Origin of the sequence: Aestuariivirga sp., from assembly GCF_046093005.1 — a bacterium.
Lineage (GTDB): Bacteria > Pseudomonadota > Alphaproteobacteria > Rhizobiales > Aestuariivirgaceae > Aestuariivirga.
Genome location: NZ_JBJTER010000056.1, coordinates 1 through 56845 on the forward strand (window position 1 = coordinate 1; position 56845 = coordinate 56845).

Below are 56845 nucleotides of genomic sequence, written 5' to 3' on the forward strand. Positions count from 1 at the left end.
TGCCAAGATGACAACCGCACTCCTCGACCGCCTCACCCACCACTGCCACATCCTTGAAACCGGGAACGACAGCTTCCGCTTCAAAGCCAGTTCGACGAAGCCGAAAACCAGAAAGGAGAAGTCCCTGACTTGACCCGCGGCGAATGAGGCCGCACAAACCATAAACCCGGGTCACTTCTCAATGAAAATCCCGGGTCAACTCTCAGTGCAAATCAACAACTTGAACAGCCTTTTCAGTGCCTGGAAGGCGTCGGATTCGATCATCTCCAATACCGTGCAATCAGTAGTTTTCTTCAATTTGTACAATTACTCTCAACAAAATGCAATTATAAGGTGTTAATTGTATGACTGGTCCTCGCGCGGTCCCATCGGGCATACCAGCTCAAGCTCGACAGTAGATTGAAAGGTTTTCATCTGGTTCCTGTCTTGCCATCTGATTTTCGGTCAATTTGAGGTTTTCGCGGAAGCCTCGGGTTAGGCAAATTCCCCGGTATTCCCCATAGTAAAGTCACAACAATCGCGATTTCGCGCCCATTTGACCTTGCCTTAACGTCCGCTCGCTATCCGCAAACATGGAGTGACGCCGGGCCGGCCCTGACGGGCCTTCGTTCCGCCGGAGGAGGAGAGCCGCAGCGTGTTTAGGCATGTCAACCAAAAAGGCCGGCAGCGGCGAGGCTGAGGTCGTGCGATCAGAGACTTTTGGGAACTCGGGCGGTTTCGACAAGCTGGGCCTCGGCGGCAGCTTCGTCTGGGACGGAGCGGCCTGGCGGAACGTGCCGTCGCTGCTCCGGTCTTTGGACGAGGATGGGCGTGGGAAGACGCGCGTGTTGGCTGGTGGCGCCTCGCCAACAGAGGTTGCAGAGTTAGGGCGGCAGCCCCCGGCGGATGAGCTGCAGCCGGCGGGCGCCAACTCTCTGCCGGAAGCTCTTGTCGAGGCCATGACGTCAGAGCTCTATGGCGCAACCGATCATGGGCCCGTCCGTCTTTCCTTGAGCTATAATCTTCCCGCTGCATACAGCATGTGGTTCTCAGTCAGCGGCTATGCCGTTCATTTCTTCTTTGATCTCGACGGTGATGCGAAGGCCGACAGGATTGTCCGCTTCAATACCCTTTCCATGACGACCGAAGAGGTGTTCAAGGGTTCGCTTGCCGGTACAAGGCTCGTTTCTGCCGATTTCGGCGCCAATGACGGGGCACTGGCGCGGGGCGAGGCGGTGGCCGTGGTGTTGGAATTCAATGCACCGGTGACGGTGGCGGGTGGGGTTCCGGCGCTTGCGCTGTCGAACGGGGCTGTGGCCACTTACGTATCGGGCGCGGGGAGCAACCGGCTGGTGTTTTCCTATGTGCCCGCGGTGGGCGAAGACACTGCCGATCTCGGGATTGCCGGGCCGCTTGCCAACGGCGCGCTGATCACCGGCTTGAATGGCTTGCCAATCGACCTCTCGGGGCTTGGGATCGACCCGTCAGGCATTCTAGCTGTCGATACCACGGCCGCAATGCCTTCCGTGGCGCTCGCCTCCGACAGCGGCACGGCCGGTGACCTCCTGACCAATGATGGCACGCTGGCCGTCGCCGGCGCCGAGCCCGGTGCGACCGTGCAGTACTCCGCCGATAACGGCATGACCTGGTCGTCGAGCTTCACGCCGGTCGAAGGCTCGAACACGGTCCTCGTCCGCCAGATTGATGTGGCTGGCAATGTCTCCACCGCAACGAGCTTCACCTTCACGCTGGACACCGCCGCCACAGCGCCTTCCGTGGCACTAACCACCGACAGCGGCAGTTCATCGACCGACCGGATCACCAGCAATGGCGCGCTCACCGTCTCCGGCACCGAGGCGGGGGCCGCCGTCCAGTACTCGACCGACGGCGGCGTCTCGTGGAGCGGCAGCTTCACGCCTGTCGAAGGGCCGAACGTGGTTCAGGTCCGGCAGATTGATGTTGCCGGCAACACTTCCGCCGCGACCTCCTTCGCTTTCACGCTGGACGCCATCGCGCCCAATGCGCCGGTCATCACCGGTTATTCTGACGACACCAGCCCCATGGGCGACGGCGCCACACTGGACACCGATCTTCTGATCAGCGGCACGGCGGACCCCTTCGCGCAGGTGACGCTGCAGATGTCCGGCTCAACCAACGCCACCTTTACGGTCACGGCGGGGGTGGACGGCGCGTGGTCGGTGCAGACCGGACCGGTCTATTACGGTCAGATGAACTTCATCGCTTCGGTGAGCGACATTGCCGGAAACGTCTCGGCTGCATCCAATCCGCTCGGCGTTTTTGTCCTAACCATGGACTTAACGTTTCTTTCCGCAGCCCAGGGCTTCGTCATCCAGGGCGATGCGGCGGGAGATTTTGCCGGCAATTCTGTTTCCCTGGCCGGAGACATCAATGGTGACGGCTTTGACGATCTGATTATCGGCGCGCGATATGGCGACGACGGTGGAACGAATGCCGGAGAAGCCTATGTGATTTTCGGATCAACCGCTGCCTTTGGCGCGGTCGATGCCACGGGCCGGCGGGTGCTCGACCTCACCTTTCTATCTCCTGCCGAGGGCTTCATCATCCAGGGCGATATGGCGGGTGATTACGCCGGTTTGACCGTCTCTGCGGCCGGCGATGTGAACGGCGACGGTTTCGACGACCTGATCGTCGGCGCTCAACTCGGCAGCGACGGTGGAACGAATGCCGGAGAGGCCTATGTAATCTTCGGAGCAGCCTCCGCCTTCGGCGCGGTCGACGCCACTGGCCGCCAGGTACTCGACCTCACCTTCCTCTCTCCTTCCCAGGGCCTCATCATCCAGGGTGATTCGGCGGGGGACTTCACGGGTCCGGCCCGAACGGCGGGTGACATCAACGGCGACGGCTTCGACGATCTGATCGTCGGCGCACGGTTGGGAGATGACGGCGGCGGGGATGCCGGTGAGGCTTATGTCATCTATGGCTCCGGATCGAGCTTTGGAACCGTGGACGCGACGGGCCGGCGGGTTATCGACCTCACCTTTCTCAGCTCTTCGCAGGGTTTCATCATCCAGGGGGATAGCGCTGGCGATCAGGCTGGCGCAAATGTTGCCCCGGCGGGCGACATCAACGGTGACGGTCTTGATGACATGATCGTCGGCGCCTATCGAGGCGATGATGGAGGCACTGATGCCGGCGAGGCCTATGTGATCTTCGGATCAGCCTCTGCTTACGGAGCGGTCGATGCTACGGGCCGCAGGGTGCTCGATCTCACCTTCCTCTCGCCCTCCCAGGGCTTCATCATCCAAGGCGATATGGCGGGCGATTTTGCCGGGATTTCGGTTTCAACAGCTGGTGACATCAATGGCGATGGCATCGCTGATATCATAGCCGGCGCCCGCCTGGGCGATGACGGCGGCAGCAATGCCGGAGAAGCCTATGTGATCTTCGGAACGGCATCCGGTTACGGCACGGTGGACGGAACGGGCCGCCGGGTCCTCGATCTCACTGCGCTGGCGCCTGCTCAGGGCTTTATCATCCAGGGTGATGCGGCGGGTGACGACGCGGGCGCCTCGGTCGCCGCTGCCGGCGACATCAACGGTGATGGCTTCGCTGATATCGTGGTCGGCGCCCGCTTGGGCGACGACGGCGGCGCGGATGCCGGCGAGGCCTATGTGATCTTCGGAACGGCGTCTGGTTTCGGCACAGTGGACGCAACGGGCCGCCGGGTGATCGATCTCAGTTTCCTCAGCCCTTCGCAGGGCTTCATCATCCAGGGGGATACAGCTGGCGACTATTTGAGCGTTACCATAGCGGCGCCCGGCGACATCAATGGCGATGGTTTCGATGACCTCATTGTCGGGGCCCGCGCGGGTGATGACGGCGGCGCGGATGCTGGCGAGGGCTATGTGATCTTCGGCGGAGCGTTTGGCGGCACGGTGGTCACCACCGGCACGGCGGCGGGGGAGATTCTGATCGGCGGTATTGGCCATGACACGCTGGTGGGAGGCGGCGGGGCGGATTCGCTCAGGGGTGGTGCTGGTAATGATATCCTCGCCGTCTCGGACCTCACCTTCCGCGGCGTCGATGGCGGCACCGGCTATGACACGCTGCGGCTCGATGGCGCGGGGATGTCGCTGAACCTCAATGCCGTCACATCGAATGCCATCGACTCGATCGAGCAGATCGACCTCACCGGCACCGGCAACAACACCCTCACCCTGAGCCGCCTCTCCGTCCTCGGCATCACCGAGGAACGCACCGGAGGTACCACGGTGCTGACGATGCGCGGCGATGCCGGCGATACCGTGAACTTCGCCGATGGTGGCTGGGCCTATCAGGGAACAACGGTCGCCGGCGGCGTCAGCTATGAACGCTATACCAACGGCAATGCCGAGGTGAGGATCGAGGCTGGGGCGGCGTCACCGCTCACCGTGTCGCTGGTCAGCGACAGCGGCGTGGACGGCGACCGGATCACCAACACTGGCGCGCTGTCCGTCTCGGGCATGTCGCCGGGCGCGACAGTGCAGTACTCCACCAATGGCGGGGCCAGCTGGTCAACTGGTTTCACGCCCGTTGAAGGACCAAACACTGTGCTGGTGCGCCAGGTTGATGAGTTCGGGGCGGTTTCGGCTCCCACCCGTTTCATCTTTACCCGAGACACCGCCGTACAGGCCCCCGTGATTACCGGCTTCTCGGACGACACCGGGGTAATCGGCGACGGCAAGACCGGGGATACCAACCTGCTGATTTCTGGCACGGCGGAGCCGTTTGCGACGGTGACGCTTTCCGGAGCAGCCACCACCCTCACCACCACGGCATCGGCCAATGGCAGCTGGTCGATCCAGACCGGCGAGCTGAGCGCCGGTAACCGGACCTTCACCGCCACCGCCACCGATCTTGCAGGCAACGTAAGCACCGCATCGACCCCTCTGGCAGTGAACATCGGCTATGACATTGACCTCACCACACTCAGCGCCACGCAGGGCTTCATCATTCAGGGCGATGCGGCGGCTGACCGGGCAGCTGTGTCGTTCAGCTCTGCCGGTGACGTCAATGGTGATGGCTTCGATGACCTCATCGTCGGGGCCCGCGCCGGCGATGACGGCGGCACTGATGCCGGCGAGGCCTATGTGGTGTTCGGCTCAGCCGCGGGTTTCGGCACGGCGGTGAGTGCAGGCGGATTTACCCGGCAGGTGATCGACCTCACCACCCTCACGCCTGCCCAGGGCTTCATCATTCAGGGGGATACGGCGGGGGACAATGCGGGCTGGTCGGTATCTTCGGCGGGCGACGTCAATGGCGACGGTTACGACGATCTGATTGTCGGGGCCCGTACGGGCGATGACGGCGGCACGAATGCCGGCGAGGCCTATGTGGTGTTCGGATCGGGCTCTGGCTCCGGCACGGTGGATGCCACCGGGCGCCGGGTGATCGACCTCACCTCGTTCACCCCGGCCCAGGGCTTCATTATCCAGGGCGACTCTTCCGGCGACTGGGCTGGCAATTCCGTCTGTTCGGCGGGCGATGTCAACGGCGATGGCTTCGACGACTTGATCGTCGGCGCCCCCAAGGGGTCCGATGGCGGCGGCGGCGCCGGCGAGGCCTATGTGGTGTTCGGATCGGGGTCCGGTTTCGGCACGGTGGATGCCACCGGGCGCCTGGTGATCGACCTCACCACGCTCACCCCGGCCCAGGGCTTTATCATCCAGGGCGATACGGCGGTTGATCATGCCGGCTGGTCTGTTACCTCGGCAGGCGATGTCAACGGCGACGGCTTCGATGACCTGGCCGTTGGCGCCCGTTATGGCGGAGATGGCGGCACGAATGCCGGTGAGGCCTATGTGGTGTTTGGAACCGCATCCGGGTTCGGCGCGGTGAACGGCACCGGACGGCGGGTCATCGATCTCACCAGCCTGACGGCGGCCCAGGGCTTCATCATCCAGGGCGATATGCCGGGGGACCAGGCGGGCTATTCGGTGTCTTCGGCGGGCGACGTCAACGGCGACGGCTACGACGATCTCATCGTTGGCGCTGTTTTTGGCGATGACGGTGGCATCAATGCCGGCGAGGCCTATGTGGTGTTCGGCTCCGCCTCCGGCTTTGGCACGGCGGTCTCCGCCGGGGGATACAGCCGGAAGGTCATTGACCTCACCAGCCTGACGGCGGCCCAGGGATTCATCATCCAGGGTGACATGGCGGGTGACCAGGCGGGCTGGTCGGTGGCTTCCGCGGGAGACATCAATGGTGATGGTTTCGACGAGCTGCTCGTCGGTGCGCCAACCGGCGATGATGGTGGCACAAATGCTGGCGAGGCCTATGTGCTGTTCGGAACGGGGTCTGGCTTTGGGACAGTGGACGGAACGGGCCGCCGGGTGATTGATCTCACCACGCTTCTGCTGTCTCAGGGCTTCATCATCCAGGGCGATGCGGCGAATGACCAGGCGGGCGGATCGGTTGCATCGGCCAGCGATGTCAATGGCGACGGCTTCGACGACCTGATCGTCGGCGCGCAGTATGGTGACGACGGCGGCGCTGATGCCGGCGAGGGCTATGTGATCTTCGGCAGAGCATTTGGCAGCACGGTGGTGACCACCGGCACGGTGGCGGCGGAGATTCTGATCGGTGGTACCGGGAATGACACGCTCACCGGCGGCGGCGGCGCCGATTCTCTGCGCGGCGGGGCGGGCAATGACATCATGGCCATTTCAGACACCGCCTTCCGCAGCATCGACGGCGGCGCCGGCTATGACACACTGCGGCTCGATGGCGCGGGCATCAACCTGCAGCTCGACAGCCGGGTGAACGGCGTCGAAATCTTCGACATCGCCGGCAGTGGTGCCAACCTTCTCGAGGTCGAAGCCCGTGACGTGCTGGCGGCGGACTACGATCAGCTGTTTTATTTCACGGCCATGTCCGCGCCCACCCGCATCGTCATCGAAGGCGGCGCCGATGATGATCTGATCCTGTTCGATCTCGACCCCGATGGCGCGGGGCCTTTGCCCGACAGCCACAGCTGGGCCATGGTGGCCAGCGATGTCAATCTCGATGGCAGCGCCAATGGCACATATGATGTCTGGACGCTCACGGCCGGTGGCACGGTGGCCGCCACGCTGGCGATCGATGCCGACATAGAGGTCAGTGTCGTTACGTGAGCAGCGCGGCGGGAACCCGATGCGTGGGCGCGAGACCCCGCCGCCAGGCGGCGGCGATCTCGTCAGCGCCGTCATAGCCTCCGTCAGCGGAGATCGAGGGCGATCTGGCTGAGTTCTTCGAGATGGCGGCGGACATGGGCTTCGAGAACCTGCTCGCAAAGATGGGCATCGATCCGCAGTTCGGCGGCAATCAGCGCCGCGGCGCGGGCCGGCCATTGCACCCAGGCGTCGCGCTCGCGCCTTGCCAGCGCAAACACGGTTGCCGCCGCGCGCGCCCGGTCGACGAGATCGCCTTTGAGCTTGCCGAGCCGGATGCGCGCTCCTGCGCCTTGATCACCTCATTGGCGGTGCGCGCCTGGACAAAGGTCATGCCGCCTGAAGCGGGGGCCGCCTCACCGTTCACGCGCAGGGTCACGCGCACCGCCTCGACCGCCGCCACCGGCACCGGACGAGGCGTGCCGCGCGGAGGCCTGGCGGGTGGGCGGGCCTGCGCGGGATCGGAGTGCCTGCCCCACGCCAGATCGGCCTTGCGGGGATCGATGGTGCCGTCGGCTTCGAGCGCGATGCGGCCCGAGGCGATCGCCTTGCGCACCGCCATATCGGAGGCCCCCGCGATGGCGCGCATAGGCCCGTCGCGACAATCCCATGAGAGCCGTTCCTGACCAAAAATAATGAGCGAATTCAGTGATTTAGCAGTTGCTCCCGGGGCCGTTTCGAGGCTGTCTGCGTCACCGTAAGCCACGGAGATTGCTCATGAATCAGAAGCGCATCCACCCCGCCGACGCCGCCCAGGCGGCGATCCTCCGGAACGCCGTCCGCTACGATATCGCCCTGTTCCTCGGAACCGGGCGCTACGCGCGGGCGAGTGCGGCGACGCTTGAGGAAGCCCGCATCGAGGCACAGCGCCTCGTTGCCAGCAACCCCAACCCCCACGGCCAGCGCCGCCCGCTGATCTACGGCGTTACCGCCGAAGGCAGATCGGCGCTGGTGACTTCGAACTGAACCCCAACCCAAGGAGAAAGACCATGACGAAGCAAGCCCAGACCTACGACAAGAAGTTCAACGCCGAGCGCGGCGCAAAGCGCGCCGGTTTGAAGCCCAGCGAATACGAGGTGTTCAAGACGCCGGAACGCCGGTTCGGCTGGCGGGCAATTGCGCCCTCTAGCGACCACCAAGCGCCGATCCAGATCAAGGAGCCGGAGCAGGCAACGTCGCCGACCAGCCCGAAGCTGGGCAAGCGCAAGGCGATCATCGAGCAGGCGCTATCGGGCACGCTTCCGGCAGCGCCGGATTTCTCCAGGCCGACCCATGGCCTGCTGCCGGTTCCGTGGACATGCACTTAAGCTAACCCCGCCTTCCTCTCGAACTCAATGGGGCTGATGTACCCGAGCGTGGAATGCCGGCGCTTGGGGTTGTAGAAGCACTCAATGTAATCGAACACATCGGCCTTGGCTTGTGCCCTTGTGCGATACGTCTTGCGCGCTGTTCGTTCCGTCTTGAGCGAGGAGAAGAAGCTTTCCATTGCAGCATTGTCCCAGACATTGCCCGATCTGCTTATGGAACAGGAGACGCCATTGTCCGCCAGCAACAGCCGGAACGGCTCGCTGGTATATTGGCTTCCCTGATCCGAGTGATGCAGCAGGGCCCTGGGCTTGCCCCGCCGCCAGATGGCCATGAGAAGTGCGTCAGTCACGAGCTGCGCCGTCATCGATGCGCTCATCGACCAGCCGACCACACGCCGCGAGTATAGATCGATAACCGCTGCCACATAGAGCCAGCCCTCGGCTGTCCAGATGCAGGTGAAGTCAGCAATCCACTTGCTGTTTGGCACCGGAGCATGGAACTGCCGGTCCAGTACGTTAGGCGCAATGGCGCTCGCCATCCGCTCGCCTGTGTCGGGCGGCAGGTAACGCCTCCGGGGCCTGGCCCGCATGGCGTTCTCCCGCATCAGGCGTTCGATGCGGTGAAGGCCTATGTTGAAGCCCTCAGCCAGAACATCGCGCCAGATGCGCCGTGCTCCGTAGGTCCGGTCACTGGCCGTGAAGCTCCGCCGCATGACAGCCAGCACCGCCTCATCTTCCAGAGTCCTTTTGCTTGGAGACCGGTTCAGCCAGGCGTGGAAGCCCGACCGCGACACATCCAGCGCTTTGCAAAGCCATGCCACCGGCCAGATCGAACGGTGCTTCGCGACAAAAGCGAACCTCACGTCACTTCCTTCGCGAAGTAGGCTGCGGCCTTTTTTAGGATGTCACGCTCCGCCTTCAGCTTCGCAACCTCCTTGCGCAGCCGGTCGATCTCCAGCTGCTCAGGCTTCATCTGCCCGAGGCCTGGAAACGCCTCCCGGGGATCAGAGCTGAACTCCTTCACCCACCGCCGCAACATGTTGTCATTGATATCGAGGTCACGGGCTGCCTGGGCATATGAAACGCCGCGCTCCCGGACCAGGTTTACTGCCTCAAGCTTGAACTCGCGGCTGAACTTCCGTCTCTCCATTGGACACCTCCAGTTCCATTAAACACCTTAACTCGGTGTCCACGGAACCGGCAGCAGGCCAATGCGTGGTCTATTGTTCACCCAATGCCGTCAGCCGCTCCTGTTCATGAGGATCTTCCAGGCTCTGGCCTATCCCTTCGGGCAGTGGCAGCAAATGGCTGCGGTCCAGCGACGCTTCGAAATCGGCCAGCACAGGATTGAGGGCGGCAAAAGAGCGGTTGCCAAGGATCAGATCGGCCAAGTCTTCTAGCGCTAGTTGCAGATGCAGGTTGGCCTTGGACGCCGTGCCTTCCACCACCATCACGCTGTTGTGCAAGATCACCCGGTATGTCGCATCAACCCCGACCAGCCCCACAGTGAACTCGGCCGTCTTGCCTTCTGCCTGCACGGGATCGACCATGTAGCGCAAGAACTCCAGACTGACCTTGGCCGGGGAGGCCACCAGATCGGCCTTGCTTGGGGTTCCCACCCCTGCCCGGACCAACGCCATCGTTACCGGCTTGCCGGCGACCGTTAGCGCACCCTCCATCTCCAACGCCTCGGTGATATAGAACCCGCGCGCATTGGCCGAATTGGTGTGCTGGCCCAAGGCCCGCGCCGCCACGGCACGGGTTTGCCGCGCCTCCGCATCCTGCGGGTCCAGCCGTAGCAGGGCCGAGGTCAGCTTCAGCGCCCATTGCCAGTTGCCGATGCCGCCAGCGGCCACCGCGTCGCTCGCCGCCTTACGGAGCTGATCGACGCCGCCTGCCAGCATCGCCATCCGTACCGACTCGTCATGCAGTGACAGTGGATTGATTTCATAGACATCATTACCGAACCAACCAACCGTGCCGTTGTAGATCTGCCGGACGTGGCTCTCGACCTGACCATAGGTTTCCCAGCCCTCCCGCAGTGCGGCGGGCATGTAAACCGCCTCGGCAGCCTCGCGCGCATCCATGCCTCGCGCGATCATCCGCAAGGTCTGGTCATGGATGATCTGAACCTGCGCCATGCTTCGCTGCACTGCCGCACGCACGTTCTCGGCGCCGATCAGCGGGGCCGAATGCAGGTCCAGTAACACCTCGGCATCCTTCTGCTCGATCCAGCGGTTGTCTTCCAGCCAGGGCAGCGGGTTGCGGAACGGCCCGCCGCGCAGGGTATAGATGTTGAAGATGAAGCCCTGCACCATAAAATTGGTGATCCAAGTCCGGCGGGCAGGAAAGTAGAAACCGACACTGTCGGACGTATCCGACCGGTTCGGTGCAACCTCCACCTCCTCGCCGGCGATGGTGAACGTTTCGATCTTGCCGTGCGTGAACAGCCGCGTCGGCGGCTGATAGCTTGATGCGCCCAACAGCTTGTCTAGAGTGAAACCCATCTTATTGGGGAATGCGTCCGGCCCTTCGGTGGGATGCAGCACCCCGAATTGCGCCATCGCCCGCGCCTGATAGAAGCCGGCCTTGATGCTGACCCCCGACGAGGCATTGCGGTTCGCATCCAGCCATTCATGCCCCCAGACCTCCGCCCCCTCATCCACCCAGGCTGCGGTGCCATCGGCATAGTGCCAATGCGTTAAGAGGATCGCCGCCACCTTGATCTTGCCACCAACCGCCTCCTCCAGCTTGGCGCGCATCTCTTTGGCCGCGCGGGTGGAATCACCGGTGTCCACAATGATCCAGCCCTCGGCTGCCTGCACGGCCATGCTGTGCCCCAAGCCCCAACCCGACAACAGCCAGACCCCCCGCGCCACCTCGACGGCTGATTTTTCCAGCGCACCCAGCTTGATGTTGGCATCTAACGCCGCCCTCGTGGTAACGGCCCCGTTTGGGCCTGTTACCGTGGTCTCTACGAGCGAAGGACTATGCCAGCCGTTCAGATCTGGCACTGCCACCTGCGCTACCCCAAGGTCCGGTACCGCCGCCTCGGCCAGCACCAATGCCGCCCCTGCTGCAGGCACGGCCCGGATAAGATCACGTCGTGATGACATCCTTTTCTCTCCAATTGTAGCTGCCCTGTCCCCCCGACATTTACGAGAAGACTGGCCTGACAGGATCGAGGTTTATGCGAATTGGCAATTCTTGCAGGAAAGAAGCTCGGCGAATGGCACCACTGGCCATTAAAGCCATGGTATCTGCCCGGTGCTCACCGGCAACGTCAATGTCGCTTTCATTTCGGCTTAGTTCTCCCTGGGTTTGTGCCAGATCAAGGATGGACGCTTGATCCAGTTTGGGTCATTTTCAACCAAGGCGCAACCAGCACAACGTCCTGCCAAGTCTGCTTTGCTCCCAATGGCGGAAACAAGAATGACAGCGTTGGCATCTCTCGTGACCTTAATTGAGAGGGGCTGATGATGCCGCACGGCCTGTGATTCAAGCTGCCAAACTGAAGCATCTTAAGCGCAATCGCAATCGCAAGGATCCAATCTATTTCAGCCCCTACCTGTTTCGCTCACGCAACCTCGTTGAACGGCTCTTTAACAAGGTAAAGCAGTGCAGACGGGTTGCAACACGATATGACAAGCTCACGGCAAACTACCTTGCCATCATCAATTTGGCACCAATTCGGATTCGGCGACGCGCTAATGAGTCCACGCCCTAGGCGAGCCCGCGCATCACCTTGACCTGGCGGTCCCGCAGTTTCACCCGCAGCGTATTGCGGTTGATGCCGAGAAGCTCGGCGGCGCGCAGCTGGTTTCCGCCGGTCGCCGCCAGCACCGAGCGCAGCAGTGGCGGCTCGATCTCGGCAAGGATGCGCTCGTAGAGTCCGGAAGGCGGCAAACCATTGGAAAACCCGGCGAAATACCGGGAAAGATAGTTCTCCGCAAATTCGGCCAGGCTGGCGCCCGCCCAGGAGCTGGGTTCCGCCGCCGGGCTCGCCGGTGTCGCCGCGAGCTCCCGCTCTATGGCGGTAACGGGTATCACATCGTCGATTTCAATGGCGACCAGACGGCGTAGCAGGTTCTCGAGCTCCCGGACGTTCCCGGACCAACGGTATCGCTGCAACCGCTCGATGGCCTCGCGCGACAATTCCTTGCGCGGAAGCCCTTCCTTCACGGCCCGGGCCAGGAAGTGCCGCACCAGGTCCGGAATATCTTCGGCTCGCTCCCGCAGCGGTGGCAGGCGCAGCGGCACCACGTTCAGGCGGTAGAACAGGTCTTCCCGGAAGCTGCCCTGGTTGATGAGCTGGCGCAGGTCACGGTGAGTGGCGGCGATGATGCGCACATTGGTCTTGATCGGCGCATTGCCGCCAACCGTTGTGTATTCGCCCTGCTGCAACACGCGGAGCAGCCTGGTCTGGGCCTCGAGCGGCATGTCGCCGATTTCGTCCAGAAACAGGGTGCCGCCCTCGGCCTGCTCGAAACGCCCGGCCAGCCGCGAGGTGGCGCCGGTGAAGGCCCCCTTCTCGTGGCCGAAGAGTTCGGATTCGATGAGCTCGCGGGGGATCGCCGCCATGTTGACGGCAACGAATGGTCCCTTGCGGCGGCGGCCGTAATCATGGAGTGCCCGCGCCACCAGCTCCTTTCCGGTTCCCGATTCGCCGACGATCATCACCGTAAGGTCGGTCTGGGTGAGCCTGGCGATGATCCGGTAGATTTCCTGCATCGCCGCCGAGCGCCCGACAATCGGCAGCTGCTCGGATGGCTGGCTGCTGCCGGTGAAGGCCGGCTTCAGTGACTGCTCAAGAGCCCGGCCCACCGTCTGAACGAGCGCGTTGAGATCGAAGGGCTTGGGCAGATAGTCATAGGCGCCGCGCTCGGCGGCGCTGATCGCCGTCATGATGGTATTCTTGGCGCTCATCACGATCACCGGCAACGCCGGCCGCAGTTTCTTGATGCGCGGGATCACGTCGAACGCGTTCTCATCGGGAAGCACCACGTCGGTGACGACCGCATCGCCCTGGCCTTCGCTGACCCAGCGCCATAGCGCCGCCGCGGTCGCCGTCGAGCGCACATTGTAACCGGCCCGGCTCAACGCCTGGCTCAACACGGTTCGGATTGCGCTGTCATCATCGGCGATCAGAACGGTCTTGCTGGTCATGAGGACTGTTCTCCATCAAAGTCGCGTGGCGCTTCCGTGCCTCGCAGCATCGGCAACAACACCCGGAACGTGGTCCCGCGTTCGCGGCTGATGCATTCGACGATGCCCCCGTGGTCGCGCACGATCTTGGCGACCAGTGCGAGACCAAGTCCCTTGCCGCCGGGCTTGGTGGTCACGAACGGATCGAAAATGTTGGGGCGCAACTCCTCGGGCACGCCGGGACCGGTATCATGGACGCAGACCTCGAGCGGCAGGGTGATGCGCTCCATGGTGCCAGGCACGGTCAGCCGGATGCCGGGCCGGAAGGCGGTGGTGAGCAGCACTTCGCCGGCCTCGCCACCGGCCTGAATTGCTTCGGCGGCATTCTTGGCCAGATTGAGAAACACCTGCACGAGCTGATCCTTGTTGCCCAGCACGGGCGGCAAGGACGGATCGTAGTCCTCGCGCACGCTGACCCCCTGCCCAATGCCGGCCGTCACCAGACGCTTCACCCGTTCGAGCACGGCATGAATGTTGACAGGCCGCTTGTCCAATGGGCGCTCGTCAGAGAACACTTCCATCTGGTCCACGAGATCGCGGATACGGTCGGTTTCCTCACAGATGAGCCGCGCCAGGGCGCGGTCATCATCGCCAAGGCTGGGCTCCAGCAATTGGGCAGCGCCCCGGATGCCGGCCAGCGGATTCTTGATTTCATGCGCCAGCATGCTGGCCATGCCGGAGACCGAGCGCGCCGCGCCGCGCGAAGTGAGCTGGCGGTCGATCTTCAATGCCATGGAGCGCTCGAGCAGCATGACGATCACATAGCGGGGCTCGTCCGCCATGACGGCGGCCTGGATGTCGACCAGGCGCTCGCCGCCAAGACGCGGCGTACCGACGGCGACCGAATATTCGTTGACGACACCGGATAGCGCACGCGCCTGAGCCACCGCCCCGAACACCGGGCTTGAGAACGGCACGACATCGCCCAGCCTGTGGCGCAGGAGAACGTTGCTGCTGGTCTGGAAGTAGTTTTCCGCGGCCGCATTGGCGAGGCAGATGCGCTCGCCATCATCGATGACGATCAGCGGGTTGGGCAGCGCATCGACGACGGCCCGCGCCAGCGGTGTTTCGCGGACGGCGGGCGTGCTGCTGGTGGCTGGAAGGTTCATGCCGCGGTCCTTTCCCGGACTTGCCCATAGAGCGTGCCAAGCCCCTCGCGGACGGCGTCATTGTCGTTTGTCTGTAGAAGGGATGACCGCCAGGCGGCTGCTTCCGCGGCTGTCAGCAGGTGACGTTCAGCCAGCCGGCCAATGACCCAGCCCAGATGCTTGCGGGCGATGCGGTTGCCGTGGTGCGCGCCATGCGCCGCAATGATCCGTTCATGGTGAAGGCGAATGATTTGCGCTTCCTCAGCCAGGCTGGGTTCGGCGCGGCCAGACCCCGGGTCGAGTCCCTCGGCGATGACCGCCGGCCACCATGGCCGGCCGTACGCGCCGCGCCCGATCATCACGCCATCCGCTCCCGAGGCCCGCAGCATCGCGCGGGCGTCGTCCACGCTTGCGCCATCGCCATTGGCGATCAGCGGAATCGAGATCGTCCCGCGCACCCGGGCGATCGCCGCCCAATCAGCCTTGCCGCCATAGAACTGGCAGCGGGTGCGGCCATGCACCGTAACCATCGCCACGCCCTGCGCTTCCGCCCGCTTCGCGAGATCGGGCGCATTGAGCGAGTCATGGTCCCAGCCAAGCCGCATCTTGAGGGTCACGGGCACGCGCGCGGCGCGCACCGTGGCGGCGATGAGCTGTTCGGCATGGTCGGGGTCGCGCATCAGCGCCGAGCCGGAGAGGCCACCGGTCACCTCGCGGGCCGGACAGCCCATGTTGATGTCGATGATCTGCGCCCCCATGGCCTCGGCCACCCGGGCTCCTTCCGCCATCCATTGGGGTTCCCGGCCCGCAAGTTGGATGACGAAGGGCGACAGTGATTGCGCTCCCAGCGCGCGGCGCATCATATCTGGCCGGGCGTTTACCAGCTCTTCGCTGGCCACCATTTCACTGACCACCAGGCCCGCCCCCTGCTCATGGGCCGTCAGCCGAAAGGGTTCATCGGTGACGCCCGACATCGGCGCGAGGAAAACCCGGTTGCGGGTTTCAATCGATCCGATACGTATGCCCATAAAATAATCACTTTCGAGAGATGATTAATATGCAGGCAGCATACACCGCTGCCCAAGACCGTCAAGAGCCTTTGTTGCGAGCCCACAGCAGCCTTGCTACATGGGAACAATGACAGTCGCGGCGGTGATCGTCGCCGGCGGTTCCGGCCTCCGCGCCGGGGGCGAGCGGCCGAAACAATATCAGCTCATCGGTGGCAAGCCCGTGATCTGGTGGACGTGCCGGGCCTTTCTCGGCCACCCCGCCGTGGGCCATGTGCAGGCGGTCATCGGCACCGGCCATGAGGAAATGTTCGCGGCAGCGACAGAGGGACTTGAGATGGCTCCACCGGTGATCGGCGGCGCCACCCGCCAGGACTCCTGCCGGATCGGCATCGAGGCGGTGGCGCGGCACAAACCCGCCAAGGTGCTGATCCATGACGCCGCCCGCCCCTTCGCCGCGCCAGACCTGATTGGTGACGTGGTCGGCTGGCTCGACCGGTTCCCTGCCGTGGTGCCGGGCCTGCCAGTGGCGGAAACGCTCAAATTCGCACCGGGCGGCATTGTTACCCGCACTGTCGACCGCGCCGCCATCTGGTCAGCCCAGACGCCGCAGGGTTTCCACTACGACAGCATCGTTTCCGCTTACCGCAAAGCCGAGGCGGAGAAGACCCAGAACCTCACCGACGACGCCTCGGTTGCCGAACAGGCCGGAATTGCCGTAGCAATGATCCCGGGCAGGCTGGAAAACCGCAAGCTCACCACCGCCGAGGACATCCGCATCGCCGACCAGAACATGACCGCCAGCCAGTACCAGTCCCTGCCCGATGTCCGGGTGGGCCAGGGCATCGATATTCATCCGTTTTGGGAGGGTACGGCTGTAACCCTTTGCGGCATCGTCATTCCCCATTCTCACAGCCTGAAGGGCCATTCCGACGCCGACGCCGCCATGCACGCGCTGACGGACGCCATTCTCGGCGCCATCGGCGAGGGTGACATCGGCGTTCACTTTCCGCCGTCCGACCCGCAGTGGAAAGGCGTTGCCTCCCGTGTCTTTCTTGCCAGGGCGATCGCGCTCCTGGAAGACAGGGGTGGGCGCCTCGCCAACGCCGACATCACCATTCTGGCGGAAGCCCCGAAGATCGCCCCGCATGTGCCGGCGATGAAGGACTATCTGTCCCCCCTGCTCCGGCTGGGCCATGACCGGATCGCCATCAAGGCGACGACCACGGAGAGGCTCGGCGCCATCGGCCGCCGGGAAGGGATCATGGCCTTCGCCACCGTCACCGTGCGGCTGCCGTGATGTTTCCGGAAGCGCTGACGCGCCAGGCTGCGGCGCTCATCGACCGCTGCCGCGCCAACCGCCTGACGCTGGCCACCGCCGAAAGCTGCACCGGCGGGCTGATCGCCGGTGTGATCACCGCCATACCTGGCTCCTCCGACGTGCTCGACAGCGGGTTCGTTACCTATTCCAACGCCGCCAAGACGCGCATGATCGGGGTGCCGGCGTCCCTCATCGCGCGCCATGGCGCGGTGAGCCCCGAGGTGGCGGCGGCTATGGCGGAAGGAGCCTTGGCTCAGTCCCCGGCGGATATCGCCATGGCGGTGACCGGCATCGCCGGGCCAGGCGGCGGCAGTCTCGCCAAGCCGGTCGGCCTCGTCTATTGCGCCGCACTTCGCAAAGGGATCGCGCCCATGGCTCAAACCCTGCGGCTTGGCGACATCGGCCGCGACTCCGTGCGCCTGCGCACCGTCGCTGAAGCCCTTGCGATGGCCTATGAGCTGGCGGGACGCGACGGCCCGTAGAGGCTCCGCGCCCGCTCCTCGAAGGCGTTCATGATCTTGCGCACCGCCATGTCGAACATGCCGGAGAACAGAAGCTGCAGGGTACGGCTTCGCAGCTGATAATCAACGCTGAAATTGATCTCCGCGCGATCCGGACCGGCGGCGACGATGCGCCATTCCGAGACCAGATGCCTGACCGGCCCCTGGTTCGACTCGGCGCGCACGCTGAGCGCCGCCGGATCGACCGTCACCCGGCTGGTCATGGTCTCCTCGATCCGCAGCTTCGCATGGGAGAGAGTCAGGTCGCCGTCGAAACTTTCGCGGCCATCCTCGAGGCTGCGCGCATTGCGCACCACGGAGCGCGTCACCAGCGGCACGAATTCCTTATACCGCGCCACATCCCGGGCTATGGCGAAGACCTGTTCCGCCGAATAGGGAACGCTGCGCGCAACGCTGAACTTGGGCAAACCGTCAGCTCTTTCCGGCGCGGGCCGCCCTGAGCCGCGCGAAATCCTCGCCCGCGTGATGCGAGGACCGGGTCAGCGGGGTGGCCGCCACCATCAGGAAGCCCTTGGCATAGGCGATGGTCTCGTAGCCCTTGAATTCCTCCGGCGTCACGAACCGGTCGATGGCCGCGTGCTTGCGGGTCGGCTGCAGATATTGGCCGATGGTGATGAAGTCGATGTCCGCCGAGCGCATGTCGTCCATCACCTGCATCACCTGCTCGCGCGTCTCGCCCAGGCCCACCATGATGCCCGACTTGGTGAACATGGCGGGGTCCAGCTCCTTCACCCGCTGCAAGAGCCGGAGCGAGTGGAAATAGCGCGCGCCCGGCCTGATCCTGAGATAGAGCGACGGCACGGTTTCGAGATTGTGGTTGAACACATCGGGCTTCGCCGCAACGACGGCTTCGAGCGCCCCGTCCTTCTTGAGGAAGTCAGGTGTGAGCACTTCAATCGTGGTTCCGGGCGATGCGGCGCGGATCGCCTTGATGGTGCGCGCGAAATGATGGGCGCCACCGTCGGCGAGATCGTCGCGGTCCACCGAGGTGATGACCGCGTGTTCCAGCCCCATGCGCGCCACCGCGTCCGCCACTTTTTCGGGCTCATCGCGTGTCAGCGCCTCGGGCATGCCGGTTTTCACATTGCAGAAGGCGCAGGCCCTTGTGCAGGTGTCGCCCATGATCATGAAGGTCGCGTGCTTCTTGGACCAGCACTCGCCAATGTTGGGGCAGCCCGCCTCCTCGCAGACGGTGACCAGCTTGTTGGCCCGCACGATCTTTTGGGTTTCGGCATAGACCGGCGAGCCCGGCGCCTTCACCCTGATCCATTCGGGTTTCTTGAGAATGGGCGTGTCCGGCTTATGCGCCTTCTCGGGGTGGCGCGGCTTGGCCTTGCTGTCGACGATGGTGACCATGTGGCGCTAACGATTCCTGAAGACCCGGACCACATAGAGCAGCACGATGGCGCCCAGCGCGGCGACGATGAGATTGCCCCAGAACCAGCCCTGGAAGATTTCGCCAAGTTGAATCCCGAGCAAATTGGCGAGGAAGGCGCCGAGATAAGAACCGATGATGCCGACCACGATGTTCATCAAGAGTCCGTGATCTTCCTTCATCACCCGCTCGGCGATCCAGCCGGCCACGCCGCCGATGAACAACGTGCCGATCCAGCCCACGCCGCCGCCCAGGTCCATCAGGGAATGAGGTTCCATCTGTCCGCCTCCTTGCGGTTCGAGAGACTAACGATCCAAAGAGCCAAGATCAATCCGCCGCGTTACATATGGATCACGCGGCCATAGGCGTCGAGCACGCTTTCGTGCATCATTTCCGACAGGGTCGGATGCGGGAACACCGTGTGCATGAGTTCCTCCTCGGTGGTCTCGAGGCCCATGGCGATGACGAAGCCCTGGATCAGTTCGGTCACCTCGGCTCCCACCATGTGGGCGCCCAGCAGCCGGCCGGTCCTGGCGTCGAAGATGGTCTTGATCAGGCCCTGGTCCTCGCCCAGCGCAATGGCCTTGCCATTGGCCAGGAAGGGGAAACGCCCGACTTTGAGCTCATAGCCCGCCGCTTTGGCCTTGGCCTCGGTGAGCCCGACGCTCGCCACCTGCGGGTGGCAATAGGTGCAGCCGGGGATCTGTTCCTTCTTCATCGGGTGGGCGTCGAGGCCCTTGATCTTCTCGACACAGATCACACCCTCATGCTCCGCCTTGTGGGCGAGCATCGGCGGGCCCGCCACGTCACCGATGGCATAAATGCCCGGCACATTGGTGCGGCCATAGCCGTCGGCCACGATGCAGCCCTTCTCGGTCCTGACCCCCAGCGCCTCGAGCCCGAGGTTCTCGATGTTGCCCTGCACGCCCACCGCCGAGATCACCCGGTCAACGGTCAAGGTTTCGCTCTTGCCGCCGGTCTCGATGGTGGCGGTGACGCTGTCGGTGGCCTTCTCCAGCTTCGTGACCTTGGCGCCGAGCCTGATCTTGAGGCCCTGCTTCTCCATCAGCTTCTGGGCCAGCTTCGAGATTTCGGTGTCCTCGACCGGCATGATCTGGTCCATGATCTCGACAACCGTCACGTCAACACCCATGGCGTTGTAGAACGAGGCGAACTCGATGCCGATCGCCCCGGACCCCACGACCAGCAGCGACTTCGGCATGGCCTTCGGCACCATGGCCTCGAAATAAGTCCACACCAGCTTGCCATCCGGTTCCAGCCCCGGCAGCATGCGCGGCCGCGCGCCGGTGGCGATGATGATGTGCTTGGCCGTATAGGCGCCGGGGCCGAGCTTGTCCTTCGGCTCCGGGGCCTGCGGCTGCACGGCGGGTTTCGAGGGGGCTGACACCGTCACCTCGCCCGGCCTGGTGAGTTTCGCCTCGCCCCAGATGACGCTGATCTTGTTCTTCTTCATCAGCATGGCGACGCCGCCGTTGAGACGGCCTGAAACACCACGCGAGCGCTGCACAACTGCAGCGGCATCGAAGCCCACATTATCGGCTGACAGGCCGTAATTCTTTGCATGCTTCATGTAGTGATAGATTTCGGCCGAGCGCAGCAGCGCCTTGGTGGGGATGCAGCCCCAGTTCAGGCAGATGCCGCCCAGATGCTCGCGCTCGACGACCGCTGTCTTGAAGCCCAGCTGCGCGGCGCGGATCGCCGCCACATAGCCGCCCGGCCCCCCGCCGATGATGATGATATCGAAGTTGTTGTCAGCCATTCGTCAGGTCCTTAACTGCATCCATTTTTCGGTGCCGTCACCCCGGCGAAAGCCGGGGTCCCGCTTCGGGGAGCAAAAGCGGGATTCCGGCTTTCGCCGGAATGACGGCTTTAGATTGCGAGTATCCCCTTCACCACCGGCACCAGCGCCTTGCCGATGGCCTGTGTGTTCGCCGCATCGAGATGCCCGCCGTCGGTCGGATCGGCCTTGGCCACTGTTCCCGCGTCGAAGAACTGCACGCCCATGTCCTTCGCCACGCGGCAATAGTGCTGGGCGAAGAGTTTCGATTCACCGATGGCATGGCCCCACAAATCGTTGAACCATTCATCTTTGGTCGGCACCAGAGCGGGCGGCGACATGATGAGGATCTGCGGCGTCTTGTAGGCCGGGAGGAAAGAGAACTTCTGTACGATCTCGATGAGCCGCACCATGCCCATGGCGGCATCAAAGGCCCGGCAGCGGTTGGCGAATTTGATATCGTTGGTGCCCAACATGATGATGACGAGATCGAGCGGCTGGTGGGTGGCGAGCAGCACCGGCAGGGCCTTCGAGCCATTGCGGTCATCAAAACAGGTCGGATCGTCGAACACCGTGGTGCGGCCGTTATGGCCCTCCTCGATGACCCGCGCCTTGCCGCCAAGCCCGGCAGCCAGCGCATTGGGCCAGCGCACATCGTAAGGATGCCGCTCCCAGCTTCCGGCGATGAAGCCCCAGGTGAGCGAGTCGCCAAAGGCGAGGATGTTCTTCATGGGTCCGCCCTCCTCACACCAGCATCAGGCCGGGTTCTTCGAGATAGGCCTTGATGGCGCCGATGAACTCAGCGCCCAGCGCGCCGTCGATGCAGCGGTGGTCGGTTGACAGCGTGATGGTCATCTGCTGCTCGATCTTGATGTCATTGCCGCGCACCACCGGGCGGCGCTCAGCCGAGCCGATAGCCAGGATCGAGGCATGCGGCGGGTTCACGATGGCCGCGAAGTTCTTCACGTTCATCATACCCATGTTGGAAACCGCCGCCGAGCCGCCGGTATATTCCTCGGGCTTCAATTTGCGGTTCCGGGCGCGCGCCGCATAGTCCTTCATCTCGCCGGAAATCTGCGCGAGGCCCTTGGTATCTGCCTTGCGCACCACGGGCGTGATCAGCCCGCCGGGGATCGACACCGCGACACCGATGTCGGCGTGCTTGTGGCGCACCATGGCGCTCTCTGTCCAGGAGACATTGGCGTCCGGCACGCGCATCAGCGCCATGGCCATGGCCTTGATGATGAAGTCATTGACCGAAATCTTCCAGGTATGTTTGCCGTCCTGGTCTTTCGGCGCCTGCAGGTTCAGCCGCTCGCGCAGATCGAGCAGGTGATCAATGGTGACATCAACCGAGACATAGAAATGCGGGATCGTCTGCTTGGACTCGGTGAGACGGCGCGCAATCGTCTTGCGCAGCGAGTCATGCGGAACGAGGTCATAGGAGCCTTCCGCGAACAGCTTCAGCACCTGTTCGTCCGAGGGTGGCGCGATTGCCGCGGGTGCAGTGGGTTTCGCCGCGGGCGCCGCCGCCTGGGGGCGGGCGGTCTCCACGTCCTTCAGCACGATGCGGCCATGCGGGCCGGAGCCCAGCAGTGCCGCGATGTCGAGGCCTTTCTGCCTTGCAACCCGGCGGGCCAGCGGAGACGCGAAGACGCGTCCGCCTTCCGCTTTCACGGCAGGCGCCGGTGATGGAGCGGCAGCGGCCGGGGCGGCGCCCGCCGCCGGAGCAGGCTTTGGCGCGGAGGCTGCCGGTGCATCGCCGGGCTTTTCGCCATCGCCCAGGATCACCGCGATTGGCGTGTTCACGGCGACGTCGTCGGTTCCGGCGGCGATGAGCAGCTTGCCGATGGTGCCCTCGTCCACGGCCTCCACTTCCATGGTGGCCTTGTCGGTCTCGATTTCCGCCAGTATGTCGCCGGACTTGACCTTGTCGCCCTCCTTCTTGAGCCACTTGGCAAGCTTGCCCTTCTCCATGGTGGGCGAGAGGGCGGGCATGAGCACATTCACTGGCATTGTCGGACTTCCCCGTTTGCAGGCCTCAGGACTTGCTGGCCAGCGGCGAGAGCTGCGCCGCAACCTTGTTGAGGTCCTCGTTCAGCACCTTGCGGATCGCCGCGAAATTGTCGGAGGGGTTGCCGTGGCCCATCTCGGCGCAGGCAGCCGCCACCTGTTGCGCCATGCCGGCCAGCACATGGCCCCAGATCTCGGGCTTGCCGAAGGCCATGGCGTGGAGCGACAGGCTCAAGCCGCCATTGGTGATCCAGGCGCGGGCCACCTCGCCCGCCTTGGGATCGTGGAACACCTCATGCGGCGGCTCCAGCTGGTGCGGGTGCATTTCGCCATGATGGTTGTGATGGTGATGATCGTGGTCAGACATAAAGCACCGCCTTTGCTGCGGCGGCTACCTCATCGGCATTAGGCAGCGCCAGTTTCTCGAGATTGGCCGCATAGGGCATGGGAACGTCCTTGCCGGCGACGCGTGCGACAGGCGCGTCGAGGTAATCGAAGGCGTGGGTCATGATCTGGGCGGCGAGCTCGCTCGTCACCGAGAATTGCGGGAAGCCTTCCTCCACGCAGACGCAACGGTTGGTCTTCTTGACGCTGGCCACCACGGTGTCGATGTCCATGGGACGGATGGTGCGGAGATCGACGACCTCGGCCTCGATTCCTTCCGCCGCCAGCTTCTCAGCGGCCGCCATGGTATGCACCATGCCGATGCCGAAGGAGACGAGCGTGACGTGATGGCCCACGCGGGCGATGCGGGCCTTGCCGATCGGCACCACCCAGTCATCGAGCTTCGGCACTTCGAAGCTCTTGCCATACAGAATCTCGTTTTCGAGGAACACCACCGGATTGGGATCGCGGATCGCCGCCTTCAGCAGCCCCTTGGCGTCGGCGGCGGTATAGGGCACCACCACCTTGAGGCCGGGAATATGGCCATACCAGGCAGCATAGTCCTGGCTGTGCTGGGCGGCCACCCGGGCGGCGGCGCCATTCGGCCCGCGGAACACGATCTGACAGCCCATCTGGCCACCCGACATGTAAAGCGTCTTGGCGGCGGAATTGACGATCTGGTCAATCGCCTGCATGGCGAAATTGAAGGTCATGAACTCGACAATGGGTTTGAGCCCCGCAAAGCCAGCCCCGACCGCGAGGCCCGTGAAACCATGCTCGGTGATCGGCGTATCGATCACGCGGGCCGGGCCGAACTCGTCCAGCATGCCCTGGGAAATCTTGTAGGCGCCCTGATACTGGCCCACTTCCTCGCCCATCAGGAACACCGCGGGATCGCGGCGCATCTCCTCGGACATCGCCGCGCGGATCGCCTCGCGCACCGTCATGGTTACCATTTCGGTGCCCGCCGGAACCTCATGCGCCTGTTCTTTGGCGGGTTCCGTGTGAACGGCGGGTGCGGGCGGTGCGGCGGGTGCTGCCTGCGGCTGCGGGGCTTCAACTGGTTTTGGCGCTGCATCGGCGGTGCCGATGACCGCAATGGGGGTATTGACCTTCACATGCTCGGTGCCGGCCGGAATGAGAATGGCCGACAGCGGGCCCTCGTCCACCGCCTCCACCTCCATGGTGGCCTTGTCGGTCTCGATCTCGGCGATCACGTCGCCGGGCTTCACCAAGTCGCCCACATTCTTGAGCCACTTGGCGATCTTGCCCTCCTCCATGGTGGGAGACAGGGCCGGCATCAGGATCGATGGCATGGTTTGTCCCTCCCCGGCTCAGGCGCTGACATAGACGTCGGAGTAGAGTTCCGAGATATCGGGCTCGGGATCGTTCTGGGCGAATTCCGCCGCCTCCGTGACGATGCCGCGGATCTCCTGGTCAATGGCTTTCAAATCATCCTCGGTGGCGATCTTGCCGGCCAGGATGCGCGCCTTCACCTGCTCGATCGGGTCATGCTCCTCGCGCATTTTCTGCACTTCCTCCTTGGAGCGGTACTTAGCGGGGTCAGACATCGAATGGCCACGGTAGCGGTAGGTCATCATCTCGAGAATGTATGGCCCCTCGCCCGCCCGGCAATGCGCCACCGCGCGGTCGCCGGCGTCACGCACCGCGCGCACATCCATGCCGTCGACCTGTTCGAAGGGAATGCCGAACGCCGCGCCGCGGGCCCCCAGCTGTTCGGCCATGGCGGTGGAGCGGGTGGCCGCGGTGCCCATGGCATAGCGGTTGTTCTCGATCACGAAGATCACCGGCAGCTTCCAGATCGACGCCATGTTGAAGGTCTCATAGACCTGGCCCTGATTGGCGGCGCCATCGCCGAAATAGGTGACCGCCACATGGTCATTGCCGCGGTATTTGTTGGCGAAGGCGAGACCGGCGCCGAGCGGCACCTGGGCGCCGACGATGCCATGGCCGCCAAAGAACTGCTTCTCGCGGCTGAACATGTGCATGGAGCCGCCCTTGCCCTTGGACAGGCCACCGCGCCGGCCGGTGAGTTCGGCCATCACGCCCTTGGGGTCCATGCCGCAGGCCAGCATGTGGCCGTGATCGCGATAGGAGGTGATCACCTGGTCACCCTCCTTCTGGGCCATCTGCATGCCCACCACGACGGCCTCCTGGCCGATGTAGAGATGGCAGAATCCGCCGATGAAGCCCATGCCGTAGAGCTGGCCGGCCTTTTCCTCGAAGCGGCGGATCAGCAGCATCTCGCGGTAGGCGTAAAGCTCTTCCTCGGTGGTGAAGCCGCTGTTGGTGAGATTGGGCTTCTCGCCCTTCGCCTGCTTGCGCGCCATATAGGCGGACTTCACGGCCATGCCTGCCTCCTGCTGCCTTTCGACAGCCCATACATAGCATTAAACCGTTGAGAATGAATGCAAAATCGAACGTTAACTGAAATTCGGTTTATGAACCGGAATCCGCTGCTAAATCAGCGGCCTGTAAAGGCCACTACGTCGCTCGGCCTCGCCAATTCGAGCTGGCCACGGGCCAATTCGTCGAGCATGTCCGGATCGATGCTCTCGGGGCGCAGCAGCGCCACCTTACGTTCCAGCCGTTCCCGCTCCTGGCGCAGCGCCGCATGCTTCTGGCTCAGTGCGGCAGAGGTTGCCGCAAGGTCATCGCGATGGGCGAAACCGCGCGGGCCATAGAAGGCGCTCCAGGCGAAATAGCCGATCAGGCCGGCGCAGACACAGGTTACGACCAAATCGAAGCGGCGCATGCGGAACTCTTGCAGAATTGCGAGACGTCAGCTTCGGCGGACTCGGTTAACAAATGCCTACCGCAATGCTCAGCTTGCCATCGCCTGTTTCAAATCGGCGATCAGGTCCGCCGTGTCCTCGAGCCCCACCGACAGGCGCAGCATGCCGTCGGTGATGCCCATCGCGGCGCGCGCCTCGGGCCCGAGGTTGCGGTGGGTGGTGGAGGCTGGGTGGGTCATCAGCGATTTGGCGTCGCCCAGATTGTTCGAGATGTCGATGATGGCCAGATTGCGCAGCAGGTCGAAGGCCTTCTTCTTGCCGCCCTCGACCTCGACCTCGAAGGTCACCATGGTGCCGCCGAGCTTCATCTGCTTGCGGCAGAGTGCGGCCTGAGGATGCGAGTCGAGATGCGGGTAGAGCACGCGGGTCACGCCCTTCATGCCCTGGAGTGCTTCGGCCACCTGCTGCGCGGCGTGGCTCTGCGCCTCGACCCGCAACTTCAGGGTTTCGAGGCCCTTGAGCAGCACCCAGGCGTTGAACGGCGAAATCGACGGCCCGGTATGGCGCAGGAACGGCTTCAACAGCTCGTTCTTGAAGGCCCTGGTGGACATGATGGCGCCGCCCAGAACCCGCCCCTGCCCGTCTATGTGCTTGGTGCCGGAATAGACGATCACATCCGCGCCATAGGCCAGCGGCCGCTGCAGGATGGGGGTTGCGAAGATGTTGTCGACGACGACCGTGGCGCCCCTGGCCCTGGCGAGGCCGCAGACCGCTTCGAGGTCGATCGCTTCGAGGGTGGGATTCGAGGGTGTCTCCAGAAACACGCATTTGGTGTCCGGAGTTATCGCATCCTTCCAGGCGTTGAGGTCCTTGCCGTCGACCAGCGTGGTGCGGATGCCAAAGCGTGGCAGGATTGATGTGACGATCTGGTAGCAGGAGCCGAACAGCGCCTTGGACGACACCAGATGATCGCCCGCCGTGAGCTGGCAGGCCAGCGCGCCGAACACCGAAGCCATGCCGGAGGCCAGCGCATAACACGCCTCGGCCCCTTCCAGCAGTGCTAAGCGCTCCTCGAACATGGTGACGGTGGGGTTGCCGTAGCGCCCGTAAACATAGCCCTCGTCCTCGCCCGCGAAGCGTTTCTCGGCGGTTTCCGGCTCGTCATAGACAAAGCCTGAATTGAGGAACAGGGCTTCCGAGGTTTCGCCATGCTTGCTGCGGTCGAGCCCGCCGCGAACAAGCTTGGTGGCGTCACCCCAGCTGCGGGGGTCTGATCGGCGCTTGGCCATGGCGCGTCTTCAGCTCTGAACCCATGGCAGGCCCGCCGCCTTCCAGCCGCCGAGCACGCCGCGGTGGCCCTGGGCGTCCTTGTCGCCCTCGAAGCCCTGCGCCACGTTCCAGGCATTGGTGAAGCCCGCCTGGGTCAGCGCCGATGCCGCCGAGGCCGAGCGCGCGCCGGAGCGGCAGATGCACAGGATCTCGGTATCCTGCGGAAGCCCCATCTGTTCCACCTCGGCGACGAAATCGCCGTTGATCTGCATCGACGGAAACACCTGCCAGGACAGCCGGATCAGGCGCTCCACCGCAGGCACGCCCACGAACACCCATTCGGGCTGCGTGCGCACGTCGATCAATACCGCGGAGGGGTTGTTCTGGAGCCGCTGATAGGCTTCGGCCGGAGAGATGTCGCCCTGATGCATGGAACAGTCCGTTCGTTATGACGAACGGATTTACGGCAATTGCCTGGACCCTGCAATCAAAATTGGGCTTTTGCCCCGGTTCGACGCTTCCTGCGCGGGGCGCCATGATGATAGAAGCGCCCAACTTGATGTCCGGAGTTTCCAGCATGTCCAAATCCCTGCCCGCCCGCGCCGATGTTGTGGTGATCGGTGGCGGCATCGTCGGCTGTTCGGTGGCCTACCACCTGACCAAGGAAGGCATCACCGATGTGGTGGTGCTGGAGCGCAAGCAGCTGACCTCCGGCACGACCTGGCATGCGGCGGGCCTCGTTGGCCAGCTGCGCGCCACGAGAAACCTCACCGAACTCGCCAAATACACCACCACATTGTTCGAGGGGCTGGAGAAGGAAACCGGCCAGGCCACCGGCTTCAAGCAGAATGGCTCGATCTCGATCGCCCTCACCGAGGGCCGCCTCGAGGAGCTGATGCGCGGCGCCTCGATGGCCAAGAACTTCGGCCTCGACGTGCAGGTGATTTCGGCGGGTGAGATCAGGGAGCGCCTGCCGCACTACAACATGGAGAACGTCAAGGGCGGCGTATTCCTGCCGAAGGATGGCCAGGTGAACCCGATCGACGTGACCCAGGCGCTTGCTGCCGGCGCGCGCGCGCGGGGCGGCAAAGTCTTCGAAAACGTGAAGGTGACGAAGATCCTGGTCAAGGACGGCAAGGCCTATGGCGTCGAGACCGCGGATGGCACGATCCTCGCCGATAAGGTGGTGGTGGCCTCCGGCATGTGGTCGCGCGAGCTTGGGCGCGCGATCGGCGTCAACATTCCGCTGCATGCCTGCGAGCATTTCTACATCGTCTCCGAGCCGATCGCGGCGCTGCCGCGCAACATGCCGGTGGTGCGGGTTCCCGACGAGTGCACCTATTACAAGGAGGACGCGGGAAAGCTGATGGTGGGCGCTTTCGAGCCCAAGGCCAAGCCCTGGGGCGGCGGCGGCATCGACGAGGAGCATGCCTTTGTCACGCTGCCCGAAGACATGGATCATTTCGAGCCGATCCTGACCAGCGCCATCAACCGCGTGCCGCTGCTGGAGACGGCTGGTATTCAGCTGTTCTTCAATGGCCCCGAGAGCTTTACCCCGGACGTGCGCTACTATCTCGGCGAAGCGCCGGAGGTGAAGAACGTCTATGTGGCCACGGGTTTCAATTCGATCGGCATCCAGTCCTCCGGCGGCGCCGGGCTGGTGCTGGCCAAATGGATCAAGAACGGCCACCCGCCGATGGATGTGAGCGGCATCGACATCCGCCGCATCCACCCGTTCCAGTCCGCCAAGTCCTACCTGCGGGAGCGCGTATCGGAAAGCCTCGGCCTGCTCTATGCCATGCACTGGCCCTACCGCCAGGCCGAGACGGCGCGTGGCGTCAGGCGTTCGCCGCTCTACGCCCACACAAAAGAGCTGGGCGCGGTATTCGGCGAGGTCAATGGCTGGGAACGGCCCAACTGGTATGCGCGCGGCGGCGTGAAACCCGAATATGAATATTCCTATGGCCGCCAGAACTGGTGGCCTTGCGCTGACCACGAGGCCAGGCAGCTGATGAGCAATTGCGCCTTCTTCGACCAGTCGAGCTTCGCCAAGTATTCGGTAGAAGGCCGCGATGCCGCCCGGGTTCTCAATCGTATCTCGGCCGCCAATGTGGATGTCGCGCCAGGCCGCGTCGTCTACACCCAGTGGCTCAATGAGCGCGGCGGCATCGAGGCGGATTTGACGGTGACCCGCCTTGCGGAAGACCGCTTTCTCGTCGTCACCGGCGCCGCACCCCAGACCCGCGATATGGCGTGGCTGAGGCGGCACACGCCGGAGGACGCGCATTGCGTGGCAACCGACATCACCTCCGGCCTGCCGATGATCGCCGTGATGGGGCCGAAGTCGCGTGCCCTGCTCGAAAAGCTTTCGGGCGCCGATCTTTCCAATGCGGCCTTCCCCTTCGGCACGTCGAAGGAGATCGAGATCGGCTTCGCGCGGGTGCGGGCGAGCCGCATCACCTATGTGGGCGAGCTCGGCTGGGAGCTTTACGTTCCGGCGGAGTTCACCGCGCATGTGTTCGAAACGCTATGGGAAGCAGGCCAGGCATTCGGCCTGACGCCCGCCGGCATGCACACCATGAACAACTGCCGCACCGAGAAAGCCTACCGCCACTGGGGCCATGACATCGCGGATGAGGATACGCCCCTGGAAGCAGGCCTCGGCTTTGCCGTGGCCTGGGACAAGCCCGGCGGCTTCATCGGGCGTGAGGCGCTGCTCCGGCAGAAGGCGCTGCCGGTGCTGCCCAAGCGCTTCGTGTGCCTGGCGCTGGAGGACAATTCGGCATCGGCGCCGATGATCTATCACGAGGAACCGATCTACCGGAACGGCGTCGTCGTGGGTTCGACGACGTCAGGTGCCTGGGGACACCGCGTGAACCTGTCACTGGGGCTTGGCTACGTCCATAACAAGGACGGCGTCACCAGGGATTGGCTGGACAGCGGCTCATGGGAAGTAGAACTGGCCTGGAAGCGCTATCCGGCAAAAGTGCAGTTCCAGGCCTTCTACGACCCGAAGGGCGAGCGCATCAAGGCGTGAGCGGACCTTTATCCTGTTCAACGTCAGGGGCACGATGATGATGGCCGCGTCGTGCTTTCCGGCGCCGCCCTGATCCTGACGGCCGCTTCTCCATGTGATTGCAAGCGCCGACAGCTCGGTGCTGCCCGTGGACGCCGTGCTTCCGGTAACTTCGGAAAAGATCAAGGCGGCGTGCACGAATTCCACGGACAAGGGCGCGCGGCGCTTTGTGATCGTCGCGCAGGAAGACAGCTGGATTGCCGCCTCGGACCTGCGGGTCGCCAAGGCGCTTGAGGAATCCCTCGCCCGGCTCGAGCACTAGGAACGAGTCTCAGGCGGCCTGTGACGTGCCGCCGCCGAGATAGCGCTGGTGGGCCGCCTCGCGGACCGCCCCGCGCGCCTCCAGTTCCAACAGCACGAACACACAGAGATCGTAGCTCTGGAAGCAGTAATGCGCGAGAGCCGCCAGTTTCTTGAGCTGCGCCACGCTCAGCTCCGCAAGTTTCAGCGGATCCTTCACATAGACCATGTCGGCTTCCAGAAGCTGGTTTCCCGGCACCCGGAAGTTGTTCATGAACACGGTGGGCGCGATGGCCCAGCGCTTCACATCGACAAAGCAATGCGGCGCGAAGCCTTGCTGGCGCATCCACATGTCGACCTCGCCGATGGGCGGCTGATTTTCGTAAAGTCCCACGAAGGAAACTTCGAGTTGCACAGCCACGCAATCATGCAGCTTGGCGAGCCCGTGCTTCATAACGGTCAGTTCGCCGCCCTGGATATCCATCTTCACGAAATCGAGCGGCGGCACGGTTTCAACATCGTCGAGGCGGCGGGTTTGCACACGCATGGTGCGCTCGATCCGTCCGAAGAACTCGAAGCCGTTGAAAAACCGGAGGGCCGAAAGGCGCGGGTTGAGCAGCGAGGTCATGCCGCTGGGGCCGCTCGCCAGGAAAAGCGTGCGCTCCTCGCCGTCGAACAGGAAATCGCGGTGGACCGTGGCGCGCCCGCCATAGGCCTGCTCAATGCCGGCGATTTGCCGCTCGTCGCCCTCGAAGGCGTGGAGATGCGCCGCGCCGCTGTCAAGCAGCGCCTTATAGACCGGAACCTCGTTGATCACCGAGGCGCCGACGTCCATCACCTGGATGGGGCCGGGCAATTGCAGCTCTTCAAGCAGGTTCATGGCAGCCTTTCTCCCAGGCAGGTTGAATGAAATTGGACGTCATGGCCTCGCGCCAAGCGCCCTGACCACCGCGGCGGCCAGCGCCATGATGGTGAGGAGGAGGAAGGTGGCGGTTCCCGCGAAGCCCACGAAGGCGAGGCAGATCACGGCGGCGGCGGCCGTCACGCCCGACAGCAACAAGCGGATAGCCCGGCTGCCGCCGCCATTCATCAGGTCAACGAACAGCGCCACGAGGCCGGCGATCACAAAAAGGTCGCCGCCCCGCAGCGTCAGCCCGGCGCCGGACGGCATGGTCATCGCCCAGGCGTCGGCGTCGATCAGCATGCCGCCGCCAAGCGCCATCAGCAGATAGGCGGCAATCACCAGGGCAATCAGCGGGAAGGTCTTGATGTGGGTCATGGTTAGCGCTCCGTTTAACGGCCGAAGCTTGCCCAAGCCCGGCGATTCCCGCAAAGCCGCCATGAACGGTTGGCCGGACAAATTGTTCTTTATTACGAACGAAACTCCTGCTATGCAGGCGTGAGCATTTCAAGGAGGCCACCATGGCATTGCAGATTGGCGACATCGCCCCGGACTTCGAAGCGAACACCACCGAAGGCCGTCTCAAGTTCCACGACTACATCGACGGCAGCTGGGCGGTATTCTTTTCCCACCCGAAGGACTTCACGCCCGTCTGCACCACCGAACTGGGGTCGGTCGCGCGCATGAAATCGGAGTTCGACAAGCGCGGCGTCAAGCTCATCGGCATCTCGGTGGACTCGGTTGAGGACCATCAGCGCTGGAAGCAGGATATCGCCGACGTGACGGGCGCTTCCGTCAACTATCCGATGATCGGCGATGACGACCTTGCCGTGGCCAAGCTCTATGGCATGATCCACCCGAATGCTTCAGGCGGCGCCAAGGGCCGCACCGCCGCCGACAACGCCACGGTGCGCAACGTGTTCATCATCGGTCCAGACAAGAAGATTAAATTCATCGTCGCCTATCCGATGAGCACCGGGCGGAATTTCAACGAGATCATCCGGGTTCTGGATTCTCTGCAGCTGACCGCCACAAAATCAGTGGCGACGCCGTCGGACTGGAAGCAGGGCGACGACGTGATCATCCTCGCCTCGATCTCCGACGAGGCAGCCAAGGAAAAGTTCCCCGGCGGCTGGAAGACACTGAAGCCCTATCTGCGCGTCGTGCCGCAGCCGAAGTGAACGGGTTGGGAGGCCGATGAGGCCTCCCCTATCTTCGTGACCGCGCGCGCCGCTTATGCCTCGGGCAGGTTCAGCCTGATGTGCAACTCGCGCAGCTGCTTGGGCGTGACCTCGGAGGGCGCGCCCATCAGCAGGTCTTCCGCCTGCTGGTTCATCGGGAACAGCACCACCTCGCGGATGTTGGGCTCATTGCAGAGCAGCATGACGATGCGGTCAACGCCCGGCGCGATACCGCCATGCGGCGGCGCGCCATATTGGAAGGCGCGGTACATGCCGCCGAACTTCTCCAGCAGCACGCTTTCCGGGTAACCGGCGATCTCGAAGGCCTTCTTCATCACCTCCGGGCGGTGGTTGCGGATGGCGCCGGAAGAGAGCTCAACGCCATTGCACACGATGTCATACTGATAAGCGAGGATGTCCAGCGGATCCTTGCTTTCCAGCGCCTCGAGCCCGCCCTGCGGCATGGAGAACGGATTGTGGGAGAAGTCGACTTTCTTCTCTTCCTCGTTCCACTCATACATCGGGAAATCGACGATCCAGCAGAACTCAAAGCGGTCCTTGAGCGTGAGGTTCAATTCCTCGCCCACCTTGTTGCGCGCCTCGCCCGCGAATTTGTAGAACTTCTCCGGGCGCCCGGCGACGAAGAAACAGGCATCGCCCACGCCAAGGCCCAGCTGGGCGCGGATCGCCTCGGTGCGCTCGGGTCCGATATTCTTGGCGATGGGGCCGGCACCGCCCTCCTCGCCCTCACGCCAGAACACATAGCCGAGCCCCGGCTGGCCCTGTTGCTGGGCATAGGAATTCATCCGGTCGCAGAAGGCGCGCGAGCCGCCCCTCGGCGCGGGGATGGCCCAGACTTCCACCTTGGGGTCGGCGGCGATCATGCCGGCGAACACCTTGAAGCCCGAGCCCGCGAAATGCTCCGTCACCGCCTGCATTTTGATCGGGTTGCGAAGGTCCGGCTTGTCGGAGCCATACCAGCGGATCGCATCCTTGTAGGCGATGTGCGGGAACTTCTGCGTCACGGGAAGACCGCCGCCGAATTCCTCGAACACGCCGCGCAGCACCGGCTCCACGGCGTTGAACACGTCATCCTGGGTGACGAAGCTCATCTCGATATCGAGCTGGTAGAACTCGCCGGGCGAACGGTCGGCGCGCGCGTCCTCGTCGCGGAAGCAGGCCGCGATCTGGAAGTAACGGTCGAAGCCGGACATCATGATCAGCTGCTTGAACTGCTGCGGCGCCTGCGGCAGCGCGTAGAACTTGCCGGGGTGAATGCGGGACGGCACCAGAAAGTCGCGCGCACCCTCGGGGCTGGACGCGGTCAGGATCGGCGTCTGGAACTCGAAGAAGCCCTGCTCCACCATGCGCCGCCGCAGCGAGTTGATGATGGCGCCGCGCTTCATGATATTGGCGTGGATGCGCTCGCGCCGGAGATCGAGGAAGCGGTAGCGCAGCCGGATGTCCTCCGGATATTCCGTGTCGCCGAAAACAGGGAGCGGCAGCTCGGCGGCCTGGGACAAGACCTCAACCCCGGTGGCGAAGACCTCCACGAGACCGGTCGGCAGGTCGGCATTCTCGGTGCCGGCGGGCCGCAGCCGCACCCGGCCGTCAACCCGCACCACCCATTCCGAGCGCAGTTTCTCGGCGGTCTTGAAGGCGGGCGAATCCGGGTCGGCCACCACCTGGGTGATGCCGTAATGGTCGCGCAGGTCGATGAACAGCACGCCGCCATGGTCTCGGACGCGGTGAACCCAGCCGGAAAGCCGGATGTCCTTGCCGGCGTCATCCGGGCGGAGCTGGCCACAGGTGTGGCTGCGATAGGCGTGCATTGAATCCTCACGAATAAGCGGAACCGGGCGCTACAGCGCATGGAGGGGCCGGTTTGTCAAGAAAGGGCTTGGCGCGGCCCTCGGCTCAGTCGAAAAGCCCGAAGAAATCGCCCTTCCGGGTCTTGCGCGGCGCCGTGCCGCCATCAGCGAACACGCCGCCCTTTACCACCACGCGGGTATTGCTCATCCCGGTCTTCTTGACCAGCGCGAACAGCTTGGCGGCATTGTCAGGGTGGAGGCGAACGCAACCGTGGGAGGCGCGGCGGCCAAGGCTCTTCACGTGGTAGCTGCCATGCACGGCGTGTCCGCCCGCCGTAAAGAAGATCGAATGCGGCATGGGCGCATCGTCCCATTCATTCGAATAATGCTCTTTTTCCATGCGGAAAGGCCGGAAGGTGCCGCTGGGCGTCTCATAGCCCGGAGCACCCGTGGACACAGGCCATTTGTAGACCGTGTCACCATCCAGCGTGACGGTCATCTTCTGGCTCACCTTGTTGATGGTGATGACCAGCCGCGGCTCCGGCTTGGGCGGCTTTTTCTTGGCCGCCGGCTTTGCCGGGGTCGAGGCATGGGCCGTGGCCGGCACCAGGATTGCCGCCAGGCCGGCCAGCAGATGACGACGCGAAACCATGAGAGTCCCTCTAACCCGAAATCCTAAAGAATTATGCCTCACCCAGGCGGTTTCGGGAAGAGCTTGCCCTTCCGCCTGAATTGCGGTTTCCGGCGCTTGCCGCTAAGGACATCGCCCATGAACAAGCCCGTACCCAAGATCGGCCTCGTCTCGCTCGGCTGCCCCAAGGCGCTGGTCGATTCCGAACGCATCATCACGAAGCTCCGCGCCGAGGGCTACGTCATGTCGCCCGGCTATGACGAGGCGGATGTGGTGATCGTCAACACCTGCGGCTTTCTCGACAGCGCCAAGGCCGAATCACTGGCCGCCATCGGCGAGGCGATGGCCGAGAACGGCCGGGTGATCGTCACCGGCTGCATGGGGGTCGAGGCGGACGCCATCCGCAAGGCCCATCCCGGCGTGCTGGCGGTCACCGGACCGCACCAGTATGAGCAGGTGGTGGAGGCGGTGCACAGCGCCGTTCCCCCGGCCCATGACCCGAAATTCGATCTGGTGCCGCCGCAGGGCCTGCATCTGACGCCCCGGCACTACGCCTATCTCAAGATTTCCGAGGGCTGCAACAACCGCTGCTCCTTCTGCATCATCCCGTCGCTCCGCGGCGACCTTGTCTCGCGGCCCGTGGCATCCGTGCTCTATGAGGCGGAACGGCTGGTCAAGGCCGGGGTAAAGGAGCTTCTGGTGATCAGCCAGGACACCTCCGCCTATGGGCTGGACATCAAGTACGCCTCGTCAAAGTTCCATGGCCGCGAGGTGCGCGCCCGGTTCCACGATCTGGCGAAAGAGCTGGGAGACCTCGGAGCCTGGGTGCGGCTCCATTACGTCTACCCCTATCCCCATGTCGATGACGTGATCCCGCTGATGGCGGAGGGCAAGGTGCTGCCCTATCTCGACATTCCCTTCCAGCACGCCGCCCCCAATGTGCTGAAAGCCATGAAGCGCCCCGCGAACCAGGAGAAACTGCTGGAGCGTCTGGCCGGCTGGCGCGCCATCTGCCCCGATCTCGCCATCCGCTCCACCTTCATCGTCGGCTTTCCGGGCGAGACGGAGGAAGATTTCGCCTATCTCCTGTCATGGCTCAGAGAAGCCCGTATCGAACGCGCCGGCTGCTTCAAGTATGAGCCGGTGGCCGGCGCCAAGGCGAACGACCTCGGCCTGGCCCCGGTGCCCGAAGAGGTGAAGCAGGAGCGCTGGGAACGTTTCATGGAAACCCAGCAGGAGATATCAGCCGAGGTCTTCGCCTCCAGGGTCGGCCGCGAGATCGACGTGCTGGTCGACGAGATCGACGCGGAAAACGGCGAGGCCATCTGCCGCTCGCCATGGGATGCGCCGGAAATCGATGGCAACGTCTTCCTCCCCGGCGAGACGGGCCTCAAGCCGGGCGACATGGTCCGGGTACGGATTGTCGAGGCGGAGGAATATGATCTGGTGGGCGAGCGGGTTTAGGTCTCGCCGCCCTCGCCAGTGAAACCCCTGTAAAGTGCTGCCGCCACGCTTGCGAGCAGCAGCAGCGCGAGCCAGGCCACAAGCCCGATCACACCAAAGGCCACTGCCTTCATCCATGGTTGCGGCAGCATTTGCTGGCCGTAGAAGGCCCCTGCCCCCAGCCCGGCGCCGATTGCCAGCGAGAACAGCAGCCAGAAAGTGAAGCCCAGGAACCGCAGGCGGTTGCCGCGCGTTCTCCTCCAGGCGGCGCCCAGCGTGTAGTCGCGGTCGCCGGCGGCGATGCCCGCCATCCAGGATGCCAGCCGGTAGAAGCTGAACAGCGCTGAAAGCCCGAGCAGCGCCTGAACGGCGATCACCAGCGGCTTGGCGAAGGGTGCAAGCTGCGGCGGCAGCGCCGGCGGGCCATAGATGCCCACCGCATAGGCCGCCGCGGCATAGAGCCCGAGCACGATCAGCATCAGAACGAGACCCGCCGCATGGCGCCAGACCAAACCATCGAGCCTGAGCCAGCGCCAGCCACGCGGGCCCTCGCCCAGCAAAAGCTTCCTCTGCCAGTTGACGGCAACCGAAAGCCCGGCCAGCAGCCCGCCCACGGCCAGCGCCGCGAGGACCGCCTGTGCGGAAGGCCCCAGCGCGGCGACGTCCGGCGGGTATTGCCGCAGCGCCAGATGCCAGGCCAGCGTCATCAGCGGGGCGAGCAAGATCAGCCAGACCAGCGCCAGGCCGATGGCGAAAAAGAAATTGCGGAACGCCGCGCCGATGGCGAATTCGATCGTACCCATCGGCGGCAGGCGGCGGCGGCTCAGGTCAGTCATCTGCGGGTCCTAGAATTTGAGCGATGGTAGCAGAACATAGCTCGCCGCCGCCACCGCCATGGCCGCCAGGCTGAACGCGAGCAGGATGAGGCCCAGCTTCGCGCCACCCGCCACCCAGGCATAGATGGCCTTGGCGGCGTTGTTGACGGCGACCGCCACCAGCACCGCCGCCGCGCCGGTTGCCGTGGCCGGTCCCATATTGGCGACCGACAGTGTTATGGCGTCGACATCGGCGAGGCCAGAAATTGCCGCCACCGCCAGCAACCCGTTGCCGCCCCACACGCTCTGGGCGATGCCGGCCGCCAGCATCACCACCGCCAGCATGGCGCCGAAGCGCAAGACCTCGGAGAGCAGAAAGGGGTTCTTATGCACCAGCGCCTCGGGGCTTGCCGCGCCTTGGCGGCCGTCGCGGCCGATGAGCAGGAAGGCCGCGAGGGCCTGGAACAGCGCCGCCGCCAGCAGCGGCACGGCCAGCGCCCTGGCGAGCGGCAGGTTCAACGCCCCCGCCAGCACCAGGACGCGGACCATCATCACCGCGCCCGAGGCCAGGATGCTGCCCGCCAGCAGCCCGAGCCGGGCCTGATTTTCCCGCGCCAGATTGGCCAGCGTGAGCGTCACCACGGTGGAGGAAACGAGGCCACCCAGCGCCGCCGCCAGCACCACACCCTGCGAAGCGCCAACCAGCTTCACCGCCAGATAGCCGGCGAAGGACACCGCGGCGATGAGGATGGTGACCAGCCAGAGCTCATGCGGGTTGAGGGCGCCCCACGGGTCGATCGCCCGGTCGGGCAGCAGCGGCAGGGCGATGAAGGTCCTCGCCGCCAGCAGAAAGCCGGAGCGCAATTCCGCCCAGGTGATGCGGGCGAGGAAGCCGTGCAGCTGCGTCTTGTAGGCAAGCAGGCCCACGGTGGCGACCCCCGCCCCTGCGGCGAGGGTCATATCGCCCAGCACGGCGAGCGCCCCCAGCGCGAAGGTGAGGAGTGCCGCCACCAGCGTCGTTGCGCTGTATTCGCCCTCGCGCGCCGTCTCGCGCCAGATGAACAGCGCCAGCACCGCGCCCGTCGTCACGAAGCCGGCGGAGATCAGCAGCCGGTCGCCGCCCAGCGACAGGATGCCGAACACGCCGCCCATCAGCCCGATCAGCGAGAAGGTGCGCAGCCCGGCGGCACGCTGGCCTTCCGGCTCGTCACGCTCCTTCCAGCCGCGCTCGAGCCCGATCACGAAACCGAGTGCCAGCGCGAGGCTCAGCCGGGTGGCAAGTTCCTGAAACTCCATTCCATGAGACTACACCAATGAGAAGACACGCGCCATTCAGGGCCTCGGGTCCGGAGCAGGCGTTTGGCCCGGACACGCCTGCCACGGCAACCGCCGCGCGACAGACAGAAATCTGGCCGATCTCGTGTCCGGCTTGGCGGGTTACCCCGTTGTCACGCGAACTCCATGATCACCGCATCGACCTGCAGGCTGTCGCCCTTGCGGGCGGCGATCGACTTCACCGTGACATCGCGTTCGGCGCGCAGGATGTTCTCCATTTTCATCGCCTCGACGATGGCCAGCGGCTCGCCCGCCTTCACCTCCTGGCCCTCGGCCACCGGAATGGCGATCACCAGCCCCGGCATCGGGCATAAGAGCTTGCGCGAGGTGTCAGCCGCCGCCTTCTCCGGCATCAGCCGCGCCAGTTCCGCCTCGCGCATGGTGTAGACATGGGCATCGAGCGTCACGCCGCGCCAGGCGAGCCGGTAGCCGTTGAGGATGCGGGCCACCTGCACGCTCACCCGGCCCTCGCCGAGATCGGCTGATAACAGCGGGTTGCCCGGCGTCCAGCCACAGGCATCGGCCAGCGCATCGGTGGCCGCCGTCACCTCGACGGGGAGCCAGTCCGGCCCCAGCCTGACGATGCGCGCGGTGGCGAAGGCAACGCCGTTCCCCGTCATCTGGCCGTTGATGCGGCGCTTGCGGCGGTTCTCGATGTGATCGAGCACGGTGGCGACGCGGGCCAGCGTCTGGCGGACAGAGTCATTGGCCGCGCGGCCCGTGAAGCCGCCCGGGAATTCCTCGGCGATGAACCCGGTGGACAGCGCGCCCGATTGCCAGCGCGGATTCTCCATGATCGCCGACAGGAACGGCACATTGTGGCGGATGCCGTCGATCACGAAACCATCCAGCGCATCGGCCATGGCGGAAATGGCGGCGGCGCGGCTGGGCGCATGGGTGCAGAGCTTGGCGATCATCGGGTCATAGTGGATGGAAATCTCGCCGCCCTCATAGACGCCGGTGTCATTGCGCACGGTGATGCCGTCGCGCGACTGCTCGGCCGGCGGGCGGTAGGTGACGAGCCGCCCCGTCGAGGGCAGGAAGTTCCGGTAGGGGTCCTCTGCATAGATGCGGGATTCGACGGCCCAGCCTTTCAGCGTCACGTCCTTCTGACGGATCGCCAGTTCCTCGCCCGCCGCCACGCGGATCATCTGTTCCACAAGGTCGATGCCGGTCACGAGTTCCGTCACCGGATGCTCCACCTGCAGCCTCGTATTCATTTCGAGAAAGAAGAACGAGCGGTCCTGCCCCGCCACGAATTCCACCGTGCCGGCGGAATCGTAATTCACCGCCTTCGCCAGCGCCACCGCCTGGGCGCCCATCGCCTCGCGCGTCTTCTGGTCAAGCAGCGGCGACGGCGCTTCCTCGATCACTTTCTGGTTGCGGCGCTGGATCGAGCATTCGCGCTCGCCGAGGTAGATGACATTGCCATGCTTGTCGCCCAGCACCTGGATTTCGATGTGGCGCGGGTTGACGATGAATTTTTCGATGAACACCCGGTCGTCGCCGAAGGATGATTTGGCCTCCGAACGGGCGCGGGCGAAGCCCTCGCGCGTTTCGGCGGCGGAATAGGCGATGCGCATGCCCTTGCCGCCACCGCCGGCCGAGGCCTTGATCATCACCGGATAGCCGATCTCGCCAGCGATCTTCACCGCCTCATCGGCGTCCTCGATGATGCCCATGTAGCCTGGCACCGTGGACACCCGGGCGGCGGCCGCCGCCTTCTTCGATTCGATCTTGTCACCCATGGCGTCAGTCGCCGCGGGGTTGGGCCCGATGAAGGTAACGCCCGCCGCGGCGAGCGCGCGCGGGAACGCCGAACGCTCCGACAGGAAGCCATAGCCGGGATGCACCGCCTCGGCCCCGGTCTGGCGGCAGGCGGCGACGATCCTCGCAATGTCGAGATAGGACTGGGCGGCGGCGGGCGGGCCGATATGGACCTTCTCGTCGGCCATCTCCACATGCAGCGCCCGGGCATCGGCATCCGAGTAGACCGCCACCGTGCGAATACCCATCCGGCGGGCGGTCTTGATGACGCGGCAGGCGATTTCGCCACGGTTGGCGATCAGTATCTTCTTGAACATGAAACCCCGAGCAAGACTTGAAAAAGGGGTTCTAGACCGCCCGGCAGCCCGCGGCAATCACGCCAAAAGTGGCGGTCCCACGCAAAGTTTCCCGCACAGGGGCAAAGGCTTGCGCTATAGCGGCGGGCATGAGCGAGCCCAATGACATCATCTATGGCGTTCACCCGGTGGCCGAGGCCCTGAAGAACCCGCGGCGCAAAATCTATTCCCTGAAAGCCAGCCGCAACGCCGCTGACCGGCTGGCCGAAGAGATCGCCGCGCGCGGGCTCGAACCCGAGATCGTCCACCCCAATGTGCTGGACCGGCGGCTGGGCGAGGAGGCCGTGCACCAGGGCCTGCTCATCGAGGCCGCGCCCCTGCGCCAGCCGCACCTTGACGAGATCGACCGGCGCGGCATCGTCGTCATGCTCGACCAGGTGACCGACCCGCATAATGTCGGCGCCATCCTGAGAAGCTGTGCGGCCTTCAACGTCACCGCCCTGGTGGCCACCACGCGCCACAGCCCGGAGGCCTCGGCGGTGCTGTTCAAGTCAGCCTCGGGCGCCTATGAGCACGTGCCCTTCGTGAAGGTCACCAATCTGGCCCGGGCGATCGCCGAGCTGAAGGGCTATGGCTTCCGCATCCTGGGGCTGGACAGCGAGGCGCCGGAGGATATCGGGGCGGTGGACGCCGCCCCGCCCGTCGCCATCGTGCTGGGGGCGGAAGGCAAGGGCCTGCGCCAGCTCACCCGCGACACCTGCGACCTTGTGGTGAAGCTCCCCTTCCAGGGCCCGATCCGCAGCCTCAATGTATCCAATGCCTGCGCCGTGGCGCTCTATGCGCTGAGCCTTGCGGATCGGCCCGCCCGGCCTTAATGAACCCCGCACGGGCCGGATTAGCTCAGCGGTAGAGCAGCGGTTTTGTAAACCGAAGGTCGGGGGTTCAATCCCCTCATCCGGCACCAGTTTTCCTGTTCAATCGGTCCAGCGGATGAAGCGCAGGCTGCGGATCAGCCCGTCGCGCACCTCGTAAATCGCCATGATGTGAAGGGGCCCGGCGGGGAGGCCGTAGACCGTCTCCTTGTCGATGGCGTGGGTGGGCCCTTCAAGGCGCTGGTGGACGATGCAGTGGAGCTCAGGGTTCTCCGCGAAGCGCTTCGTGTAGACGCCGCGGATCTCTTCAATGCCGTTGCAGATCATCTGGCCGGTCACCAGATCGGAAATCGTGGCGTCCGGCGCGAACAGGGCGCAATAGCCCTCAATGTCATGGGCGTTGTAGACGGCGAGCTGGCGGTTGACGACGTCGCGGGGCGAGGACTGCTGCATGCTGTGTGCAATAGGCTCACGGGGATTGGCTTGTCCAGCGCCGCAAGGCAACAACCCGCCGGCCGCCAATCCACGCCCGGGCGGTGGCAAAGACCGTCCGGGCAATTGATCGGGATGCCCGCTATTCCCCGCCCAGTTTCTCCAGCATCTCGCCGATGCGCGCCGCGGTGGCAGGGTCAGCCACCGCCCTGGCCGCCTCGAGATCGGCGCGGGCGCCGCCGAGATTGCCGATCTTGAGCCGGAAGGCCGCGCGGGCCACATGCACCTCGAAATCGCCGGGCGCTACCGCAATGGCCTGGTCAAAGTCAGCGATGGCGCTCTTGCCGTCCTTGAGGACGAGCTTGGCCTCGGCACGCCCTACATAGGCGCGGCCGAAGGAAGGATCGCCCAGAATGGCGGTGGTGAAATCGGCCACCGCCTTGCTGGGCTCGCCGATCAGCGCCAGCAGGCGGCCCCGCTCATAAGCGGCCTTCACATTGCGCGGGTCGGCCTCGAGCGCCGCCGAATAGGCCGTCATCGCCGCCACCACGTCACGGCGGGCCAGCGCCTCATCGCCCTGGCGCAGGCTATCCTCCAGCGACGCGGCAAGCGCCGCCGGAAGCCACAATAACAGGGAAAGAACCGTAAGCATGCCACGCATGGCTGACCTGCTAGCCCCATGGCGGCCCCCGCGCAAGCAGCCAGTTGTTGACCGGGGCGTGCGGTTCAGGCACCCATGGGGGTCTCCGGATCATTCATGAACGATCACAAGACACCCGCCATCCTCGCCCTCACGGCCGCCATGCTGGTGTGGGGCTGTTCGGCGGTGTTCATGCGCACCCTGGCGCTGTCGCTGAGCCCGGAGAATTCCCTGGCGGTGCGCTACATGCTGCTCACCGTCATCGGCGTTGCCGGCCTCGCCTGGCTCGGCACCTGGCGCATTCCGCGGCGCGACTGGCCGCGTTTTCTCGTCGCCGGCATCGCCGGCATGGCGGGCTACAACTGGTTCGTGAATGCCGGCTTCGCGCTGGTGCCGGCCGGGGTGGGCACGCTGGTCACCATGGTCGAGCCGCTGATGATCGCCATTCTCGCCGCCCTGCTGCTGGGCGAGAAGCTCACCCGCTACGTGCTGATGGGCGTGGCCATCGCCATGGCGGGGGCGCTGGTGCTGTTCTGGCCGGATATCACCGCCACGGCGCCTGATGCGGTGTCGCCAAGGGGAATTCTCTATCTCTTCCTCTGCTGCCTCGGCTGGGCCATCTACACGATCGCCACCAAGCCGCTCCTCGACCGCCACGGCAGCTTCACGGTGACCGCGATGACCATGCTGATCGCCGCGCCCATCATGCTCGGCGCGGCCAGCGAGCCGCTGCCGCGGCTGGTCATGCGGCTCAACCTCACGCAATGGCTGGAAGTGTGCTTCCTGGTCTTCGCCACCGGGCTTGGCGGCACCATGCTGTGGAACTACGGCGTCAAGCATCTGTCGAGCAGTGCGGCCGGCGCCTTTCTCTATCTCATCCCGGTGGTGGCGGTGGCGGCGGGCGCGCTGATGCTTGATGAACAGGTGACGATCCATGTGGTGGCCGGCGGGCTGATCATGCTGATGGGCGTGGCGGCGGCGCAATTCGGCCCGCGGCTGGCGAGACGCTGAGGCGATGCCCACGCCCGCCATCCTCGCCCTGCTCTTCACCATGATCGTGTGGGGCGTGAGCCCGGTGTTCTTCCGCTCCCTGTCTCTGGCGTTGGGCCCGGCCGATCACCTGGCGATCCGCTATGCGCTGGTGGGCATCGTGTTCCTGCCGGTGGTGCTGGTGACCCGCGCCTGGCGCATCGAGCGCGCCGACTGGCCGCGCATGCTGTTCGTGTCGGTGCTCGGCTTCACCGGCTATAATCTGGGCTCGGCCTTCGGTTTCGAGCGCATCAACGCCGGCACCGGCAGCCTGATCATCGGCACCCAGCCCTTGCTGATCGCGCTCATCGGCTCGCTGGCCGCCGCCGAACGCTTCACGCTGGCCACCGGTCTCGGCCTGGTCATCGGTTTTGCCGGCATCGTGTTCCTGGTGTGGAACGACCTCGGCATCACCGGCGATCCCGTCCAGTTCCTCACCGGCTGCGCCATGATCTTTATCTCCGGCACCTGTTGGGCGGTCTATGCGGTGGCAAGCAAGCCGCTGTCGCAGAAATATGGCTCGCTTCCCGCCACCGCGCTGTCAGTGCTGATCACCGCGCTCACCCTGGTGGTGCTGCTGGGCCGCCCCGCGACACTCGAAACCGCCGCGGGCATGAACCTGAGATCGTGGCTGGAAATGGCCTATCTCGTTGTGTTCGTCACCGCGCTCACCATGGTCACCTGGAACTATGGCGCGGCCAGGCTTCCCGCCGCCGCGGCCGGTGCCTTTCTCTATCTGGTGCCGCCGATCGGCGTCATGGCGGGCGCCATGATGCTGGGCGAACCCATAACCCAGGGCATGGTCATCGGCGGCGCGCTGATCCTGGCCGGTGTGGCGATTGCGCAGTTCGGCAGCTACCTCACGCCGGGCGGCAAGCTGGCGGCGCTGGCCGCCGTGCTGTTCGCGGTCACCATGTGGGGGCTGGTGCCGGTGGCCATGCGCTATCTCGTCACCGCTTATTCCCCGGAAACCGCCATGGTGCTGCGGCTTTATCCGGCGGGGCTTCTGGCGGCGGTGGTGGTGCTGGTGACTGGCGTTCGCCAGATCGCCTGGGCAGACTGGCTGCGCATCATCATCGCCGCGCTGGCCGGAAACCTCGGCTATCAGGTGCTGGCCGCCTATGGCATGCAGGGCGTTCCGGCGAGTTGGACCGGGCTCATCTTTGGGCTTGAGCCGGTGTTCATCGCGCTGTTCGCGGTGCTGCTGGCGGGCGAGCGGCTCACCCCCTGGCTGGTGGCCGGCATCTGCGTGGCCCTGCTCGGCACCGCCGCCCTGATGCTGGGCAGCACGCTGACGCCTTCGGGCGATGTCTCCCTCCTCGGCCTCCTCCTGGTCACCCTTTCGACCATGGGCTGGGGCATCTACACGGTGGTCATCAGGCCCGCCTCGCGCAAATACGGCGCCCTGCCGGTCGCCTGCCTCGCCATCGCGATCTCGGCGCTGCCGATGCCGCTGTTCGTGCGCGCTGACCTGCCGCAAACGCTTGTCGCCATGGATGCCACCGCCTGGCTGGCGGTGGGCTTCGTCGTGGTGTTCGCGACCTTCATGTCCACCGCGCTGTGGAACTACGCGCTCGCGCACATGGAAAGCTCGATCGCCGGCATGTTCCTCTATGTGCAGCCGGTGGTGGCGGCGCTGGGCGGAGTCCTGCTGCTGGGCGAACGCATCACCTGGCCCCTGCTGCTGGGCGGCGGCCTGATCATCCTAGGCGTGGCCATCGCCCAGTTCGGGCCACGCATGCGGAGAACGCGTTTCAGAACCGCGCCACCGCCCGCTATGGAGGCCTCATGACCGCGCCGGCCACAAGACCGCCTCAGTGGTATCAGTCCGTGACCGCGCTGCTGGTCGCGGGCTGCATGGTCGCCATCGTCAATTTCGGGGTACGCTCCTCCTTCGGCTTCTTCACCGTTCCGGTTTCGGATGCGCATGGCTGGCCGCGCGAAATCTTCTCCTTCGCCATGGCGCTCAGCAACCTGGTCTGGGGGCTGGCCACGCCGGTTGCCGGCATGCTGGCCGACCGCTACGGATCGGCCCGCGTGCTGATGGCCGGGGCTGTCATCTATTTCGCGGGCCTCCTCATGATGGCCTTCACGACGACGCCCTTTCTGTTCAACGTCGGCGGCGGCCTGCTGGTGGGAACCGGCGTGGCCTTCTCATCATTCTCGATTGTCATGGCGGCGCTGGGCCGCATCGTGCCGCCGGAGCGGCGGAGCTGGGCCTTCGGCATCGCCACCGCGTCAGGTTCCATGGGGCAGTTCATTTTCGCGCCGCTGGGCGCCATGCTGATCGCCGCCTATGGCTGGCAGAACGCCCTGTTGGCGCTGGCCGCCATGTCGCTGCTGATCATCGTGTTCGCCGCCCCGCTGATGAGCCAGAACACCTCCGGCGCGCCGGTGACGGCCGGCGAGGCGGACCTCACCATGCGCCGGGCCATCGGCATGGCCTTCGGGCACGGCTCCTACCTGCTGCTGGTCAGCGGCTTCTTCGTCTGCGGCTTCCAGTTGGCCTTCATCACCGTTCACCTGCCCGCCTATCTCACCGAGCACGGCATTTCGAAGGAGTTCGCCGGCATCGCGCTGGGGCTCATCGGCCTCTTCAACGTCATCGGCTCCTATGCCTCCGGCATGATCGGCGGCAAGCATGAGAAGCGCATTCCGCTTGCCTTCATCTATCTCATGCGCTCAGCGCTGATCGCCGGTTTCGTGCTGCTGCCGGTGAGCAATGTCACGACCCTGGCCTTCACCATCTCCATGGGCCTGCTCTGGCTTTCAACCGTGCCGCTCACCATGGGGCTGGTGACGGTGATGTTCGGCACCCGCTACATGGCGACCCTCTATGGCTTCGTGTTCGTCAGCCATCAGCTGGGGTCGTTCATCGGCGTGTGGCTGGGCGGCAGACTCTACGACGCCTATGGCTCCTATGACATCGTTTGGTGGCTGAGCGTGGCGCTCGGTGTCTTCGCCTTCCTCGTTCACCTGCCGATCCGCGAGCGGCGTGCTGCCCGCTTCGCCGCGGCCTGAAACGGCCATGCGGTTCCCCGGCCATCGCCTGGCGCTCGCGGTGTTCGTGGCGGTGCTGGCGATCTGGACCGCCGGCATGGCCGTGGTCATGCGCCACGCCGCTCTGCCACCCGAAGCCAGCGGCCCGATGCTCGTCGTCTTCGAGCCCGGCACGCCCGACGACGCGGCCTTCGCCAGCCTGACACGCGCCGGCGCGCGGATCATCCGCCAGAGCGGCCTCTCCTTCATCTGGGTGGTGGCGGGCGATGAGCCAGGCCTGGCCGGACGGCTCGCCGGGGAAGGCGCGCTCGGCGCCTACCGCGACTTGCCGTTGAGCCCGGTGATCGCCGGCTGCTTCGCGCTGGCCGATGCGAAGCTGGCCCAGCTTGCGCCCTGAACTGGCAGCAGCCTTCTGGAGTGGCTGCTAAAATATTGTTTTCGTTGAGTTTAATGAGCGCCAGCCATTGACGGCCACACCGCCTCTTGGCAGCATCCTCCGTGTCAGAGTCGAGAGGGAGAAGCGACATGGCCGATAAGGATTTCACGCACCAGCTCAATGGCTGGCGCCTGACCACCGCCGAGATCACCTATCAGATGCCGGACTATCGCAACCTGCTGCAGATCTACATCTGGCAGGACTATGACAAGGCGCCACAATTCCCGCGGCTGATCAAGTTTCTGGATTTCTGGTCGCGCAACCTCGATGGCCCGCTGGCCTCGGTGCGGGTTGCGCACGCCGGCCTCGTGGGGCCAGCCGAGTTGCGCCACGTCGGCGCCGAGTGGCGGCTGCACTGAAGAGGACGGCCAGCCGCGCGCCGCTTAACCGTCCCGCCTCGCCGTGTCACGGGCCAACGCCGCAAGATGCGGTTCGGCCGCCGCCGCCGCCGCGCGTTCCATGGCCCGGTAGTGCGCAATCAGGCTGAGGCCGAAAGGGGTGAGCGTGGCGCCGCCGCCCTTGCTCCCGCCGCTGCGCCGCTCCACAACCGGCTGCCCGAACATGGCGTTGATCTCGTCGATCAGTTCCCATGCCCGCCGGTAGGACATGTTCATCGCCCGGCCGCCGGCCGAGATCGAGCCGAGCGCCGCCACCTGCTCCAGCAGCGCGATCTTTCCCGGTCCCACGCGGCGGTCCGGCCCGAAATCGATGCGGATGCTCAAGTCGGCCATGCTTTCGCTCTTTCCCGAAGCGCATATCATCGGCCAAACTGACATCCGAATCCAGTGTTCACAGCGGCAAGGACAGGCGCATGGCGGCGGTGCTCACCATCACGCTCAACCCGACGATCGACGTCTTCGGCGCGGCGGAAGCCGTGAAGCCCACCGAGAAGGTGCGGCTCAGCGATGCCACCTACGAGCCTGGCGGCGGGGGCATCAATGTGGCCCGCGTGATCGCCACGCTGGGCGGGGAGGTGGAGGCGCTGGCGCTGGCCGGAGGCGAGATGGGGGCGTTCCTCGCCCGGCTCGCGGCGGCGGAAGGGCTGACCTTCCATCCCGTGGCGATCGCCGGCCAGACACGGGTGGCGCTGATGGTGCGGGATCAGTCCACCGGGCTTGAATACCGCTTCCTGCCCGAAGGCCCGCTGGTCACCGCGGCCGACGTGGAACGCTGCGTGGCTGCGGTCGCCGCGCGCACGCAGGGCTTCGTGGTGGCCAGCGGCAGCCTGCCGCGCGGCGCCCCCGCCGACAGCTATGTGCGCATGGCAGAGGCGGCGGCGCGTCATGCGCTGCCCTTCGTGCTGGACACCTCGGGCGCGGCGCTCTCGATGGCGCTGGCCCATGGCGGCCTATTCCTGGTGAAGCCGAGCCGCAGCGAGCTCGAAACCCATGTCGGCCATGCGCTCGACCAGGACGGGATCGCACGGGCGGCACAGGCGCTGGTGTCTTCCCGCAAAGCCCGCCTGGTGGCGGTGACGCTGGGCGGCGATGGCGCCCTGCTCGCCGCGCCGGAGGGGGTGATCCGGCTTCCGGCCATCGCCGTGCCGGTGCGCTCGGCGGTTGGCGCCGGCGACAGTTTCCTCGGCGCCATGGTCTGGGCGCTCAGCCAGGACTGGCCGCTGGAAAAGGCCTTCCGCCTCGCCATGGCAGCGGGCGCGGCGGCAACCAGCAATGCCGGGACAACGCTATGCAAAAAAGATACGGTCTACACGCTATACGCGCAGATGAGCTGAGCCCGCTTCTGGACGACTGAAACCTCCGCGTGCTTAAATCATTCATGTACCCATTTCATGGAGATTGGCGATGAAGACATCCCTGACAGCCCTGCTGGCGCTGGCTGGCGTTGCACTCTTGGTTCCGGTGGCGGATGCCTGCACGCGCATCGTCTATAGCGGCAGCGGTGGCGCCTATTATGTCGGGCGCAGCATGGACTGGGCGGAGAACACCGGCACCGATCTCTGGGCTTTCCCGGCCGGCCTGCAGCGCGATGGCGGGGTCGGCGGCAACTCCATCACCTGGACCTCCAAATATGGCTCGGTGATCAGCGGCTTCTACAATGTGGCCTCGGTGGACGGCATGAATGATGCCGGGCTTGCCGGCAATGTGCTCTATCTCGCCGAAACCGACTACGGCGATGCCCAGACGTCCGGAAAACCGCTGATCTCGGTTGGCGCCTGGCTGCAATATGTGCTCGACAATTATGCCACGGTGGCCGAGGCGGTGGATGCGCTTTCGAAGGAACCATTCGCCATCGTGGCGCCGATCCTGCCCAATGGCGTGGCGGCGACCGGGCATCTCGCGCTGGCCGACAAGACCGGGGACTCGGCGATCTTCGAATATATCGGCGGCAAGCTGATCATCCATCACAGCGCGAAATACACGGTGATGACCAATTCCCCGCCCTTCGATCAGCAGCTGGCGATCAGCACATACTGGGACAATGTGGGCGGCACCAACTTCCTGCCCGGCGCAACCCGCGCGGCAGACCGCTTCGCGCGCATGAACTGGATGCTGAACGCCGTGCCGGCGGGCGCCGACCAGGATCTCGCCAATGCCTCGGTCATGTCATTGATGCGGGCCATCTCGGTGCCGCTTGGCATCCAGGATCCGAAGCTGCCGAACATCGCCGCCACCCGCTGGCGGACGGTTTCCGATCTCAACGCCAGGCGCTATATATTCGAGAGCGCCTACAACCCCGCGGTGTTCTGGGTCGACCTCGACAAGCTGAACCTCAAATCCGGCGCTCCGGTGCTGAAGCTCGACCTGCAGGCGGATCCGATGCGGGCGGGCGAAGTTTCGGCCGGTTTTGCGCCCGCCGAACCCTTCAAGTTCCTCGCGCCGAAGAGCTGACCACGCCGGCGCCGCGGCGGACAAAGTCCTTTACTCGCCTTCGCGCAAGGAGGATTATTCGCGCCGCGGATGGCGTGGAATCGCGCGCCGTGGCCAAATAATTAACGGCTTGGAGAGAATCCAGATGAAGAAAGTTCTCGTGTTGTGCCTCACGCTTTTTGCGGCTCCCGGCCTGTTGGCCGATACCAGCCACGCGACGCTGACCAAGCAGGAACAGCGCAAGTGCGAACGCCGGGCCGAAAAGCGCGCCGATGAACGCACCGCCGGCAACACCGTCGGCGGCGCTATCGGCGGCGCCGTTGTGGGCGGCATCCTTGGCGGCGTGATCAGCGGCGGCAAAGGCAGCGGCGTCGGCACGGGCGCCGCGATCGGCGCGGGCGTCGGCGCGGTCGGCGGCTCGGTGCGCGGCACCCAGCGCTGGCGCGACTATTATTGGAAAGAATACAACAAATGCGTCAAGAAGTTCAGCTGAGCGGCTGAAACTGGTGGGCGATGAAGGACTCGAACCTTCGACCCGCTGATTAAGAGTCAGCTGCTCTACCACCTGAGCTAATCGCCCGCCCTTGAAGGACGATCGGCCCCGTTCAACCGGGGCCGATTGCGGGCTTCCTACCTTGCCCGCCCGGGCTTGTCTACTGTCTTTTCAGCGCCCTGTTGACGCCGGACAGCACCGCCTTCAGAGACGCCACCACGATGTTCTTGTCGATGCCGACGCCGAACAGGCTCGTCCCGTCCGCCAGCCGCAATTCGACATAGGCGACCGCCGAGGCATTGGCGCCCGTGCCCATGGCGTGCTCGCGGTAGTCCGCAATGTCGAAGGACAGCCCCGATTCCTTGCGGATCGCGTCCACGAAGCCATCGATGGGGCCATTGCCGTGGCCCAGGATGCTTTTCAGGCTGCCGTCCGCGGTGATCTTGGCCACCACGTCCTGCTGGCCGTGGTCGCTGCTCGCACTGTGCGAGACGAAGCCGTAGCGGCCGTTGCCGTCGAGATACTCGCCCGCGAAGGCGCTCCACAGCCGCTCGGCGGGAACCTCAACGCCCTCGCCGTCGGCGATGGCCTGCACCACTTTGGAAAATTCGATCTGCAGGCGGCGCGGCAGCTCGATGCCATGCTCCTTCTCAAGGATATAGGCGATGCCGCCCTTGCCGGATTGCGAATTGATGCGGATCACCGCCTCATAGCTGCGGCCCACATCCATCGGGTCGATGGGGAGATAGGGCACCTCCCAGAGCGGCGCGTTGGACGCCGCCATGGCCTTGAAGCCCTTGTTGATGGCATCCTGGTGCGAGCCGGAGAAAGCCGTGAACACCAGCTCCCCGGCATAGGGGTGGCGCGGATGCACCGGCAGCTGGTTGCAGTATTCGGCCATCCGCACCAGCTCGTTGATGTTCGAGCAATCGAGGCCGGGATCAACACCCTGGCTGTAGAGATTGAGCGCCAGCGTCACCAGATCGACGTTGCCGGTGCGCTCGCCATTGCCGAACAGCGTGCCCTCCACACGGTCGGCGCCGGCAAGCAGGCCGAGCTCGGTCGCCGCCACCGCGCAGCCGCGGTCATTGTGCGGGTGGAGCGAGATGGTCAGGCAATCACGCTGCCTGATGTTGCGGCAGAACCACTCGATCTGATCAGCGTGCACATTGGGCGTCGACATCTCGACGGTGGCCGGGAGGTTGAGGATGAGCTTCTTCCGCGGCGTGGGCTGATAGCAGTCCATCACCGCCTCGCAGATGTCCCTGGCGAAATCGAGTTCGGTGCCGGTGAAGCTTTCCGGCGAATACTCATGGCGGATCACATCCTCCATGCCGAGCTCGCGCTCCAGCCGGCTGATCAGGCTGGCGCCCTTGACCGCAATATCGATGATGCCCGGCTTGTCCAGCTTGAACACCACCCGGCGCTGCAATTCCGAGGTGGAGTTATAGAGATGCACGATGGCGCTCTTGACGCCTTTGAGGCTGTCGAAGGTGCGGCGGATCAGCTCCTCGCGGGACTGGGTGAGAACCTGGATCGCCACCCCGTCCGGAATCTTGCGGTTGTCAATCAGATGGCGGACGAAGTCGAAATCGGTCTGCGAGGCCGAGGGAAAGCCAACCTCGATTTCCTTGAAGCCCATGTTCACCAGCGCGTCGACCATGCGCATCTTGCGGTCGAGCCCCATCGGCTCGATCAGCGACTGGTTGCCGTCGCGCAGATCGACCGAACACCAGACGGGCGGCCGGGTGATGGTGCGGTTCGGCCACTGCCGGTCCGGCAGACTGACGGGCGGGAAGGGACGGTATTTTTCGCGGGGAGAGGTCATCATGGCGGGTTGCTTCCGGATTGTCCTGGCTTGGCTGGCTGGCTTGGCGCCGTGTTCCCCCGAGCGCCAGGGCAGAAGCCCGGCCGGCCCTCAGGGGCAGCTAAGCAGCAGGCGGCCAAGCGCGGGCGGCAGCGATGGGGCCGCCGGGACGAACAGGATGTTCCGCGCTTTGGACATGAAGTCTCTATAGAGCAGCGGCGGCCAGGGTGCAACCGGATTGCGGAATCTACTGCCCTGACGGTTGACAAATGGCCAGCGGCGGTTGAGCCTTGCCGCAGATGAAGACCCATCGCCGGAGGCCTCGATGACCTTTCACCGCTTAATGTTCGACAGGTCGGTCTCAGGCCTCCTGCTGCTGTTCGGTTTTCTGCTTGCCACGGTTCACCCGGCTGAGGCCGCCAAGCCGTTTCCGGTCGATCAGTTCAGTTACTATATCAGCGACTATGAGGGTGAGCTTGCCCGGCTCTCCCGCGAGGTAACGCGCAGCGACACCGAAATCGATGGCGACATCGCGGCCGCCAAGGCGGCGGGCAACGCCAGGCTGGCCGCCGCTTCGCTCGAGCAACTGCTCACCCGGCGCCCGACCGACGGCAGCCTGTGGCTCGACCTCGCCCAGCAGCTTGCCGCCGCGACGCCTCTTAACGAGTCCGATGGCTATGCCATTCCCGGCAAACTGATCGGCGCCGGCCTCAAGGCCTATACGCTGTTGTCAACGCCGGCGCAGGAGGCTGCCGCCCTCAATGCCGCCGCCCAGGGCTTTGCCGGGCGCGAAATCTGGCGTCCGGCACTGACCGCCTACAAGGAAAGCCTCAGGCTGGTCGATGATCCGCAGATCCGCTCCGCCTATGACACCATGCGCGCCGACCATGGCTTCCGCGTCGCCAACTATACCATTGAAAACGATATGGTGCCGCCGCGCGCCTGTTTTGAAATGTCGGAGCCTGTGTCACGCACGGTTTCCGATTTCAGCCGCTTCTTCACCCAGGAGCCGGGGCCGGTCGCTGCCGTCACCGCGGAGGGAACCAGGCTCTGCGTCGAAGGGTTGGCTTTCGGCGAGCGCTACCGGATCACCGTCCGCAAGGGCCTGCCCGCCGCCATCGACGATGTCACCGTCAGGGATGCCAGCTTCGAATTCTATGTGCGGGACCGTAACCCCTCGGTGCGTTTCGCGTCCAATGCCTATGTGCTGCCGCTGACCGGCCAGACCGGCGTTCCGCTGATCTCTGTCAACAGCCGCGAAGCGAAGCTGGCGCTCTACCGGATTGGCGACCGCAACCTGATCGGCAGCGTGATGGGTTTCGATTTCCGCGGCCAGATCTCCGGATACCAGGCCGCCGAGATTGCCCGCGAAAAGGGCCAGCTGGTCTGGCAGGGCACCGTTGAAACGCCCTCGCCGGTAAATGAGGATGCGACCATCGCCGTTCCTGTGGACGAGGCGGTGGGCAGGCTGGGGCCCGGCCTTTATGTGATGACCGCGGCCCCTGCCCGGCGACAGAGCGAGGAATATGAAGCGATCGCCACCCAGTGGTTCGTGGCCTCGGACCTCGGCATCGCCACCTTGCGTGGCAAGGATGGCCTGCAGGTCACCCTGCGCTCGCTGGCGACCGCCCTCCCCGTCACCGCGGCGGAGGTGCGGCTCATCGCCCGCAACAACGAAGTGCTCGCCACCGCCAAGCCTGACGGCGACGGCGCCGTACGCTTCGACCCCGGCCTGCTCAAGGGCGACGGCGGCGCAGGCCCCGGCCTCGTCGTGGCGCAATCGGAGGCTGAGGGCTACAGCTTCATCGATCTGCAGCAGCCTCCCTTCGACCTGACCGACCGCGGTGTTGAAGGCCGCGCCGCGCCCGGCCCGGTCGACGCCTTCGTCTATGCCGAACGCGGCGTCTACCGCCGCGGGGAAACCGTGCACGCCAGCGTGCTGCTGCGCGATGACAAGGCCGTCGCCATGACCGGACTGCCGCTCACGCTGCGCATCGAGCGGCCGGATGGCGTGCGCTTCGCCGCCGTCACGCTGACCGACCAGGGAGCTGGCGGCTATACGCATGATTTCGAGATCCCGGAGGGCGCACAGGGTGGCACCTGGCGGATCAAGGCGCTGACCGATCCCAACGGCGAACCTGTGGGCGAAACCTCCTTCCTGGTCGAGGACTATATCCCCGACCGGATCGAGTTCGACCTCACGGCCAAGACGCCGCGCGCCACGCCCGAGAACGGCATCCTGCTCAGCCTCGACGGCCGCTACCTGTTCGGCGCGCCGGGTGCCGGCCTGGCGATCGAAGCCAACATGGCCATCACGCCTGATCCCCGCCCCTTCCCCGCCTGGAAGGATTTCCGCTTCGGCCTGATGGACGAGCAGCCGGACATCATCCAGGTCGTTGCCAGTGACCTGCCGTTGACCGACATCAACGGCCGCGCCGAGATCGCGCTCGCGCTGCCGGAGCTTCCGGTCACAACGAGACCGCTCAAGGCCGATGTGGCGGTGCGCCTGCGCGAGCCCGGCGGCCGCGCCGTGGAACGCAATGTCAGCCTGCCCATCGTCGCTGGTCAGCCGATGATTGGCATCCGGCCGATGTTCGAGGACGGCGCAGCCCCCGAGGGCCAGCCCTCGCTGTTCAGCATCATCGCCGTCGATCCCGATGGCAACCTCGTGCCGCTCAAGGGCGCCAGCTGGACGCTGAAGCGCCTGGTGCGCGACTGGCAGTGGTTCAACACCAACGGTCAATGGCGCTGGGAGGCCATCACACGGACCTCCAGGATCGGCAACGGCTCGTTCGATCTGGCGGGCGATCAGCCGGCGGCCTTCTCACAAACACTGTCATGGGGCGAATACCGCCTCGAGATTTCAGCGCCTGGCATCACGCCGGCCTCGATCGATTTCTCGTCAGGCTCCTATACCGGCGCCTCCGCGAAGGCAGATACGCCGGATACCCTGAAAGTAGCGCTCGACAAGACCGATGTTGCGGCGGGTGACACGGTGACCGTCAACATTGAGGCGCGCTATGCCGGCAAAGCGATGGTGCAGGTGGTGGGCGAAACCGTGCTCGCAACCCGTTTCGTCGATGTGCCCGAAGGTGGCCTCAGCGTGCCCTTCACGGTGGGCGAGAGCTGGGGTACCGGCGCCTATGTGCTGGCCAGCCTCTACCGGCCGATGGATGTGGAAGCGCGGCGCATGCCAGCCCGCGCCATGGGGCTTGCCTGGTTCGGCATCGACCGCGCCAGGCGCACGCTTTCCGTGGCGCTCGACACGCCGGAGAAAATCAAGCCGCGAAGCCGCCTCACCGTGCCAGTGAAGATCGGCAACCTGGCGCCTGGCGAGGAGGCGTTCATCACCGTGGCGGCCGTCGATGTCGGCATTCTCAACCTCACCCGCTATGATCCGCCGGCGCCGGAGAATTTCTACTTCGGCCAGCGCCGGCTGTCGGCGGAACTGCGCGACATCTACGGTCAGCTGATCGACGGCATGCAGGGCGAGCGCGGCAAGCTGCGCTCCGGCGGCGATGGCGGCGCCCTGTTCAACGCGCCTCCGCCGGCCCAGAAGCCGCTCAGTCTCTATTCCGGCATCGTCAAGGTAGGAGCCGACGGTACGGCCAGCGTCGATTTCGACATCCCGGCCTTCAACGGCACCATCCGCGTCATGGCGGTGGCCTGGAGCAAGGACAAGCTCGGCCATGCCGCGGCGGACGTCATCGCCCGCGACCCGGTGGTGGTGGCGGCGACCCTGCCACGCTTCCTCAGCGTCGGCGACTCCGCGAGCCTGCGTTTCGATCTGGTCAATGCTGAAGGCCCCTCCGGCGACTACACACTGGGCGTCTCGATCTATGGCCCGCTCACCGCGGCGCGCGAAGACGTGATCCAGACAGTCAAGCTTGGCGAGGCGGGAGCCCGCGCCACGGTAAGCGTGCCGGTGACCGCAACCGGGCGGGGGACCACCAGCATCGTAGCGACCCTCAAGGGACCGGGAGACCTGCTACTCGACCAGCGCCTGGTGCTGGGGGTTACCCCCGGCAATCCGGTGGTTACCCGGCGGAGCACGCTGGCGCTCGCCGCCAAGAACGGCAGCCTGACCATCGGCAAGGATGTGTTTGAGGGCATGGTGCCCGGCACCGGCGCATTGGCGCTCTCGGTGAGTCCGCTGCCCCAGATCGATGCTGCGGGCCTGGTCAAGGATCTCGACCGCTATCCTTATGGCTGTTCCGAACAGACGGTGAGCCGCGCCCTGCCGCTGCTCTATCTGAGCGACATCGGCATCAGCCCCGATGACATCGGCGCCGACCTCCGCGCCCGCCTGCAGGAGGCGGTGTCGCGGCTCGCCAACCGCCAGACGGGTGCCGGCTCCTTCGGCATGTGGTCTGCCTATGGCGACGACGCCGGCCTGTGGCTCACCGCCTATGTGACGGACTTCCTGCTCCGCGCCCGCGAACAGGGCTATGCGGTGCCGGAGGATACACTCGTCGGCGCGCTCGATTTCATCCGCAACATGGTGGGCAACGCGCCGGACATCGAGCCGGGCGGCGGCCAGGACATGGCCTATGCCCTCTATGTGCTGGCCCGCGCGGGCCGCGCCCCGGCTGGTGACCTCAAATATCTCGCTGATACACG

At 64.9% G+C, this 56845-nt stretch carries 50 protein-coding genes, 2 tRNA genes and 1 pseudogene (1 of these 53 cut by a window edge); 22 read left to right on the forward strand and 31 right to left on the reverse strand.

Features of this window, described 5'->3' with window-relative positions; translation table 11 throughout:
- On the forward strand, positions 1–133 hold a 133-nt coding region (locus ACKOED_RS04365; protein WP_408915419.1), incomplete at its 5' end, for an ATP-binding protein.
- Between the two features lie 511 nt (positions 134–644).
- Positions 645–7112 carry a beta strand repeat-containing protein gene (locus ACKOED_RS04370; protein ID WP_408915357.1) on the forward strand — a complete coding sequence of 2156 codons (6468 nt, stop codon included), beginning with the start codon at positions 645–647 and terminating at the stop codon, positions 7110–7112.
- Between the two features lie 83 nt (positions 7113–7195).
- Here ACKOED_RS04370 and ACKOED_RS04375 read toward each other — a convergent pair whose 3' ends face one another.
- Both ACKOED_RS04375 and ACKOED_RS04380 read right to left on the reverse strand, forming a co-directional pair.
- The gene (locus ACKOED_RS04375) at positions 7196–7333 is read right to left on the reverse strand and encodes a hypothetical protein (RefSeq protein ID WP_408915358.1); all 138 of its coding nucleotides are present in this window, start codon (positions 7331–7333) and stop codon (positions 7196–7198) included.
- Positions 7303–7737 carry a hypothetical protein gene (locus tag ACKOED_RS04380; RefSeq protein ID WP_408915359.1) on the reverse strand — a complete coding sequence of 145 codons (435 nt, stop codon included), beginning with the start codon at positions 7735–7737 and terminating at the stop codon, positions 7303–7305. Before ACKOED_RS04380 ends, ACKOED_RS04375 begins: the two co-directional genes overlap by 31 nt.
- Positions 7738–7865: 128 nt before the next feature.
- Between ACKOED_RS04380 and ACKOED_RS04385 the strand changes: the two genes are divergently transcribed.
- Together ACKOED_RS04385 and ACKOED_RS04390 are read left to right on the forward strand one after the other, a co-directional pair.
- Positions 7866–8114, forward strand: coding sequence for a hypothetical protein (locus tag ACKOED_RS04385; RefSeq protein WP_408915360.1), 249 nt, complete (start codon positions 7866–7868; stop codon positions 8112–8114).
- A gap of 23 nt (positions 8115–8137) precedes the next feature.
- On the forward strand, positions 8138–8455 hold the full coding sequence (locus tag ACKOED_RS04390) for a hypothetical protein (RefSeq protein WP_408915361.1): 318 nt from the start codon (positions 8138–8140) through the stop codon (positions 8453–8455).
- Here the strand turns inward: ACKOED_RS04390 and ACKOED_RS04395 are convergent.
- Positions 8452–9605, reverse strand: a protein-coding gene (locus tag ACKOED_RS04395; RefSeq protein WP_408915362.1) for an IS3 family transposase whose coding sequence is annotated in 2 segments (ribosomal slippage) — positions 8452–9356 and positions 9356–9605 — 1155 coding nt in all. Because the reading frame shifts where the segments join, the coding sequence is not laid out codon by codon here. The genes ACKOED_RS04390 and ACKOED_RS04395 overlap by 4 nt on opposite strands.
- Before the next feature lie 70 nt (positions 9606–9675).
- Entirely contained in the window at positions 9676–11571 is a 1896-nt protein-coding gene (locus ACKOED_RS04400) for an alkyl sulfatase dimerization domain-containing protein (protein WP_408915363.1), read from the reverse strand.
- Positions 11572–11990: 419 nt separating this feature from the next.
- On the opposite strand from ACKOED_RS04400, the pseudogene ACKOED_RS04405 reads away from it, so the two are divergent.
- Positions 11991–12182 (forward strand): annotated as a pseudogene (locus ACKOED_RS04405) (IS5/IS1182 family transposase); the annotation flags it as partial.
- Here ACKOED_RS04405 and ntrC read toward each other — a convergent pair.
- From ntrC to dusB, 3 genes are read right to left on the reverse strand one after another with little or no spacing between them, the layout of a single operon-like run.
- On the reverse strand, positions 12179–13621 hold the full coding sequence (gene ntrC / locus ACKOED_RS04410) for a nitrogen regulation protein NR(I) (protein WP_408915364.1): 1443 nt from the start codon (positions 13619–13621) through the stop codon (positions 12179–12181). The pseudogene ACKOED_RS04405 and the gene ntrC sit on opposite strands and share 4 nt — an antisense overlap.
- Positions 13618–14769, reverse strand: coding sequence for a two-component system sensor histidine kinase NtrB (locus ACKOED_RS04415; RefSeq protein WP_408915365.1), 1152 nt, complete (start codon positions 14767–14769; stop codon positions 13618–13620). The genes ntrC and ACKOED_RS04415 overlap by 4 nt, the downstream gene beginning before the upstream one ends.
- Positions 14766–15776, reverse strand: coding sequence for a tRNA dihydrouridine synthase DusB (gene dusB / locus ACKOED_RS04420; RefSeq protein WP_408915366.1), 1011 nt, complete (start codon positions 15774–15776; stop codon positions 14766–14768). The genes ACKOED_RS04415 and dusB overlap by 4 nt, the downstream gene beginning before the upstream one ends.
- Before the next feature lie 100 nt (positions 15777–15876).
- Between dusB and ACKOED_RS04425 the strand changes: the two genes are divergently transcribed.
- Both ACKOED_RS04425 and ACKOED_RS04430 read left to right on the forward strand, forming a co-directional pair.
- Positions 15877–17055 carry a bifunctional 2-C-methyl-D-erythritol 4-phosphate cytidylyltransferase/2-C-methyl-D-erythritol 2,4-cyclodiphosphate synthase gene (locus tag ACKOED_RS04425; protein WP_408915367.1) on the forward strand — a complete coding sequence of 393 codons (1179 nt, stop codon included), beginning with the start codon at positions 15877–15879 and terminating at the stop codon, positions 17053–17055.
- Positions 17055–17558: a CinA family protein gene (locus tag ACKOED_RS04430; protein ID WP_408915420.1), complete on the forward strand. Its 504-nt coding sequence runs from the start codon at positions 17055–17057 to the stop codon at positions 17556–17558. The genes ACKOED_RS04425 and ACKOED_RS04430 overlap by 1 nt, the downstream gene beginning before the upstream one ends.
- Here ACKOED_RS04430 and ACKOED_RS04435 read toward each other — a convergent pair.
- The 12 genes from ACKOED_RS04435 to ACKOED_RS04490 all read right to left on the reverse strand — a co-directional run bounded on the left by ACKOED_RS04435 (position 17528) and on the right by ACKOED_RS04490 (position 27623).
- The gene (locus ACKOED_RS04435) at positions 17528–18004 is read right to left on the reverse strand and encodes a type II toxin-antitoxin system RatA family toxin (protein WP_408915368.1); all 477 of its coding nucleotides are present in this window, start codon (positions 18002–18004) and stop codon (positions 17528–17530) included. The genes ACKOED_RS04430 and ACKOED_RS04435 overlap by 31 nt on opposite strands.
- Before the next feature lie 4 nt (positions 18005–18008).
- Positions 18009–18953, reverse strand: a complete 945-nt coding sequence (lipA, locus tag ACKOED_RS04440) for a lipoyl synthase (protein WP_408915369.1) — start codon at positions 18951–18953, stop codon at positions 18009–18011.
- 6 nt (positions 18954–18959) lie between these two features.
- Positions 18960–19250: a GlsB/YeaQ/YmgE family stress response membrane protein gene (locus ACKOED_RS04445; protein WP_408915370.1), complete on the reverse strand. Its 291-nt coding sequence runs from the start codon at positions 19248–19250 to the stop codon at positions 18960–18962.
- Between the two features lie 62 nt (positions 19251–19312).
- Positions 19313–20752 (reverse strand): dihydrolipoyl dehydrogenase, encoded by a 1440-nt coding sequence (gene lpdA, locus ACKOED_RS04450; RefSeq protein WP_408915371.1) that lies wholly within the window; start codon positions 20750–20752, stop codon positions 19313–19315.
- Positions 20753–20862: 110 nt separating this feature from the next.
- The gene (locus ACKOED_RS04455; RefSeq protein ID WP_408915372.1) at positions 20863–21501 is read right to left on the reverse strand and encodes an SGNH/GDSL hydrolase family protein; all 639 of its coding nucleotides are present in this window, start codon (positions 21499–21501) and stop codon (positions 20863–20865) included.
- Between the two features lie 13 nt (positions 21502–21514).
- Positions 21515–22786: a pyruvate dehydrogenase complex dihydrolipoamide acetyltransferase gene (locus ACKOED_RS04460; RefSeq protein ID WP_408915373.1), complete on the reverse strand. Its 1272-nt coding sequence runs from the start codon at positions 22784–22786 to the stop codon at positions 21515–21517.
- Between the two features lie 25 nt (positions 22787–22811).
- Positions 22812–23150, reverse strand: a complete 339-nt coding sequence (locus ACKOED_RS04465) for a DUF5076 domain-containing protein (protein WP_408915374.1) — start codon at positions 23148–23150, stop codon at positions 22812–22814.
- Positions 23143–24483 carry a pyruvate dehydrogenase complex E1 component subunit beta gene (locus tag ACKOED_RS04470; protein ID WP_408915375.1) on the reverse strand — a complete coding sequence of 447 codons (1341 nt, stop codon included), beginning with the start codon at positions 24481–24483 and terminating at the stop codon, positions 23143–23145. The genes ACKOED_RS04465 and ACKOED_RS04470 overlap by 8 nt, the downstream gene beginning before the upstream one ends.
- 18 nt (positions 24484–24501) lie before the next feature.
- Positions 24502–25518: a pyruvate dehydrogenase (acetyl-transferring) E1 component subunit alpha gene (gene pdhA, locus ACKOED_RS04475; protein WP_408915421.1), complete on the reverse strand. Its 1017-nt coding sequence runs from the start codon at positions 25516–25518 to the stop codon at positions 24502–24504.
- 134 nt (positions 25519–25652) lie between these two features.
- Positions 25653–25943 (reverse strand): FtsB family cell division protein, encoded by a 291-nt coding sequence (locus tag ACKOED_RS04480; RefSeq protein WP_408915376.1) that lies wholly within the window; start codon positions 25941–25943, stop codon positions 25653–25655.
- Between the two features lie 69 nt (positions 25944–26012).
- Positions 26013–27212, reverse strand: a complete 1200-nt coding sequence (metZ, locus tag ACKOED_RS04485; protein ID WP_408915377.1) for an O-succinylhomoserine sulfhydrylase — start codon at positions 27210–27212, stop codon at positions 26013–26015.
- A 9-nt stretch (positions 27213–27221) separates the two neighbouring features.
- Positions 27222–27623 carry a rhodanese-like domain-containing protein gene (locus tag ACKOED_RS04490; protein WP_408915378.1) on the reverse strand — a complete coding sequence of 134 codons (402 nt, stop codon included), beginning with the start codon at positions 27621–27623 and terminating at the stop codon, positions 27222–27224.
- Positions 27624–27769: 146 nt separating this feature from the next.
- On the opposite strand from ACKOED_RS04490, the gene ACKOED_RS04495 reads away from it, so the two are divergent.
- Both ACKOED_RS04495 and ACKOED_RS04500 read left to right on the forward strand, forming a co-directional pair.
- On the forward strand, positions 27770–30229 hold the full coding sequence (locus tag ACKOED_RS04495; protein ID WP_408915379.1) for an FAD-dependent oxidoreductase: 2460 nt from the start codon (positions 27770–27772) through the stop codon (positions 30227–30229).
- 127 nt (positions 30230–30356) lie between these two features.
- Positions 30357–30530: a hypothetical protein gene (locus tag ACKOED_RS04500; protein ID WP_408915380.1), complete on the forward strand. Its 174-nt coding sequence runs from the start codon at positions 30357–30359 to the stop codon at positions 30528–30530.
- A gap of 9 nt (positions 30531–30539) precedes the next feature.
- Here the strand turns inward: ACKOED_RS04500 and ACKOED_RS04505 are convergent, their stop codons facing one another.
- Both ACKOED_RS04505 and ACKOED_RS04510 read right to left on the reverse strand, forming a co-directional pair.
- Entirely contained in the window at positions 30540–31388 is an 849-nt protein-coding gene (locus ACKOED_RS04505) for an FkbM family methyltransferase (protein ID WP_408915381.1), read from the reverse strand.
- A gap of 39 nt (positions 31389–31427) precedes the next feature.
- Positions 31428–31787, reverse strand: coding sequence for a hypothetical protein (locus tag ACKOED_RS04510; RefSeq protein WP_408915382.1), 360 nt, complete (start codon positions 31785–31787; stop codon positions 31428–31430).
- A 143-nt stretch (positions 31788–31930) separates the two neighbouring features.
- Between ACKOED_RS04510 and ACKOED_RS04515 the strand changes: the two genes are divergently transcribed.
- A complete protein-coding gene (locus tag ACKOED_RS04515) occupies positions 31931–32590 on the forward strand; it encodes a peroxiredoxin (RefSeq protein WP_408915383.1) in 660 nt (219 codons plus the stop codon).
- 53 nt (positions 32591–32643) lie between these two features.
- On the opposite strand, the gene aspS is transcribed toward ACKOED_RS04515, so the two are convergent.
- Positions 32644–34422: an aspartate--tRNA ligase gene (gene aspS, locus ACKOED_RS04520; protein ID WP_408915384.1), complete on the reverse strand. Its 1779-nt coding sequence runs from the start codon at positions 34420–34422 to the stop codon at positions 32644–32646.
- 85 nt (positions 34423–34507) lie between these two features.
- Positions 34508–35053 carry a L,D-transpeptidase gene (locus ACKOED_RS04525; protein WP_408915385.1) on the reverse strand — a complete coding sequence of 182 codons (546 nt, stop codon included), beginning with the start codon at positions 35051–35053 and terminating at the stop codon, positions 34508–34510.
- A 117-nt stretch (positions 35054–35170) separates the two neighbouring features.
- On the opposite strand from ACKOED_RS04525, the gene rimO reads away from it, so the two are divergent.
- Positions 35171–36496, forward strand: a complete 1326-nt coding sequence (gene rimO / locus ACKOED_RS04530) for a 30S ribosomal protein S12 methylthiotransferase RimO (RefSeq protein ID WP_408915386.1) — start codon at positions 35171–35173, stop codon at positions 36494–36496.
- On the opposite strand, the gene ACKOED_RS04535 is transcribed toward rimO, so the two are convergent.
- The 3 genes from ACKOED_RS04535 to ACKOED_RS04545 all read right to left on the reverse strand — a co-directional run bounded on the left by ACKOED_RS04535 (position 36493) and on the right by ACKOED_RS04545 (position 40709).
- Positions 36493–37311, reverse strand: a complete 819-nt coding sequence (locus ACKOED_RS04535; RefSeq protein WP_408915387.1) for a hypothetical protein — start codon at positions 37309–37311, stop codon at positions 36493–36495. The two genes, rimO and ACKOED_RS04535, sit on opposite strands and share 4 nt — an antisense overlap.
- Before the next feature lie 9 nt (positions 37312–37320).
- Positions 37321–38586, reverse strand: a complete 1266-nt coding sequence (locus ACKOED_RS04540) for an MgtC/SapB family protein (RefSeq protein ID WP_408915388.1) — start codon at positions 38584–38586, stop codon at positions 37321–37323.
- A gap of 152 nt (positions 38587–38738) precedes the next feature.
- On the reverse strand, positions 38739–40709 hold the full coding sequence (locus ACKOED_RS04545; RefSeq protein ID WP_408915389.1) for an acetyl-CoA carboxylase biotin carboxylase subunit: 1971 nt from the start codon (positions 40707–40709) through the stop codon (positions 38739–38741).
- A 128-nt stretch (positions 40710–40837) separates the two neighbouring features.
- Between ACKOED_RS04545 and rlmB the strand changes: the two genes are divergently transcribed.
- Together rlmB and ACKOED_RS04555 are read left to right on the forward strand one after the other, a co-directional pair.
- Entirely contained in the window at positions 40838–41563 is a 726-nt protein-coding gene (gene rlmB / locus ACKOED_RS04550) for a 23S rRNA (guanosine(2251)-2'-O)-methyltransferase RlmB (RefSeq protein ID WP_408915390.1), read from the forward strand.
- 14 nt (positions 41564–41577) lie between these two features.
- Positions 41578–41652, forward strand: a tRNA-Thr gene (locus ACKOED_RS04555).
- A 10-nt stretch (positions 41653–41662) separates the two neighbouring features.
- Here ACKOED_RS04555 and ACKOED_RS04560 read toward each other — a convergent pair.
- Together ACKOED_RS04560 and ACKOED_RS04565 are read right to left on the reverse strand one after the other, a co-directional pair.
- Positions 41663–42013 carry a nuclear transport factor 2 family protein gene (locus tag ACKOED_RS04560; protein WP_408915391.1) on the reverse strand — a complete coding sequence of 117 codons (351 nt, stop codon included), beginning with the start codon at positions 42011–42013 and terminating at the stop codon, positions 41663–41665.
- A gap of 121 nt (positions 42014–42134) precedes the next feature.
- Positions 42135–42653, reverse strand: coding sequence for a tetratricopeptide repeat protein (locus ACKOED_RS04565; protein WP_408915392.1), 519 nt, complete (start codon positions 42651–42653; stop codon positions 42135–42137).
- Between the two features lie 96 nt (positions 42654–42749).
- Here ACKOED_RS04565 and ACKOED_RS04570 point away from each other — a divergent pair, with 96 nt between their 5' ends.
- The 5 genes from ACKOED_RS04570 (at position 42750) to ACKOED_RS04590 (ending at position 47456) form a co-directional block, all read left to right on the forward strand.
- Positions 42750–43643: a DMT family transporter gene (locus tag ACKOED_RS04570; RefSeq protein ID WP_408915393.1), complete on the forward strand. Its 894-nt coding sequence runs from the start codon at positions 42750–42752 to the stop codon at positions 43641–43643.
- Positions 43644–43647: 4 nt separating this feature from the next.
- Positions 43648–45453 (forward strand): DMT family transporter, encoded by a 1806-nt coding sequence (locus tag ACKOED_RS04575; RefSeq protein WP_408915394.1) that lies wholly within the window; start codon positions 43648–43650, stop codon positions 45451–45453.
- Entirely contained in the window at positions 45450–46682 is a 1233-nt protein-coding gene (locus ACKOED_RS04580) for an MFS transporter (protein ID WP_408915395.1), read from the forward strand. The genes ACKOED_RS04575 and ACKOED_RS04580 overlap by 4 nt, the downstream gene beginning before the upstream one ends.
- A gap of 7 nt (positions 46683–46689) precedes the next feature.
- On the forward strand, positions 46690–47058 hold the full coding sequence (locus ACKOED_RS04585) for a hypothetical protein (RefSeq protein ID WP_408915396.1): 369 nt from the start codon (positions 46690–46692) through the stop codon (positions 47056–47058).
- A gap of 128 nt (positions 47059–47186) precedes the next feature.
- Positions 47187–47456 carry an usg protein gene (locus ACKOED_RS04590; protein ID WP_408915397.1) on the forward strand — a complete coding sequence of 90 codons (270 nt, stop codon included), beginning with the start codon at positions 47187–47189 and terminating at the stop codon, positions 47454–47456.
- 24 nt (positions 47457–47480) lie between these two features.
- On the opposite strand, the gene ACKOED_RS04595 is transcribed toward ACKOED_RS04590, so the two are convergent.
- The gene (locus ACKOED_RS04595; protein ID WP_408915398.1) at positions 47481–47828 is read right to left on the reverse strand and encodes a winged helix-turn-helix domain-containing protein; all 348 of its coding nucleotides are present in this window, start codon (positions 47826–47828) and stop codon (positions 47481–47483) included.
- Positions 47829–47908: 80 nt separating this feature from the next.
- Between ACKOED_RS04595 and ACKOED_RS04600 the strand changes: the two genes are divergently transcribed.
- From ACKOED_RS04600 to ACKOED_RS04610, 3 genes are all read left to right on the forward strand, one after another.
- Positions 47909–48829, forward strand: coding sequence for a 1-phosphofructokinase family hexose kinase (locus ACKOED_RS04600; RefSeq protein ID WP_408915399.1), 921 nt, complete (start codon positions 47909–47911; stop codon positions 48827–48829).
- A 70-nt stretch (positions 48830–48899) separates the two neighbouring features.
- Positions 48900–49946, forward strand: coding sequence for a linear amide C-N hydrolase (locus ACKOED_RS04605; RefSeq protein WP_408915400.1), 1047 nt, complete (start codon positions 48900–48902; stop codon positions 49944–49946).
- Between the two features lie 124 nt (positions 49947–50070).
- Positions 50071–50418 (forward strand): hypothetical protein, encoded by a 348-nt coding sequence (locus ACKOED_RS04610; RefSeq protein WP_408915401.1) that lies wholly within the window; start codon positions 50071–50073, stop codon positions 50416–50418.
- An 11-nt stretch (positions 50419–50429) separates the two neighbouring features.
- Here ACKOED_RS04610 and ACKOED_RS04615 read toward each other — a convergent pair.
- Positions 50430–50505 (reverse strand) — tRNA-Lys (locus ACKOED_RS04615).
- Positions 50506–50578: 73 nt separating this feature from the next.
- Positions 50579–52246, reverse strand: a complete 1668-nt coding sequence (leuA, locus tag ACKOED_RS04620) for a 2-isopropylmalate synthase (RefSeq protein WP_408915422.1) — start codon at positions 52244–52246, stop codon at positions 50579–50581.
- Between the two features lie 304 nt (positions 52247–52550).
- Here leuA and ACKOED_RS04625 point away from each other — a divergent pair, with 304 nt between their 5' ends.
- Positions 52551–56845: the 5' portion of an alpha-2-macroglobulin family protein gene (locus ACKOED_RS04625; protein WP_408915402.1), read on the forward strand. Its footprint extends 943 nt past the window's final position; the window shows 4295 of its 5238 coding nt (coding positions 1–4295); it begins with the start codon at positions 52551–52553; its stop codon lies beyond the right edge, outside the window.

Coding starts and splice junctions, on each gene's coding strand:
- ACKOED_RS04470 (WP_408915375.1), bottom strand. CDS start 24,483: ATGCCATCGATCCTGATGCCGGCCCTGTCTCCCACCATGGAGGAGGGC.
- ACKOED_RS04510 (WP_408915382.1), bottom strand. CDS start 31,787: ATGACCCACATCAAGACCTTCCCGCTGATTGCCCTGGTGATTGCCGCC.
- ACKOED_RS04505 (WP_408915381.1), bottom strand. CDS start 31,388: ATGAACCTGCTTGAAGAGCTGCAATTGCCCGGCCCCATCCAGGTGATG.
- ACKOED_RS04400 (WP_408915363.1), bottom strand. CDS start 11,571: ATGTCATCACGACGTGATCTTATCCGGGCCGTGCCTGCAGCAGGGGCG.
- ACKOED_RS04545 (WP_408915389.1), bottom strand. CDS start 40,709: ATGTTCAAGAAGATACTGATCGCCAACCGTGGCGAAATCGCCTGCCGC.
- lpdA (WP_408915371.1), bottom strand. CDS start 20,752: ATGGCTGACAACAACTTCGATATCATCATCATCGGCGGGGGGCCGGGC.
- ACKOED_RS04465 (WP_408915374.1), bottom strand. CDS start 23,150: ATGTCTGACCACGATCATCACCATCACAACCATCATGGCGAAATGCAC.
- ACKOED_RS04445 (WP_408915370.1), bottom strand. CDS start 19,250: ATGGAACCTCATTCCCTGATGGACCTGGGCGGCGGCGTGGGCTGGATC.
- ACKOED_RS04460 (WP_408915373.1), bottom strand. CDS start 22,786: ATGCCAGTGAATGTGCTCATGCCCGCCCTCTCGCCCACCATGGAGAAG.
- ACKOED_RS04495 (WP_408915379.1), top strand. CDS start 27,770: ATGTCCAAATCCCTGCCCGCCCGCGCCGATGTTGTGGTGATCGGTGGC.
- ACKOED_RS04585 (WP_408915396.1), top strand. CDS start 46,690: ATGCGGTTCCCCGGCCATCGCCTGGCGCTCGCGGTGTTCGTGGCGGTG.
- ACKOED_RS04370 (WP_408915357.1), top strand. CDS start 645: ATGTCAACCAAAAAGGCCGGCAGCGGCGAGGCTGAGGTCGTGCGATCA.
- ACKOED_RS04425 (WP_408915367.1), top strand. CDS start 15,877: ATGGGAACAATGACAGTCGCGGCGGTGATCGTCGCCGGCGGTTCCGGC.
- ACKOED_RS04560 (WP_408915391.1), bottom strand. CDS start 42,013: ATGCAGCAGTCCTCGCCCCGCGACGTCGTCAACCGCCAGCTCGCCGTC.
- ACKOED_RS04390 (WP_408915361.1), top strand. CDS start 8,138: ATGACGAAGCAAGCCCAGACCTACGACAAGAAGTTCAACGCCGAGCGC.
- ACKOED_RS04565 (WP_408915392.1), bottom strand. CDS start 42,653: ATGCGTGGCATGCTTACGGTTCTTTCCCTGTTATTGTGGCTTCCGGCG.
- ACKOED_RS04540 (WP_408915388.1), bottom strand. CDS start 38,586: ATGGAGTTTCAGGAACTTGCCACCCGGCTGAGCCTCGCGCTGGCACTC.
- ACKOED_RS04580 (WP_408915395.1), top strand. CDS start 45,450: ATGACCGCGCCGGCCACAAGACCGCCTCAGTGGTATCAGTCCGTGACC.
- ACKOED_RS04605 (WP_408915400.1), top strand. CDS start 48,900: ATGAAGACATCCCTGACAGCCCTGCTGGCGCTGGCTGGCGTTGCACTC.
- ACKOED_RS04480 (WP_408915376.1), bottom strand. CDS start 25,943: ATGCGCCGCTTCGATTTGGTCGTAACCTGTGTCTGCGCCGGCCTGATC.
- ACKOED_RS04590 (WP_408915397.1), top strand. CDS start 47,187: ATGGCCGATAAGGATTTCACGCACCAGCTCAATGGCTGGCGCCTGACC.
- ACKOED_RS04570 (WP_408915393.1), top strand. CDS start 42,750: ATGAACGATCACAAGACACCCGCCATCCTCGCCCTCACGGCCGCCATG.
- ACKOED_RS04575 (WP_408915394.1), top strand. CDS start 43,648: ATGCCCACGCCCGCCATCCTCGCCCTGCTCTTCACCATGATCGTGTGG.
- ACKOED_RS04515 (WP_408915383.1), top strand. CDS start 31,931: ATGGCATTGCAGATTGGCGACATCGCCCCGGACTTCGAAGCGAACACC.
- aspS (WP_408915384.1), bottom strand. CDS start 34,422: ATGCACGCCTATCGCAGCCACACCTGTGGCCAGCTCCGCCCGGATGAC.
- ACKOED_RS04610 (WP_408915401.1), top strand. CDS start 50,071: ATGAAGAAAGTTCTCGTGTTGTGCCTCACGCTTTTTGCGGCTCCCGGC.
- lipA (WP_408915369.1), bottom strand. CDS start 18,953: ATGGTCACCATCGTCGACAGCAAGGCCAAGCCGCGCCACCCCGAGAAG.
- ACKOED_RS04455 (WP_408915372.1), bottom strand. CDS start 21,501: ATGAAGAACATCCTCGCCTTTGGCGACTCGCTCACCTGGGGCTTCATC.
- ACKOED_RS04600 (WP_408915399.1), top strand. CDS start 47,909: ATGGCGGCGGTGCTCACCATCACGCTCAACCCGACGATCGACGTCTTC.
- dusB (WP_408915366.1), bottom strand. CDS start 15,776: ATGGGCATACGTATCGGATCGATTGAAACCCGCAACCGGGTTTTCCTC.
- ACKOED_RS04490 (WP_408915378.1), bottom strand. CDS start 27,623: ATGCATCAGGGCGACATCTCTCCGGCCGAAGCCTATCAGCGGCTCCAG.
- metZ (WP_408915377.1), bottom strand. CDS start 27,212: ATGGCCAAGCGCCGATCAGACCCCCGCAGCTGGGGTGACGCCACCAAG.
- ACKOED_RS04385 (WP_408915360.1), top strand. CDS start 7,866: ATGAATCAGAAGCGCATCCACCCCGCCGACGCCGCCCAGGCGGCGATC.
- leuA (WP_408915422.1), bottom strand. CDS start 52,246: ATGACCTCTCCCCGCGAAAAATACCGTCCCTTCCCGCCCGTCAGTCTG.
- ACKOED_RS04415 (WP_408915365.1), bottom strand. CDS start 14,769: ATGAACCTTCCAGCCACCAGCAGCACGCCCGCCGTCCGCGAAACACCG.
- rlmB (WP_408915390.1), top strand. CDS start 40,838: ATGAGCGAGCCCAATGACATCATCTATGGCGTTCACCCGGTGGCCGAG.
- ACKOED_RS04535 (WP_408915387.1), bottom strand. CDS start 37,311: ATGACTGACCTGAGCCGCCGCCGCCTGCCGCCGATGGGTACGATCGAA.
- pdhA (WP_408915421.1), bottom strand. CDS start 25,518: ATGGCGCGCAAGCAGGCGAAGGGCGAGAAGCCCAATCTCACCAACAGC.
- ACKOED_RS04380 (WP_408915359.1), bottom strand. CDS start 7,737: ATGCGCGCCATCGCGGGGGCCTCCGATATGGCGGTGCGCAAGGCGATC.
- ACKOED_RS04430 (WP_408915420.1), top strand. CDS start 17,055: ATGTTTCCGGAAGCGCTGACGCGCCAGGCTGCGGCGCTCATCGACCGC.
- ntrC (WP_408915364.1), bottom strand. CDS start 13,621: ATGACCAGCAAGACCGTTCTGATCGCCGATGATGACAGCGCAATCCGA.
- ACKOED_RS04525 (WP_408915385.1), bottom strand. CDS start 35,053: ATGGTTTCGCGTCGTCATCTGCTGGCCGGCCTGGCGGCAATCCTGGTG.
- rimO (WP_408915386.1), top strand. CDS start 35,171: ATGAACAAGCCCGTACCCAAGATCGGCCTCGTCTCGCTCGGCTGCCCC.
- ACKOED_RS04595 (WP_408915398.1), bottom strand. CDS start 47,828: ATGGCCGACTTGAGCATCCGCATCGATTTCGGGCCGGACCGCCGCGTG.